The following is a 55,841-nucleotide window of genomic DNA, read 5'->3' as shown; positions in this document are numbered from 1 at the left end:
GGCAGCAGGTCGGCGCGCTGGCCGCAGCTGTGGGCGATCGAGCGCTGGGCCCAGTCGACCCACGGGTTCTCGACATCGAGCCGGGTCGCGGCGCCGGCCAGCGTGACCTCGACCTCGACCTGCTCGAAGCCGCGCGCATCCAGGTGCGCCCGCACGATCTGCGCGAGCGCCTGCCAGGGCGTGCCGACCACGAAGCGCAACTGGCAGTGCGCCACCGCCTGGCCAGGGATCGCGTTGACCGGCCGCTCGGCCGAGCCGGCGCCGAACGCCAGGACCTCGATCGTGTTCCAGGCCATCAGGCGCTCGGCCGGACTCAGCCCCGGCTCGCCCCAGCCGGCATCGAGGGCCGGGTCCTCGGCGCCGCCGCCGATGGCGATGTCGGCCAGCGCCGCGCGCACCGGGGCCGGGATCGGCGGCGGCCGCAGCGCCTCGACCAGGATGCGGCCGCGCGCGTCGGCGAGCGAGGCCACGGCATGGCTCAGCACGGTCGCCGGATTGGCGAGCACGCCGCCCCAGTTGCCCGAGTGGTAGCCGCGCGGCCGGGCGCGCAGACGCAGGCTGAAGTTGACCGCGCCGCGCGAGCCGAGGAACAGCGTCGGCCGGGTCGCGCTCACGCGCGGACCATCGCAGGCGATCAGCAGGTCGGCGCGCAGTTTCTCGCGCTGCTGCTCGCAGACCGCCTGCAGGCCGGGCGAGGCGGCTTCCTCGCCCATCTCGATCAGCCAGGTCACGTTGTAGCCCAGCCGCCCGCCGCGGGCCCGCAGCACGGCGGCGAGCCCGCCGAGATTGACCGTGTGCTGGCCCTTGTTGTCGGCCGTGCCGCGGCCATACCAGCGCTCGCCGCGAACGGTCAGCGACCAGGGTGACAGCCCCTCGGCCCAGTGCGCGTCCTGTCCGCTCACGACGTCGCCGTGGCCGTAGCTCAGCACCGTGGGCAGTTCGGCGCCCTCGATCCGGCGGGCGATCAGGAACGGACCGCCGCCGGCCACCGGATTGGCGATCAACTCGCAACCGAAGCCGAGCGCTTCGAGCGGCGGCACCAGTTCACTGCGCAGGTAGGCCTCGAGCGCCGGCGTGGCGGTTCCGGTGTCGCTCTCGGTGCGAAAGGCGATGCGCCGCTGCAGATCGGCGAAGAATCCGCCGTCGTCGAAGTAGGCGGCCGCGGAGGCGAGGGCGTCGGTGCGTGTCATGGTGCTTGCGTTTCGTGGGAATGCTGCAAGTACAAGGCCTGAAAGGCTTTGCTTCCATCATCGTTTTGGCACACTCCCATTGCCTTTGAGGCAATACGTACGCGACTCGCGGGCTTTCCCATGACACCCACACTCCTCAGCATCCCGATGCGCCACTTCCTCGAAGTGGCCCGCAGCGGCTCGGTCAACCAGGCCGCGGCGCGGCTGTTCGTCGCCGCGTCCGCGGTCAGCCGCCAGATCGCCAAGCTCGAGGACAGCCTGGGCACCGCGCTGTTCGAGCGCAGCGCCCGCGGCATGACGCTCACTGCCGCGGGCCTGCGGCTGTCGGCGCACCTGCGCAACGCCGTGCTCGACGCCGAGCAGGTGATCGAGCAGGTGCGCGATCTGGGCGGTCAGCAGGCCGGCCGCGTTCGCATCGCCTGCACCGAGGGTTTCGCGTCCCACTTCATGCCGGCCGTGGTGGGCGAATTCCGGGATGCCAACCCAGGCAGCCAGATCGAGCTTCACGTCGGCTCGCCCGATGAAGTGAGCCTGCTGCTGGCGCGCGGCGAGACCGACATCGTGCTCAAGTACGTCGTCGCGCCCGAGCCCGGCCTGAAGATCGAGCATGCCGCACCGGCGCCGGTGCACGCGGTGCTGCGGCCCGACCATCCGCTGGCGCGGCAGCGCATGCTGCAAGTAGCCGAGGTGGTGCGCTATCCGCTGATCGTGGGCAGCAAGGGCGTGACCACGCGCCAGCTCTTCGACCAGGCCTGCAGCGTCCTGGGCGTGCAATACCGGCCGGTGTTCGTCAGCAATTTCTCGTCGGCACAACTGCCGCTGCTGCGCACGCCCGACGTGCTGCTGTCGGGCCACCTGACCGTGATGCACCTGATCAACGAGGGCCTGGTCGTGGCGCGTCCCTTCGCCGATGCGCCGATGCAGCAGCGCCGGCTGCAACTGCTCTCGCTCGAAGGCCGCACCCTGACGGCGCCGGTGCAGGCCTTCGTGCAGCACCTGATGAAGGCGATCACCCAGGCCAGCCGGCGCAAGCTGGGACGGGCCAGCAAGACCTGAAGACCTGCGGCGGAGGGGTCAAGCGCCTCGGCTGCGCATGTCGTCGGCCACCTCCCGGATCAGCCCCCACACCCGTTGCGCCAGCGGCGACGGCGCCCTATTGCGCCGATGCACCAGCATGATCGAGCGCTGCACCCGCGGCAGCAGCGGCCGCATGACCAGCACCGCGAGCCCGGTCGGCGGGGCAGCCAGCGCCGGCATCACGCTGATGCCGATGCCCTGCTCGACCATGCGGAAGGCGGTGGTCGGATGCCCGACCTGCTGGCGGATTTCGCAGCGCACGCCATGCCGGGCCAGCGCCTCGTCGATCAGGCGCCGGCTGCCCGAGGCATGGTCGAGCAGCACCAGCGCCTCGCCGTCGAGCGCCGACCAGCGCAGCGTGCGCTGCGCCGCCAGCCGGTGGCCCGGCGGCAGCACCAGGCAGAACGGATCGTCGAGGATCGGCTCGCCATGCAGGTCGTCGGTGTCGGGCGGCTCGACCACCACGCCGAAATCGACCTCGCCGGCGCGCACGCTGTCCAGCACGTCCTGCTGGATGCGGTCGAGCAGCACGAACTCGATCTCGGGCTCGCGCCGCGCGCATTCGGCGATGCAGGCCGGCATCAGGTTGGCCGACAGGGTCGGGCTGCTGGCCACGCGAACCTTGCCGCGCCGCGCGCCGGCCATGCCGTGGACTTCGGCCAGTGCCTGGTCGAGTTCGTCGAGCACGCGCGCCAGGCGCAGCGCGAGCGACTGGCCGGCCTCGGTGAGCACCACCTCGCGCGTCGTGCGGTCGAGCAGCTTCAGGCCGAGCTGCGACTCGAGTTCATGGATCGAGCGGCTGACCGCGGGCTGCGACAGCCCGACCTGGTCGCCGGCGCGGCTGAAGTTGCGGCCGTCGGCGATGGCACGGAAGACTCGCAGCTGACGCAGGCTCACATTCATGCAGTCAAATCATATATCTATCCGATAAATCCATTTCTCTTTTGAATGCAGGCGCGGTCCAATCGGGGCCATGGCACGTTCACGCTACCTCCCCGACAACTTCACGCTGGCCCTGGTCGCCACCGTCACGCTGGCCAGCCTGTGGCCGGCGAGCGGCGCCACGGCGCATTTCTTCGAGCGCCTGACCACGGTCGCGATCGGCCTGCTGTTCTTCCTGCACGGCGCCAAGCTGTCGCGCGAGGCCGTGATGGGCGGCATCACGCACTGGCGGCTGCACCTGCTGGTGTTCGGCGCCACTTTCGTCATGTTCCCGCTGCTCGGGCTGGCGCTCAAGCCGGTGCTGACGCCGCTGGTCACGCCCGAGCTGTACACCGGCGTGCTCTTCTTGTGCGTGCTGCCGGCCACCGTCCAGTCGGCGATCGCCTTCACCTCGATGGCGCGCGGCAACATGCCGGCCGCAATCTGCAGCGCCTCGGCCTCGACGATGCTCGGCGTCTTCATCACGCCGCTGCTGGTCAACCTGATCGTGGTGCCGAACGGCGCTGCCAGCGCTTCGTTCGATGCCATCGGCCGCATCCTGCTGCAGCTGATGGTGCCCTTCGTCGCCGGCCATCTGCTGCGGCCCTGGATCGGCGGCTGGATCAAGCGCCGCGCCTCGGTGCTGACGCTGGTCGACCGCGGCTCGATCCTGCTGGTGGTCTACACCGCCTTCAGCGCGGCCGTGATCGAGGGGCTGTGGAAGCAGGTGCCGATGTCGGCGCTGGCCGGCCTGCTGGTGGTCTGCGCGGTGCTGCTGGCGCTGGCGCTGTTCGTCACGACCTGGGCCAGCCGCGCGCTGGGCTTCGACAAGGCCGACGAGATCACGATCGTGTTCTGCGGCTCCAAGAAGAGCCTGGCCAGCGGCATCCCGATGGCCAAGGTGCTGTTCGCCTCGCACGCGGTCGGCGCGATCGTGCTGCCGCTGATGCTGTTCCACCAGATGCAGCTGATGGTCTGCGCGGTGCTCGCCCAGCGCTATGCGCGACGCAAGGCCGACGCGGCCGTGGCCGAGATCGAGAAGGTCAAGCCCGCCGCTTGACGCTTCGCTTCGCTCAGCGCGGGGCGTCGCCCTTGCGGTACTCGGCGGTGAGCTCGTCCAGCCGTTGCTTGAGCCCGGCGTCGAGCTTGTAGTCGGCCGCGGCCAGCGTCGCATCGAGCTGATCGGGCCGGCTGGCACCGAGCAGCGGCGCGGTGACCAGCGGATTGGCCATCACCCAGGCCACCGCCAAGGTCGAGAGCGGCACGCCCGCTTCATCGGCCAGCCGGTGCAGCTCGGCGACGGTGCCGAAGCTGCGCTCGTTCCAGTAGCGGTCCTGGTACATGCCGCCGGCCGTACCGAGCGTGAAGCGCGTGTTCGCCTCCGGCTTGGCCTCGGACTTGTACTTGCCGGTCAGGAGGCCGCCCGCAAGCGGGTTGTACGGGATCACGCCCAGGCCTTCCTCGCCGGCCAGCGGCAGCAGCTCGCGCTCGATCTCGCGGAACAGGAGGCTGTAGCGCGGCTGCACGCACACCAGCTGGGTGAGCCGGCGCAGCTCGGCCCGGCCGATCGCGCGGGCCAGTCGGTAGGCCAGGAAATTCGAGACGCCGATGTAGCGCGCGCGGCCCGAGCGGACGATCACGTCGAGTGCCTCCAGGCTTTCGTCGAGCGGCGTCTCGCGGTCGTCGTGGTGCAGCTGGTAGAGATCGACATGGTCGGTCTGCAGGCGCTTCAGCGAGGCATCGATGGCGTCGAGCAGATGCTTGCGCGAATTGCCCTGGTCCCAGCTGTGGGGGCCGACCTTGTTCGCCGCCTTGGTCGCGATGATGAAATCATGACGCCGGCTCGCGCCCTTGGCGCGCAGCCAGCGGCCGATGATCTCCTCGGTGCGGCCCGCGGTGTCGACGGTGCCGCCGAGCGGATAGACATCCGCGGTGTCGAGGAAGTTGATGCCGCCCTCGGCGGCGCGGTCGAGGATCTGGTGCGACACCGCCTCGTCGGTCTGCAGGCCGAAGGTCATGGTGCCGAGCGCGAGGCGCGACACGGTGAGGCCGGTGCGGCCGAGGCGGGTGGTGGGGATGCTCATCGAAAGACTCCGGATTCGGGGCGGACGGCCATGATAGTGAACCGCCGCCAGACGCGCTTGCGGCCGAGGGCGTGTTCACCCTATTTCCAGGGTCGCGAAGGCATGCCAAGGCGGGCCAATCAAGGCGCACGACGCCGCATGTGCGTTGGCACATGCAAGGAGTGCAACGCGGAGTGGCACGCCTTGGCATGCCTTCCCTTCGGGTTGCCCGGCCAAGGGGCTGGATGCAAGGCGCCCGCGCGCAGCAAGGCTTTGGCCTTGCAAGCGCGGGCAACGCCGCAGACGGCCCCTTGGCCGGGCAACGCGATCCCTGGAAATAGGGTGAACACGCCCTACCGATAGGTCGCCAGATGAATGCTGGTCTCCGTGCTGCGAATCCCCTTGAGCAGCCGGATCCGCTCCAGCACCTGCGACAGCTCGGCCATCGAGGCGGCGCGCAGCTCGGCCAGCAGGTCCCAGCGGCCGTTGGTGTCGTGCAGCGCGGCGACGCCGGGCTCGCCGAGCAGGCTGGCGATCACCGTGCGGGTCTGGTTGCCTTCGACCAGGATGCCCATCCAGGCGCGGATCTCGTCCGAGCGCGCCTCCGGCCGCAGCTGCACTGCATAGCCGACGATGACGCCGCCATCCTCCAGCTTGCGCAGCCGATTGGCGACCGTGCCGCGCGAGACGCCGAGCTTCTGCGCCAGCACGGCCGCCGGCAGGCGGGCGTCCTGCCGCAGCAAGGCGATCAGGCGATGGTCGAGCGGGTCGATGTCCATCACGCCAGTCTAGCGAAGGCCTAGCCCGACGCTTGCGACACCAGCTCCGCCACCCGCGAAGGCGCCTCCGACATCAACGCCCGATGCGCGGCCTGCGCCAGCGACGGCGCCAGCGCCTGCAGCAGTTCGACCTGGCCGGCCACCAGGCTGGCGATCGGCACGCCGTCGCGATACAGCACCCGCGAACCCGCCACGCGCGCGGCCTTCGGGCCCGGCATGATGGTGCCGAGCAGGTTCGCGGGGTCGGCGGCTGCCAGGCGGACGAGGGCGCCATCGAGCGGCCGGCGCCGCGTTTCGCGCAGCAGGCCGATGGCTTCGGGCAAGGCGAATTGTTCGCCCGCCACGCCGGCGATGAAGCGGCCGCCACGGATCTCGCCGCGCGCCTCGAGCCGGCGGTAGGCGCGCACCAGGTCGCGCCACGGCGGCAGCCAGGCGGCCTCGCGCTCGAGCAGGCGCCAGCAGACCACGCCGTAGCGGCGCAGCAGGACCCGCGCGACCTGCTCGACGGCATCGCTGCCCACGCGCGCGGGCGGATCGGCCGCCGCCACCGGCACACGCGCGCGGACCAGCGACCAGCGCCCCGCATCCTCGATCCCGAACAGCGCCGTGCGGCGATGCCGCCGCCCATGCGTCGAAGTCGAGCGTTTGGACGGCGGGATCAGCAATGCGCGAAGACCCGCGTAGCTGTCGCAATGCACCCGGCCGCGCATCACCAGTTCGCTCAGCGCATCCTCGAGTTCGGTGCCAAGGAGGTGCGTGCCCTGGACCATTTCGTCGAAGAAGGAAGCGCCATGCTCGGCCAGGAACGCCGCCACCCGCCGGGCCCGCGAGCCCAGGCCGTCGTCGTTCCCGGGCACCGGCGCCAGGCCGTTCCAGAGCGCGGCGCTGCGGCGCGGCAGCAGCAGGATCGGCGCCGAGCGCAACGAGGGGCTGCCACCGCCCGGCCGGCCTTCGATGGCCACCGGCCGCAGCCGCGTCCACAGCGTGCGGCCCGCGGTGCAGAGTTCGTCGAGCCAGGCCGGGGCGTAGTCCTTGACCCGCGCCGGCAGCAGCTCGGCCTCCCAGAGTCCGGCCGGCGCTTCGTAGCCTTCGAGCTGCGCCAGGATGCCGGCCAGCGCCTCGGGGCCGCTGACCCGGCTGGCGGCAGCGACACGCTGCCACTCGAACAGGAAGCGCGCGAAGTCGCGCGGCTCGACCGGCTCGATCTCCTGCCGCAGCCGCTTCAGCGTGTAGCGGTGAATGCGGGCCAGCAGATGACGCTCGCACCATTCGAGCGCCGGCGTGCCGGGCGTGAAGCGGCCCTGCAGCACCGAGCCTTCGGCCTGCAAGGCCCCCAGGGCGGCATCGACATCGGCCCCCGGCAGCCCGAGCGACGCGGCCAGCGCAGGCGCCGACACCGGCCCGAGGCCACCGAGCCGCGAGCGCAGCAGTTCGCGCAGGGCGTCGTCGGCATCGGCCGGCGGCGCCGCATCGGACGGGGGCTCGATCTCGGGCGCCATCGCGGCCCCGGGGTAGAGCGAGCGGACCTGCGCCCATCGCTCGGCCGCGACCCACAGGCCGCGGCCCGGCGCCGTGGCGACCGCCAGCCGCGTCGCCCGCCGGTCACTCGCCAGCGCCTGCAGCCAGTCCTGCCAGCCTGCGTTGGCCAAGGCCTCGGCGTCGCTGACCACGCCGAGCCCATGAAGCGCCTCGTGCATCTCGTCGGCGCTGCGCGCCCGCGGCCAGGCTTCCTGGCGCACGGCCTCGATCGCCTCGCTGTCGAGCTGGCCCAAGTCGTCGGCGCTTTCCGGATCGACATAGCGGCGGTTCTGTACCGCCTGGGTGCGGCGCTCCTCGAGCGGCGCGTCGTCGAGAAAAGCATAGGGTCGGGCATTCAGCGCCTCGGCCGCGAGCGCCGACGGCGCCGGCACATCGCGCGCCAGCACCTCGACTTCGCCGGACTCCAGCTTCGCGAGCAGCCGCAGCCAGCCCGCGGCATCCATGGCCTCGTACAGGCAGTCCTGCAGCGTCTGCGCGACCAGCGGATGGTCGGGGATCTCGCGCGCGCCGGCCAGGTTCTCGGCGCAGGCGACCTGGTCCGGGAAGACCGCGGCCAGCAGATCTTCGGACTTCATCCGCTGCAGCTGCGGCGCCACCTTGCGCCCGCCCATGAAGCGCGGCAGCGCCAGCGCCGTGGTGGCGTTCCAGCGCCAGCGCACGCCGAACAGCGGCGCATCGAGCAGCGCCTGCACCAGCACGTCGAGCGCCGAGGCCGAGTGCAGGTAGCGCGCGACTTCGTCGAGCGCGAAGCTGTGGCTGGTCGACAGCGACAGCACGATCGCATCCTCGGTCGCGGCGGCCTGGAGCTCGAAATTGAACTGGCGGCAGAAGCGCTTGCGCAGCGCCAGCCCCCACGCCCGGTTGAGCCGGCTGCCGAAGGCCGAATGGATCACCAGCTGCATGCCGCCCGAGGCATCGAAGAAGCGCTCCATCACGATGCGCTGCTGGGTCGGCAGCGCGCCGAGCACGCGCAGCGTTCGGGCCAGGTGCTCGACGATCTGGCGCGCCGCTTCGGCTTCGAGGCCGACCGCGCCGGCGAGCCATTCGGTCGCACCCTCGACGCCCCGGGCGGCCAACGCCGCCTCGATCCCGGCGCGCAGGCGCGCAACGCCGAACGACAGCTCGTCGCTGCGCCCGGGGGCCTCGCCGAGCCAGAAGGGGATGTTCGGCGCCGCGCCGTGGGCATCCTCGACCCGCACCCGGCCAGGCTCGATCTTCAGGATGCGGTAGCTGGCGTTGCCGAGCTGGAAGACGTCGCCGGCCAGGCTCTCGACCGCGAAATCCTCGTTGACGCTGCCGATCTTGTGCGCCTGCGGCTCGAGCACCACCGTGTAGTCGCCGGTCTCGGGAATGGTGCCGCCCGAGGTCAGCGCGGTCATGCGCGCACCCCGGCGCTCGCGCAGCAGGTGGTGCACCGCATCGCGATGCACGTAGCTGCCGCGCGCGCCCTGGCGGGTGGAAAAACCTTCCGACAGCATCCGCACCACCGCCGCGAAATCCTCGCGTTTCAGGTCAGCGTAGGGCCAGGCGCGGCGCATGAGCGCGAACAGTTCGTCTTCCTCGCATTCGCGCGAGGCGGTCTCGGCCACGATCTGCTGCGCCAGCACGTCGAGCGGCGCCGGCAGCACATGCAGCGCGTCGAGTTCGCCGCGGCGCACGCAGTCGAGCAGCGCCGCGCACTCGACCAGCTCGTCGCGCGACTGCGGGAACAGCCGCGCCTTCGGCACGCCGCCCACCGCATGGCCGGAGCGGCCGGCGCGCTGCAGGAAGGTGGCGATCGAGCGCGGCGAGCCGAGCTGGCAGACCAGGTCGACCTCGCCAATGTCGAGCCCCAGCTCGAGCGAGGCCGTGGCCACCAGCACCTTCAGCTGGCCGCGTTTCAGGCGCTGTTCGGCATCGAGGCGGGTCTCTTTCGCGAGGCTGCCGTGGTGCGCCGCGACCACCTCCTTGCCGAGGATCTCGCCCAGGTGGCGCGCCGCCCGCTCGGCCATCCGGCGCGTGTTGACGAACAGCAGCGTGGTGCGGTGCGCATGAACCAGGGCGGCGATGCGCGCATAGACCTGCTCCCACTGGGCGTTCGACATCACGGCCTCGAGCGGCGTCGGCGGCAGTTCGAGCGCCAGGTCGCGCTGCTTGGCATAGCCGATGTCGACGATCGCGCAGTCGGCGACACCGTCGACCACCGCGCCGGCTCCGACCAGGAAGCGCGCGATCTCGTCGATCGGCTTCTGCGTCGCCGAGACGCCGATGCGCGTCAGCGGCGCTTGGCACAGCGCCTGCAGCCGCTCGAGCGACAGCGCCAGGTGGCTGCCGCGCTTGCTGCCGACGATGGCGTGGATCTCGTCGACGATCACGGTGCGCACGCCGGACAGCATGCTGCGGCCCGACACCGAGCCGAGCAGCACGTAGAGCGACTCGGGCGTGCTGACCAGCACATGGGGCGGCTTGCGCAGCGCCTGCTGCCGCTCGCGGGCCGGCGTGTCGCCGGTGCGCACGGCGGTGCGGATCTCGACGTCGGGCAGGCCGAGCTTGGCGAGTTCGGCGCGGATGCCCGCCAACGGCGCCTGCAGGTTGAGGCCGATGTCGTTCGACAGCGCCTTCAGCGGCGACACGTAGACCACCGTGGTCTGGTCGGGCAGGCCGCCGGGCTGCAGGCCCTGGCGCACCAGGCCGTCAAGCGCCGCAAGGAAGGCCGTGAGCGTCTTGCCGGAGCCGGTCGGCGCCGCGATCAGCGTGTGGCGGCCGGCCGCGATCGCCGGCCAAGCGGCGGCCTGGGCCTCGGTCGGGGCCGGGAAGGTGGCGTCGAACCAGCGGGCGACGGCGGGATGGAAGGTGTCATGCACGGCCTTGCATGAGATCAGGCCGCGCCGGCCGATGTCAAGGCGCCAGCCGCGGCGCCGACACAACCTGCAACCTGCGCCCTCAGGCCCTGACGTCGACCACCACGCGGCCGCGCACCTGTCCCGCGAGCAGGCGCGGCGCCATTTCGGCCACCGCGCCGAGGCCGAGGGTCTGGGTATTGGCGTCGAGCAGGTCGCGCGGCAGCTCGGCCTCGAGCCGTCGCCAGGCCTCGACCCGGCGGGCCTGCGGCGCCTGCACGCTGTCGACCCCGGCGAGCGTCACGCCACGCAGGATGAAGGGCGCCACGCTGGCCGGGAAATCCATGCCCTGCGCCAGCCCGCAGGCGGCCACCGTGCCGCCGTAGCGCAGGCTGGCACACACGTTGGCGAGCGTGTGGCTGCCGACGCTGTCGACCGCCGCGGCCCAGCGCTCTTTCTGCAGCGGCTTGCCGGGCTCGCCGAGCGTTGCCCGGTTGATGATCTCGCGAGCGCCCAGGTGTTGCAGGTGCGCGGCTTCCGCCGTGCGGCCGGTGGAGGCATGCACCTCGAAGCCGAGCCGGGCCAGCAGGGCGATCGCGATCGTGCCGACGCCGCCGTTGGCGCCGGTGACCAGCACCGGGCCCGCGGCCGGCGTCACGCCGCGGTCCTGCAGCGCCATGACGCACAGCATCGCGGTGTAGCCCGCGGTGCCGATCGCCATCGTCTGGCGGGCGTCGAAGCCCGACGGGATCGGCACCAGCCAGTCGGCCCGGACGCGGGCCTTTTGTGCCAGGCCGCCCCAGTGCGCCTCGCCGACACCCCAGCCGTTGAGCAGCACCGCATCGCCGGCCTGGTAGCGCGGATCGCTGCTCGCGGCGACCGTGCCCGCGAAATCGATCCCCGGCACCATCGGGAACTTGCGCACCACCGGCGACCTGCCGGTGATCGCCAGCGCATCCTTGTAGTTGACGGTGGAATAGGCGATGTCGACCAGCACCTCGCCCTCCGGCAGTGCGGCGTCGTCGATCGCGGTCACGGCGGCACGGGTGCTGCCATCGTCGGCCTTGGTCAGTAGCAGGGCATCGAACATCTGGACACTCCTTGTCTTTTCAGGATCGGCGGGCCGAAACGCGCGAGCATCGCACAGCGCCCGGCGTTTGACGACGGCCCACGATGGGCGTAGCGTTCTCGCCCCGGCCCGCACGCAGGCCGCGAAAGAAGGAGACATCGACGATGACCGATCTGTCCGCCCATCCGACGCAGACCGCCAGCGCCTGGCTGGCCGATTTCCAGTCCGCGCTGGAGCGGCGCGACATCGACGCCGCGGTGGCCCTGTTCGAGGCCGACAGCTACTGGCGCGACCTGGTCGCCTTCACCTGGAACATCCGCACGCAAGAGGGCCCCGAGGCGATCCGCAAGATGCTCGAAGCCCGGCTGGCCGACACCCGGCCGACCGCCTTCGCGGTCGAGGGCGACGCCACCGAGGCCGACGGCGTGGTCGATGCCTGGTTCACCTTCGAGACCGCGGTGGCGCGCGGGCGCGGCCACCTGCGGCTGCGCAACGGCAAGGCCTGGACGCTGCTCACCACCATGACCGAGCTCAAGGGCTTCGAGGAGCACAAGGGGGAGCGCCGCGTCAAGGGCGCCGAGCACGGGGCGAACCCGCAGCGCAAGACCTGGCTCGAACGGCGCCAGCAGGAGGCCGAGACGCTGGGCTTCGCCGAGCAGCCCTACGTGCTGATCGTCGGCGGCGGGCAGGGCGGCATCGCGCTCGGCGCGCGGCTGCGGCGGCTCGGCGTGCCGACCATCATCGTCGAGAAGAACGCGCGCCCCGGCGACTCCTGGCGCAAGCGCTACAAGAGCCTCTGCCTGCACGATCCGGTCTGGTACGACCACCTGCCCTACCTGCCGTTCCCCGACGACTGGCCGGTGTTCGCGCCGAAGGACAAGATCGGCGACTGGCTCGAGATGTACACCAAGGTGATGGAGCTCAACTACTGGGGCTCGACCACCGCGAAGAAGGCCCGCTTCGACGAGGCGAAGAAAGAATGGGAAGTGGTCGTCGAGCGCGACGGCCGCGAGATCGCGCTGCGGCCGAAGCAGCTGGTGTTCGCGCTCGGCGTCTCGGGCTTTCCGATCCTGCCGAAGATTCCCGGCGCCGAGACCTTCGAGGGCGAGCAGCACCATTCGAGCGCGCACCCCGGACCCGAGGCCTGGCGCGGCAAGAAGTGCGTGGTGCTGGGCTCCAACAATTCGGCCCACGACATCTGCGCCGCGCTGTGGGAGAACGGCGCCGACGTGACCATGATCCAGCGCAGCTCGACCCACATCGCGCCCTCCGATTCGCTGATGGAGCTGGCGCTCGGCGGGCTCTACTCCGAGGCCGCGCTCAAGGCCGGCGTCACGACCGACAAGGCCGACCTGATCTTCGCCTCCGTGCCCTACCGGATCATGGCGCCGATGCATGTGCCGGCGTATGAAGAGATGAAGCGGCGCGACGCCGACCTGTATGGGCGGCTCGAGAAGGCCGGCTTCCTGCTCGACTTCGGCGTCGACGGCTCCGGCCTCTTCATGAAGTATCTGCGCCGCGGCTCGGGCTACTACATCGATGTCGGAGCTTCGGAACTGGTCGCCAACGGCAGCATCAAGCTCCGCAGCGGCGTGACCATCGAGCGCATCAACCCGAAATCGGTGACCCTGAGCGACGGCAGCGAGCTGCCGGCCGACCTGATCGTCTATGCCACCGGCTACGGCTCGATGAACGGCTGGCTGGCCGAGCTGATCTCGCCCGGGATGGCCGACAAGGTCGGCAAGGTCTGGGGCCTTGGATCCGACACGCCGAAGGACCCCGGCCCCTGGGAAGGCGAGCTGCGCAACATGTGGAAGCCCACGCAGGTGCCGCAGCTGTGGATCCACGGCGGCAACCTGCACCAGTCGCGCCACTACTCGCAGTTCCTGGCGCTGCAGCTGAAGGCGCGCATGGAAGGCCTGCCGACGCCGGTGTATGAGACCGCGCCGGTGCATCACACCCGCTGAGCGCGACCGGGGCGATCTCAGACCAGGTCGCCGCGCGCGCTCATCAAACGGACGCTCTCGTCGCCGATCACCTCCTGCTCCGGGGCCAGGAAGCGCATCCAGTAGCCGGCGATGTCGATGTTGTCGCCGTTGGCCAGCGCCTGCATCTCGATGCGCTTGCCGTTCACGAAGGTGCCGTTGCGGCTGCCCAGGTCGCGCAGGATCACCAGCGGCCCCTCGGTGCTGAGCTTGGCGTGAAATCGGCTGACCCTCGGCGACGCCAACACCACGTGGTTGTGTTCGGCCCGGCCGATGGTCATGCCGGGCTCCGACACCGGCACCTGGGTGGTCTGGCCGGTGGGGGTCATCAAGATCAGCATCGCCATCCGTACACGCTCCATTCAAGAGCGTCCAAACTTAGCTTTTGGAGTACTAAAGTACAAGTTCTTTAGGGTTACATCCCGTATTCACAGGCCCTTCTCGACCATGTCGAGCAAGCGCTGGCCGAGCGACTCCACTTGCGGCGCCGGCAGGCCGCGCAGCGGGCCGTCGATGACCAGCAGGGCCAGCCCGTGCACCGCCGACCAGGCCAGGAACTCGGCCCCCGGCCGGCGCTCGGGCGGCATCGCGCCGGCCTGCACCAGCCGGTCGAGTGCGGCTGCGAGCAGTTCAAAGGGGTTGAGGCCGCTCGCGCCGCCCTTGGCATCCGGCGGCGCGTCCTCGACCTCGACCGGCGCCGCGAAGGCGGTCCGGAAGAGGCCGGTTTCGGCCCGGGCGAAGCGCAGGTAGCCGGTGCCCACGGCGCGCACGCCGGCCCGGGCGTACGCCGCTGCATCGGACGTCGGCGCCAGGGCCGCCAATTCGGCCTCCATGGCCCGTGCCACTGCGGCCAGGGCCGCGGCCCGCACCGCCTGGAGCAGCGCCTGCCGGCTCGCGAAGTGCCGGTAGGCAGCGTTGGGAACCACCCCGGCGCGGCGCGTCGCCTCGCGCAGCACCACCGCTTCGGGGCCGCCGGCACGGGCCAGTTCGACGCCCGATTCGAGCAAGGCACGGCGCAGGTCGCCGTGGCGGTAGGTGCTGCGCGCGGAAGAGCGGGCGGGGACGGTGGAGGTCATCGATTTTTCATGTGGACAGCGTCCATTATCTTTGCTATCGTTTTGTGGACGTTGTACACAAACATCCTCTGCCACCTCTCACCGAAAGGAAAGTCACGATGCAAGTCCAGTCCTATCTCTTCTTCGAGGGCCGCTGCGAGGAGGCGCTCGAGTTCTACCGCAAGGCGGTCGGCGCCCAGGTCACGATGCTGATGCGCTTCAAGGAAAGCCCCGACCCGATCCCGGCCGACAAGGTGCCGCCGGGTTCGGAAGACAAGGTGATGCACGCGAGTTTCAATATCGGCGAGACGATGCTCATGGCGTCCGATGGCTTCGCCAAGGGCCAGCCGACCTTCAAGGGCTTCGCGCTGTCGCTGAACGCCGCCGACGAGGCCGAGGCCCGCCGGCTGTTCGGTGCCCTGGGCGAGGGCGGCCAGGTGCAGATGCCGTTGGGCAAGACCTTCTGGTCACCGGCCTTCGGGATGGTGGAGGACCGCTTCGGCATCTTGTGGATGGTGCAGGTCCCCGCGCCGATGTGACAGGCGGCCGCGGCGCTTTGCCCGTAAATTCGATGGTTCATTCCAAAGGAGCCATCGTCCATGATCCATGTCGTCGCCGTCATCACCGCCAAGCCCGGCCAACGCGAGCTGATCCTCGAGGCCTACCGCGCCAACCGGCCCGCGGTGCTGGCCGAGAAGGGCTGCATCGAGTACACCGCGACCATCGACGCGGCGGGCATGCCGGCCTCGCGCGGCAGCTTCGGCGCCGACACCTTCGTCGTCGTCGAGAAGTGGGAAACCCTCGCCGACCTGCAGGCCCACGCGGCGGCGCCCCACATGGCCGCCTACGGCGCCAAGGTCAAGGACTGGACCGAGAGCCGCTTGATCCACGTGCTTGAGCCAGCCTGAGGTCAGGTTCCGACAGAAATTTCCATATTTCTGTCAATTGACAAAATTGTGCCAAAATCTGTCGGATGCGCACGCCGTCCGACCCCTGGCACTTCGCCCGCCCCGAGCTCGCCGGGGGCTACCTGCAAGCCTTCGACCTCGGCCTGGTGTCGGCCCGCGGGCTGTTCGCCCGGCGCCGCATGGGCAAAAGCGAATTCCTGAAGCATGACCTGCTGCCGGCCGCCGAAGCCGCCGGCTACCTGGCCGCCTACACCAACCTCTGGGACGACGCCGATCATCCGGGCCAGGCGATCGCCACTGCCATCCTGTCGGCCGCCAAGTCCAAGGGGCTCGCCCAATTCTGGGAAGACCTGTCGACGCCCATCCGGAAGATGAAGGCGGGCGGCAAGCTGCCCCTCGGCGTCGAGGGTTCGGTCGAACTGGACCTCGCCGACAAGGAAAAACTTGCGGTGCCGGCCATCCAGGCGGCGCTGCAAGCGGCCGACAAGACCCGCAAGCGGCTGGTCCTGGTGATCGACGAGGCGCAAGTACTCGCCAGCCCGGAGCACCGACAGGTGGCGCATTCGCTGCGCGCGGGCCTGGACATTCGCAAGGCGAGCGTCAAGGTCCTGTTCGCAGGCTCATCGGAGGCGGCGCTGCGCGAAATGTTCTCGCGGGCATCGGCGCCGTTCTACAACTGGGCGCCGGTGGAGCCGTTCCCGCTGCTCGGCGATGCCTTCGTCTCGGCAACGGTGGCCCAGGTCAAGCGGCTGGCGAAGCAGCCGCTGGCGCTCGCCGATGCAAGGCAAGCGTTCCTGTCCTTGAAGGAAACGCCCGAGTTCTTCCGCTGGTATATCGAGCGCTACCTGCTCTACCAGGGCCAGGGCCCCGAACTGGCCTTGCAGCACACGCTGGCACGCGTCCACGACGACAGTGGCCACGCGAAGGCCTGGAAGGCCATGAACCGGTCCGATCGTGCGGTCCTGCTGCTTGCCGCGCGCGGCGTGCAGGACCTCTATGGCGCCGCCGCACTGACGCAGCTCCGCGAGTTGATGGGCAGCGGTGACGTCACGGCCAGCGTGCCCCGAAGCGCCCTGCGCCGCCTGACCGGTCCCAAGATGCAGGCGATGGCACGGGTCGACCACGGCCTCTACCGCTTCGAGGACCCCGAGTTCGAAGCCTGGGTGCGCAGCCGCAGGACGATCGACTGACGACGCCCAAGAAAAACGCGCCCGAGGGCGCGTTTCTTCAGGGGCCGGCGCAGCCTTACTTGGCCATCACCCGGACCATCTCCAGGCACTTGTTCGAGTAGCCCCATTCGTTGTCATACCAGCTCACCAGCTTCACGAAGGTGCCGTCGAGCGCGATGCCGGCATCGGCGTCGAAGATCGAGGTGCGCGGATCGCCGCGGAAGTCGGTGGCGACGACCTTGTCCTCGGTGTAGCCGAGCACGCCCTTCATGGCGCCTTCGCTCTGGGCCTTCATCTCGGCGCAGATTTCCTGGTAGGTGGCGTCCTTGACCAGTTCGACCGTGAGGTCGACCACCGAGACGTCGGAGGTCGGCACCCGGAAGCTCATGCCCGTGAGCTTCTTGTTGAGTTCGGGAATGACCACGCCCACGGCCTTGGCCGCGCCGGTGCTCGACGGGATGATGTTCTCGAGGATGCCGCGGCCGCCGCGCCAGTCCTTGTTGCTCGGGCCGTCGACCGTCTTCTGGGTCGCGGTGGCGGCGTGCACGGTGGTCATCAGGCCGCGCTTGATGCCCCACTTGTCGTTCAGCACCTTGGCCAGCGGCGCCAGGCAGTTGGTGGTGCAGCTGGCGTTGCTGATGATGGCTTCGCCGGCGTACTTCTTGTCGTTGACGCCGTAGACGAACATCGGCGTGTCGTCCTTGCTGGGGGCCGACAGCAGCACCTTCTTCGCGCCCGCGTCGATGTGCTTCTGGGCCGTGTCCTTGGTCAGGAACAGGCCGGTCGATTCGAGCACGATGTCGGCGCCGACATCGCTCCAGTTGAGCTTGGACGGGTCGCGTTCCTGCGTCAGGCGGATCTTCTTGCCGTTGACCACGAGCGTGTTGCCCTCGACCGTGACTTCGCCCTGGAAGCGGCCATGCACCGAGTCGTACTGGAGCATGTAGGCCAGGTAGTCGGGCTCGAGCAGGTCGTTGATCGCGACCACTTCGATGTCGTGCTTGAAGTTCTGCACCGCCGCGCGAAGCACGTTGCGCCCGATCCGACCGAAACCGTTGATGCCGAGTTTGATAGTCATGTCTTTCTGCTCCTGGAGGTTGAAAACTGGGGCGACCGATGTCAGCGCGCGAGCGCCGCCTCGACCGTGGCAGCGACGTTCTCTGCCGTGAAACCGAAATGCTTGAACAGCACGCCGGCAGGTGCCGACTCGCCGTAGGTGTCGATGCCGACGACCGCCGCGACGCCGTACTTCCACCAGCCGTCGGTGCAGCCCATCTCGACGGCGATGCGCGGCGTTCCCTTGGGCAGCACGCTCTTCTTGTAGGCCACGTCCTGGCGGTCGAAGGTGGTGGTGGAGGGCATCGAGACGACGCGCACGCCGATCTTCTTCGCCGCCAGCAGCTCCTGGGCGCGCAGCGCCAGCTGCACCTCGGAACCGGTGGCGATGATGACCGCCTTGAGCTTCTTGTTCTTGAGGCCCACGTCTTCGGGCTCGGACAGCACGTAGGCGCCCTTGCTGATGTCGCTCAGGTCCTTCTTGGGCGAATAGGGCAGGTTCTGGCGCGACAGCAGCAGCGCCGTCGGGCGGTCGGCGTTCTGCAGCGCGACGGCCCAGGCCACGGCTGTTTCGGCGGTGTCGCCGGGGCGCCAGACATCGAGGTTGGGGATCAGCCGCAGCGAGGCCGCGTGCTCGATCGACTGGTGGGTCGGACCGTCTTCCCCGAGACCGATCGAATCGTGCGTGAAGACATGGATCACGCGCTGCTTCATCAGGGCCGCCATGCGGATCGCGTTGCGGCTGTAGTCGCTGAAGGTCAGGAAGGTGCCGCCGTAGGGAATGAAGCCGCCATGCAGTGCGACGCCGTTCATGATGGCCGCCATGCCGAACTCGCGCACGCCGTAGTTGATGTGGCGTCCGATCGAGCCGTCGGGGATCTGCTCGTTGCCTTCGCTGCGGACCACGGCGCCATGGCTGTCGAAGCGCAGGCTCGGCGTGCTCTTGGTGTTGGTGAGGTTCGAGCCGGTCAGGTCGGCGCTGCCGCCGAGCAGCTCGGGCAGCGCGGCCGTGAAGGATTCGAGCGCCAGCTGCGAGGCCTTGCGAGAAGCCACGGTCTCGGCCTTGGTGTGGGCCGCCACCACGGTGTCGAAGGCCGTCTGGTGGAAGGTCTTCGGCAGCTCGCCCTTCATGCGGCGGGTGAACTCGGCGGCCAGGTCGGGGAAGACGGTGGTGTAGGCCGCGAACTTCTCGTTCCACTCGGCTTCATTCCTGGCGCCGGCGGCCTTGGCATCCCATTCCTCGTAGACCGCGGCCGGCAGCTCGAAGGGTGCGTGCGTCCAGTGCAGCGCGCTGCGGGTCAGGCCGATCTCGTCGGCGCCCAGCGGCTCGCCGTGCGCCTTGGCGGTGTTGGCGCGGTTCGGGCTGCCCTTGCCGATCTGGGTCTTGCAGATGATCAGCGTCGGCCGGTCGGCGTTCTTCTTCGCCTTCTCGATGGCCTTCGACACGTCCTTGGCATCGTGGCCGTCGATCGGCCCGATCACGTGCCAGCCATAGGCCTTGAAGCGCTCTTCGGTGTTGTCGATGAACCAGGGCTTGACCTGGCCGTCGATCGAGATGCCGTTGTCGTCGTAGAGCGCGATCAGCTTGCCGAGCTTCCAGGCGCCGGCCAGTGCGGCGGCCTCGTGGCTGATGCCTTCCATGAGGCAGCCGTCGCCGAGGAAGGCGTAGGTGTGGTGGTCGACGATCTCGTGGCCCTTGCGGTTGAACTCGGCGGCAAGCAGCTTCTCGGCCAGCGCGAAGCCGACCGCGTTGGTGAGGCCCTGGCCCAGCGGCCCGGTGGTGGTCTCGACGCCCGGCGTGATGCCGGTCTCGGGATGGCCGGCGGTCTTGCTGTGCAGCTGGCGGAAACGCTTGAGTTCCTCGATGGGAAGCGCATAGCCGGTGAGATGCAGCACCGAATAGATCAGCATCGAGGCGTGGCCGTTCGACAGCACGAAGCGGTCGCGGTCGAACCACTGCGGGTTCACCGGGTTGTGCTTCAGATGATCGCCCCACAGCGCAACCGCCATGTCGGCCATGCCCATCGGTGCACCGGGATGCCCCGAGTTGGCGAGTTGAACGGCATCCATTGCCAACGCGCGGATCGCGTTGGCCATCAAGGCTTGGTTGGCCATCTGTGGCTTTCTGGGGGCAGGTTAGGGGGAACCCGCTATTTTAACGGGCGGGGTGGGGCGGGCCCGGAATGGGGCGGAACGGGCTGCTAGAGTGCCGGTCCATGCAAGGGCTTCACCTGACTGCCGACCTCCTCGATTGCCGCTGCGATCCACGCTGGCTGGTCGACGCCGACACCCTCGGCGCGGCCTGCGTCGTGCGCGCGGAAGCCGCCGGCCTGCAAGTCGTCGGGCGGCTGTTCCATGCCTTCCCGTCGACGCCGCAAGGCGTCGGCGGCGTGACGGCCGCCGTGCTGCTGGCCGAGTCGCACCTGTGCGTCCATACCTGGCCGGAGCAGCGCGGCGTGACGATCGATGTCTATGTCTGCAATTTCGGCGCCGATCACTCGACCAAGGCCCAAGGGCTGATGGCGGCGCTCGAAGCGCTGTTCCTGCCCGGGCGCGCCGAGCGGCACAGCCTGTTGCGCGGGCAGATCGGCGCGGTCGCTGCATGAGCACCTCCAAGGCGATGATCCTGGCCGCCGGGCGCGGCGAGCGCATGCGGCCGCTGACCGACCTGGCGCCCAAGCCGCTGCTCGAGGTGCAGGGCCGGCCGCTGATGCAGTGGCCGCTCGAAGCGCTTGCCGCCGGTGGCTTCAGCGACGTGATCGTCAACACCGCCTGGCTGGGCGAGCAGATCGAAGCACGCTTCGGGGCCCGGCACGGCGCCTCGACGCTGCGCTACTCGCACGAAGGGCGCGACTTCGGCGGCGCGCTCGAGACCGCAGGCGGCATCGTGCGGGCGCTGCCGATGCTCGGTGATGTCTTCTGGGTGGTGGCCGGCGACGTGTTCGTCCCGGACTTCGCCTTCACCCGCCAGGCGGTCGAGCGCTTTGCGGCCAGCGGCCGGCTCGCGCACCTGTGGCTGGTCGCGAATCCGGGGCACAACCCCAACGGGGATTTCGGCATCGGCGCCGATGGCAGCGCCTTGTCGGATGCGGCGCAGAAACACACCTTCTCGACCATCGCGCTGTACCGGAGCGGCCTGTTCGCGCCGCCGTTCTGCGCGATACCGGCGGGCAACCCCGGCGGTGCGAAGGCGGCATTGGCGCCGCTGTTGCGGGCCGGCATGGCGGCGGGCGCCATCAGCGCCGAACGCTATGACGGGCCCTGGACCGATGTCGGAACACCGGAGCGGCTCGCCGCGCTGAACAAACAAAAACGGCCCGCTTGAAGCGGGCCGTTGGTTGCGTTGGCCGATTGGCAGGCTTTGCCGATCAGGGCACGTTGGCCGTCTTGAGCTGGAACGGCTTGCCCGGGTAGGCCATGGCGCCGGCGTACTCGATCGCCACGTTGCCGGTCGGCGTCACCGGGCAGCTGGTCGTGGTCGCGCAGGCCTTGCCGTCGGCGAAGACGACCGGGCCGTAGCGGTAGTTGCGCAGTGCCTTGCCGGCGTAGTCGGCCACGCTCACCACGTAGCCCATGGTGGCGAAGTTGTCCGCGTCCTCGACCGCGATCGGGTCGGCCAGGCGCGAGTCCTGCAGCGTGCGCACGATGCTGCCGCTGTTGCCGTTGCTCGCGAAGCGCACCCACGAGACCTTGCGGTCGGTACGCGAATTCACCAGCACCTGCGTCTGCGTGTTGCCGCTCGGCTCGCCCTTGGAGCTGGCGATCGAGGTCGGATTGCGGCCGATGCCCGTGACCGAGCCCACCTCCGTCAGGGCGCCCGCCGCCGGTGCCGGAGGCGAAGCGCCGTTGGCGTAGCCGTCCAGGCTGTAGATGTGCAGCGTGCCGTCCTGCGTCGCGACCCAGGCCCGGCTCGCGCCATCGTACACGCTGGTCTTCACTGCGGTGGGCCGCTGCGCCAGCGACACCGTCTTCACCACCGTCGGAACCTGCGAAGGCTGCTGCGTGAAGGTGTAGGGCCACTGGTTGTCGGCCTGCCCCAGGCTCGCCATCCGTGAATTGAAGGTCGCCTGATCGCCGTCGAAATAGACGCTGTTGACGTAGGTGAACAGCGGTTTCAGGTCGATGAAAGCCACCTTCTGCTCCGACTTGGAGATCACCACCGCCACCCCGCCCTTGGCGTAGCGGCCGTAGTTGGCGCCGCCGGGCAGGAAGCTCTGGCGGTTGGTCTGACTGGTCAGCGGCGTCTGCCAGGCGATCCCGCGGCCGTTGATGTCCAGCGTGAGCCATTGGTTCAGGCCGGTCGTGACCGCGATCTCGGTCGGCGCCGTCATCCCCGGCAGGTCGACGTAGCCCAGGATCTTCATGAAGGCGATGTTGCCCACGTTGAACAGGCCCGGGTAGGCGGCGCCCCACTCGTACCAGTAGTTGACGGTGGTCGAGGGCGAGTACGGATCGCAGCCAGGGCACAGGCCGGCCAGCGCGACCACCGCGACCTGGCCCTTGAGGGCGGTCGTGTCCCACACCGTCACCAGCGCGAATTCGCTGTCGTTGGTCATGGCGATGCCGGTCGGCACCTTGTTCGCAGGCAGTTTGACGGTCGTCGGGGTGCTCGCGGTGTTCGAGCCGGCGGTGCCGATCACGCCGTTCTGGTAAGCCACCAGGCTCTGGTTGCAGAAGCCGGTCTGGCCGCTGCAGCGGCCCATCGCCACGGGATCGCCGGTGACGACGCCGGCCTTCTTGTAGCTCGCGGCAGTGAAGCTGTCCATGAGGCCGGCGGCCGTCCCGCCCACGGTCCAGCTGAGCTGGGGCGTCTGGGCGAAGGTGTTGTACTGGTAGCCGGTTATCTGCAGATCGGTGACGCCCATGCGCTGCGACGGATCGTCGGCGACATAGGTGAGGTTGGCCGCGCTGGTGGAATAGAGGCCGGCGTCGGCCGTCGGCGCACCACCGATCTGCCAGGTGCCGGCCAGGGTGCCGCGGCCCGGGATGTTGAGCGGATTGGCCGGATCGTGCGCGTACAGCGTCGGAATGCCGGTATTGTCGACCGCCGTGTCCGCCGAACCGTAGCGGTAGGCGATGCCGGCGTCCTTGCTCAGCTTGGCCGCCAGGTCGCGGTAAGCGGTAGCGGAGATTGCCTGAGAGTTGTCGACGATGTCGTTCGTCAGCGCCGGGCCTGTCGCCAAGGGGCTGCCGCTGCCGGTGGTCGTAGTGGCCGCCGCTGCCGTCGCCGGCGTCGTTGCGCCAGCGCTGCCGGCGCCCAATGCGGCGATGCTCCCGCCGCCACCACCGCCACCGCCTCCGCCACACCCCACCAGCGCGGTTGCAGCTACTGCGAGCAAAATCGCGCTGTTGTGTAGAACTTTCAAGAAAAACACCTCCAAAATGACAAGTTGGTGGTTTGTACGTGGGAGTGGTCCTACAGGGCAACCCTTCTTGCATTTCTTTTCTTGATGTTTTTCAGCCTCTTCCTACAGCTGTTACATCAGTAGCGCATGGTGACCTTATGACCGCGAATTATCAAGTCCAGCGTCGATTACTACTTTCTTCTAATATAGGAAAAGACGGAATTGCCATCATCCCGACGGCGCCCGAGCGGCAGCGCAACCGCGACAGCGACTTTCTGTACCGGCACGACAGCTACTTCTATTACCTGACCGGCTTCACCGAGCCCAATGCCTGGCTGGTGATCGCAGGCGACGGGCGCTCGACCCTGTTCTGCGCCCCGAAGAACCTGGAGCGCGAAATCTGGGACGGCTTGCGGCTCGGCCCGGAAGCGGCACCGGCGGCGCTGGGGGTGGACGAGGCCTATTCGATCGAGGAGCTCGACGCCCGGCTGCCGCGCCTGCTCGAGAACAAGAGCGTCGTCTGGTACCCGTTCGCGACCCACAAGGGACTCGAAACGCGGGTCGACGGATGGCTGTCGTCGGTGCGCGCGCGGGTGCGCTATGGCGCGCTCTGCCCTGAAGAGCAGCGCGACCTCTGCGGTCCGCTGGACGAGATGCGGCTCGTCAAGGACGAGACCGAGCAGGACACCATGCGCCGCGCCGCGCAGATCAGCGCCCGGGCCCATGTCCGCGCCATGCAGTTGTCGGCGCGCATGCTGCGCGAGGGCCGGGAAGTGCGCGAATACCATCTCGACGCCGAGCTGCTGCACGAGTTCCGTCTCGGCGGCTCGCAGTACCCGGCCTACGGCTCGATCGTCGCCGCCGGCGCCAACGCCTGCGTGCTGCACTACCGCGCCGATGCGGCGCCGGTGCGCGACGGCGAACTGGTGCTCATCGACGCCGGCTGCGAACTGGACGGCTACGCCAGCGACATCACCCGCACCTTCCCGGCCAACGGTCGCTTCACCGGCCCGCAGCGCGCCCTGTACGACCTGGTGCTCGCCAGCCAGGACGCCGCCGTGGCGGCGACCCGGGCCGGCCAGCGCTTCACCGACCCGCACGAGGCCACCGTGCGGGTGCTGTCGCAGGGCATGCTGGACCTCGGGCTGCTCGACGCCGACAAGGTGGGCGGGGTCGACGACGTGATCGAGAAGCGGGCCTACTTCGCCTACTACATGCACCGCACCGGCCACTGGCTGGGCATGGACGTGCACGACTGCGGCAGCTACATCGAGCCGACCCAGGTCGGCGAAGTGAGCGAACGCCGGGACCCGCTGTCCAACGAACTGATCCAGAACCGGCCCAGCCGCATCCTGCATCCGGGCATGGTGCTGACCATCGAGCCCGGCATCTACGTGCGGGCGGCGGAGGGCGTGCCGGAACAGTTCCACAACATCGGCATCCGCATCGAGGACGATGCCATCGTCACCGAGACCGGCTGCGAACTGATTTCGCGCGGCGTGCCGGTCAAGGCCGACGAGATCGAGGCGCTGATGCGCGGCTGATGCGCGGGCCCCCGGGGCCCGTCAAGCCGCCGCGAGGTGGCCGCGCGTGAAAGCCTCCTCGAAGATCGAGTAGCCCGACCAGTCGGCGTGGGCGAAGGCCAGCCGGCCGGCCTGCACGCGCGCCGGTGCGCCCATCCGCGCCAGCCAGCCGGGCGCCGGGATCGCCATCGCGTGGCCATGGCGCGTGATGTCGATCCGGGTCGCCTGTGCGGCGATGTCCGGATGCGGCAGCGACAGCTCGGCCAGCAGCTCGTCGCGCCAGGCGCTCCAGGGCCGCTCCAGCAGCTGGCGCCGGGCGTCGGGCCCATCCCAGCGGCTCGGGCCGAGCGGCCGGTACCAGGTCAGCACCGTGGCCCGCGGCGTCGGGTCGAGCGCCTGGTGCCGCGCATCGACATAGCCGAGCCCTGCGCTGCCGTGAACCACGTTGTCCCATGAGGGCGCGGCGCCCGGCCGATCGGCGAGCGCCGCGCGCAAATGCACGTTGGCCACCAGCCACGGCGCGTAGCGCAAGGTCGCCGCCGCCTGCCGCAAGCGCTCGGGAGCAGCTTCCACCACCCGGGCGGCGATGAACGCCGGCAGCGCCACGATGCAGCGCTCGGCCTGCCAGCGCACCCGCGACCCGCTGGCGACATCGACCGCATCGACTTCGACCCCATGGCGGGTCTCGGCGATGCGGGTCACGACCTGGCCGGTCCGGAGCCGGTCGCCGAGCGGCTGCGCGAGCCGCCGGGCCAGCCAGGCGTTGCCTTCTGGCCAGGTCAGCACCGCCTCGCGCTCGCCGTCGTCCTCGCCGGGCGCATGGAAGCCGTGCCGGCTGGCGAAATAGTGGATGCCGGCCCAGGCCGACACGTGGGCCAGGCCGGCGCCATAGTCGTCGCGGCAGCAGTAGTCGAGGTACCAGCGCAGATGCGCATCGGTGAAGCCTTCGCGCGCCAGCCAGGTCTCGAAGGGCAGCGCGTCCAGCGCCAGCAGCGCGGGCGCAAGTTCGGCGCGCAAGGTCGGGATCGAAAACCGCGCCTCGCGCCGCAGTGCGTCCACGCGGGCCGAAAAGCGACGGTAGGCGTCCAGCGTGCCGGCGCCCACGCCCTGCATCGGCAACAAGCCGTCCTGCCAGCTGCCTTGAAAGAAGAGGCGCTCCTGCGGGCTGTGGCAGAGATGCCGCTCGTCGTAGGTCCAGCGGCCGGCCACGCGCCGGCGCAGGCCGAGCTCCTCGAGCAGGTCCTGCACTTCGGGGGCCTGGTCGCCGGGCAATGGCAGATAGTGCGCACCGAGCGGGCAGGCGATGCCCTGCAGTTCGCCGGCGCGGCTGTTGCCGCCGGCCGTGTCCTCGAGTTCGAGCAGCGCGAACTCCTCGATCCCCGCCAGGCGCAGGGCCCGCGCCGCCGCCAGTCCCGCCACGCCGCCGCCCGCGATCACGACACGGGTTCGCCGGGTGGCATCGGGCATAGCCTTCGCACCCAGCGCGCCGTCGCGCAGCGCGTGGCCGCGCGCTACATCGATGCCCGTGAACCCGCCCTCGATGGCCGGCGCCGGCTCGCAGCCGGCGAGTGTCGCCGCCGCGGCAGCCGCGCCCAGGAACGCGCGCCGCCTCATCGCGTGCCCCACTCGTGCTCGTAGGTGGTCACGAGGATCTGGTTGGAGAGCCGGTTCACCTCGGTCGGGACCCGCGCCATGTCGCGCGGAAAGTCGAACAGCAGGGGCAGGGTCGCCACCGACAGGAAGCGCAGCCCCCCGGGCAATGCGTCGGGCATCCGGAACGGCCGCCGGCTGGCGACGATGTAGCCCCATTCGCCGAAGCTCGGCACGTGCGCGTGGTACGGCGTCGCGGTCAGGCCGACCGACTCGATGGTGGTCGCCACGGTCCAGAAGCTCTTGCGCGCCACCAGCGGCGAGGTGGTCTGGACGACCGCATAGCCGCTCGCAGCCAGCCGCTGGTCGAGCAGCGCATAGAACGAGCTGGTGTAGAGCTTGCCGATCGCGAAGTTGGTCGGATCGGGAAAGTCGACCACGATGACATCGAAGACCTCGCCGGGCTGCTGCAGCCACTGGAAGGCATCGGTGTTGACGATCTTCAGCTTCGGCGACGCCAGCGAATGGCCGTTGAGCACCGCCAGCGTCTCGTGATCGCGAAACAGCCGGGTCATGTTCGGATCGAGTTCCACCAAGGTCACGCTCTCGACCGAGGGGTACTTGAGGATCTCCCGCACCGCCATGCCGTCGCCGCCGCCCAGCACCGCCACCTTGCGCGGCGCGCCGTGCGCTGCCATCACCGGATGCACCAGCGCCTCGTGGTAACGGTACTCGTCGCGCTCGGCGAACTGCAGGTTGCCGTTCAGGAACAGCCGATGCCCGGCGGCCCCGCGCGTGACCACGATGCGCTGGTAGGGCGAACTCTCGCTGAAGACGATGCGGTCCTGGTAGAACTTGTCCTCGGCCAGCGTCGTGATGCGGTCCGCAAAGGCGAATGCCACCGCCAGTGCGGCCAGCGCCAGCGTGCAGGCCAGCGCATGGGCGCCGACGCGGCGCAGCTCGTGCCGGAACAGCCAGAGCGCCCAGACCGCCACCGCCGCATTCATGAATCCGAACAGCAGCCCGGTGCGGATCATGCCGAGCTGCGGCACCAGCAGCAGCGGGAAGGCGATCGACACCGCCAGCGCGCCCAGGTAGTCGAAGGTCAGGACCTGCGACACCAGGTCCTTGAGCGCCACGTTGCGCCGCAGGATCCGCATCACCAGCGGGATCTCGAGCCCGACCAGCGTGCCGACCACCAGCACCAATCCGTAGAGCAGCAGCCGGAAGGCGCCCGGCACGTAGGCGTTGGCGATGAACAGCAGCGCCGGCAGGGCACCGCCGACCAGCGCCACCATGAGCTCGATGCGCAGGAAGTGCGCCGGCAACTGGCGCTCGAAGTAGCGCGACAGCCAGGAGCCGACGCCCATCGCGAACAGGTAGCTGCCGATGATGGTGCTGAACTGAAGCACCGAATCGCCGAGCAGGTACGAACTCAATGCCGCGGCACTGAGTTCGTACACCAGCCCGCAGGCCGCGACCACGAACACGCTGGCGAGCAGCGCGATCTCGACCGGCCGCGGTCCTGCCCGCTCGACGGGCAGCGCCGACAAGGCCGCCTCCCTCAATGGATCGCCGCGGCGACGATGATGCAGATGCCGAGGCTCATCGCGGCCACCACCAGGCCGAGCGCCATGTTCTGCTTCTCGACGATCTCCTGCCACAGGTCATAGGGCGTGAGCTTGTCGATCAGCAGGAAGGCCAGCCAGAAGACCGCCAGGCCGATCACCGCATAGAGCAGCGATCCGAAGATCACGTCCGGCTTCAACCATTCAATTCCCATGATGAGAACCTCCGAAAAAAACGTTTACTTGTGGCCGCCGCCACTCGAATAGCCGCCGTACGAGCCGCCCGCGCTGCGCGAGCCGCCGGAGCCGCCCCCACCGCTGCAGGTGCTCAGGATGATCAGCAGCACGATGATCACCACCACGATCAGCACGATGGTGCCGCAGCCCAGGCTCGACGCCGCGCTCACCGGCAGCACGTCGCTGCGCTTGAACATGTCCTTCTTGCGTTCGAGCTTGAACGCCGCCGCGACGGCCGCGCTGTCGATCCGGTTGCCGGACGACCAGGTCAGCTCGTTGGCCGAACGCTCCATCGACAGCAGCGCGCTGCCGTTGGCGAAGTCGCGGTTGAACGTCTTCTGGCCGCGTTCGACCCGCCAGTAGAACTCGCCCGCCACGTAGCCGGTCTCGGCGTTGTAGGCGTACTGCTGTTGATAGACCTTGCCCAGGTAGGTCGCGCGGGCCCCGCTCTCGGCCATGGTGGGCGCGCCGGTGGTCGGCTTCACGAGGCTCCAGCCGTCTTCGGCATCGACCAGGAAGCTGAAGCCGCGCTTCTTGTTGTAGAGCAGGTATTCGCTCCAGCCGAAGTGCTCGTCGTCGCCGGGCGCGACGCCCATCCGGTGCTGGAAGCCGACCACCTGCCAGTCGGCGCCCTGCAGCTGGCCGATGCTGCCGAGCGCGATCAGCGGCTGCACCGGCTCGTGCTGGGCCGCATGCCGGAGCTCGCCGCCGATGCCCTGCGAGAGGTCGATGATCTCGTTGCACGACCGGCAGGTGACGCTCTTGCTGTCTACCAGGTTGACCGTCACCGGCGAACCGCAGTTGGGGCAGTTGAAGCTGCGTCCCTTCTCGTCCTTGGCCGATTCGCTGCGCAGCCCGGTGAGCTGCAGGTCTTCGAGCCGCACCGAGCGGCCGAGGGAGGCGCCCGGCGGATCGGTGTCGTAGTCCAGGCTGAGTACCTGCCCCTGGTCGTTGCGAAGCTCCACCACCGCGAATGGACGGCCGAGTTCGGGCAACCGCGGCAGCTCGCCCTGGGCCGAAACCAGCGCCACCTGCTCGTTCGAAGCCACGGTGTAGGCCTGGCCATTGAAGGCGGTGGTCGCGCCGACGCGCAATTCGGCTGGCGGCGGCGCGGCGCGTTGCAGGTCGACCGGCAGCGCGAACACGAAGGCGCCGTTGTCCTCGCTCAGGACGCCGCTGCGGTCGCCGTCGAGCGCGGCGATCCATTCGGTCCAGCGGCCGCCGGCGTAGCTGTACTGCAGCCGGCCGACCAGGGTGAACGGCTGGTCGTCGATGCGGCCGGCCGCCAACAGCTGCAGCGGGCTGAAGTCGTCGAACAGCTCCGCCATCTTGCCGGTGCGCGCCAGGGTCTCGCCCTCGCGCACCACGGTGCTCTGGCAATAGGGGCAGACGGCGTGCGTCGACTGCGCCGATCGGAATTCGACCGGCGCACCGCAACCAGGGCAGGGCGCGCGGTAGTAGCGCTGGCTGCCGCTCGCGCTCACACGAGCTTTTTCAGCAGCTCCGCCTTCTTGGCGTCGAATTCTTCCTGCGTGAGGATGCCCTTGGCCTTGAGTTCACCGAGCTTCTCGAGCGTGGTCATCACGTCGGCCGGATTCACCACGGCCACCGTCGGCTGCTGCTGCGCTGCGGCCGGCTGCGCCTGCAGCCCCTGCGACAAGTTCTGCGCCAGCACCTGGCCCAGCGCGACACCCGCGCCGAGGCCCATCGCGTCGCCCGCGATGCCGCCACCGCCGCCCGCGCCTTCGGCGAATTTCGGGATCGCCTGGGCGGTCTGGTACTGCATGAACTTGCCCATGTCGTTGCCGACCATGCCCATGCCGATCTTCTGGTCGAGGATCTTCTGCAGTTCTTCGGGCAGCGAGACGTTCTGCACCGTGAGGGTCTCGAGCTGGATCCCGAGCTTCGCGAACTCCGGCGCCAGCTGCTTGGCCAGCGCCTCCGCGAACTGGACCTGGTTGGCCGCCAGGTCGAGGAACGGCACCCCGCTGGCAGCGATCGCGTTGCTGATGTTCTGCAGCAGCAGGCCCCGCAGCTGGCCGTCGATGTCGGCCACCGTGTAGATCTCGCGCGTGCCCGAGATCTCGGTGTGGAACAGCTTGGCGTCGCCGATGCGGAAGCTGTAGTTGCCGAAGGCGCGCAGCCGCACGGCGCCGAAGTCCTTGTCGCGCACCGTGATCGGCTGCGGCGTGCCCCACTTCTGGTCGACCTGCTGGCGGGTGCTGAAGAAATAGACGTCGCTCTTGAAGGGCGACTCGAAGAGCTTGTCCCAGTTCTTGAGGTACGTCAGCACCGGCAGCGTCTGCGTGGTCAGCTTGTAGAGGCCAGGCCCGAAGACGTCGGCCACCTGGCCCTCGTTGACGAACACCGCCACCTGCGACTCGCGCACGGTCAGCGACGCCCCGTTCTGGATCTCCATGTCGGCCATCGGGAAGCGCCAGGCCAGCGTGCCGTCGCCGGACTCGGTCCACTGAATGATGTCGATGAACTGCTTCTTGATGAAATCCATCAGCGCCATGCCGGCTCCTCGTCGAAGGGTGTTTCTGTGACGGCATATTGCCACAGCGTTCAAAGGACAACCCTGGGGACAGTTCCGGCACAACAAGGCACTTGTCCACAGGCCGACGGCCCGGCCGGAAGTTGTTCGCCTCGGCGCGACAGCAGCGAAGCGCGCCTGCGCACAGCCAGCGGGCTGCCGCAAGTCCTTGTCGCACATGAAAAAAATGCGACTGTCCACAGCGCAGGCGCGCCCTTACTACTACTACTAATTTAAATAAGAAGAATAAGAAGAAAAGATAGCAACAGCCGTTTTCCGTCTTTGGCCGAGCCGGGTGATCCAGAGCCGTGCGCGCCGCAGGGCGTTGGGTTCGAGGTCTACAATCGGCGCCCTTTACAAGAAGCGTCCTAGGAGGCACGGCCCAATGTCCGATTCGACTTCGCAGATCACCACGCCCGAAGACAAGCGCGCCGAACTGCGCCGCGCCGCGCTCGAGTACCACGAGCATCCGGTCCCGGGCAAGATCTCGATCGCGGCCACCAAGCAGATGGTCAACCAGCGCGATCTCGCGCTGGCCTACTCGCCCGGCGTGGCGGCCCCCTGCGAAGAGATCGTCAAGGACCCGGTCAACGCCTTCAAGTACACGGCGCGCGGCAACCTGGTCGGCGTCATCACCAACGGCACCGCCGTGCTCGGCCTCGGCGACATCGGGCCGCTGGCCTCCAAGCCGGTGATGGAAGGCAAGGGCGTGCTGTTCAAGAAGTTCGCCGGCGTCGACGTCTTCGACATCGAGATCGACGAGAAGGACCCGGTCAAGCTGGTCGAGGTGATCGCCGCGCTGGAGCCGACCTTCGGCGCCATCAACCTCGAAGACATCAAGGCGCCCGACTGCTTCTACGTCGAGCGCGAGCTGCGCAAGCGCATGAAGATCCCGGTCTTCCACGACGACCAGCACGGCACCGCGATCACGGTGGCGGCCGCGATGCTCAACGGCCTGAAAGTGGTCGGCAAGGACATCGGCCAGGTCAAGCTTGTCACCTCGGGCGCGGGCGCCGCGGCGCTGGCCTGCCTGAACCTGCTGCTGAAGGTCGGGCTGAAGCGCGAGAACGTCTTCGTGACCGACCTCGCCGGCGTGGTCTACGAAGGCCGTACCGAGCTGATGGACGACGACAAGCGCCAGTACATGCAGAAGACCGACGCCCGCAGCCTGAACGACATCATCGAAGGCGCCGACGTCTTCCTCGGACTGTCGGCCGGCGGCGTGCTGAAGCCCGCCATGGTCGCCAAGATGGCGGCCAAGCCCGTGATCTTCGCGCTCGCCAACCCGAGCCCCGAGATCGCGCCGGAAGACGCGCACGCGGTGCGCGACGACGTGGTCATGGCCACCGGGCGCACCGACTACCCGAACCAGGTCAACAACGTCCTGTGCTTCCCCTACATCTTCCGCGGCGCGCTGGACTGCGGCGCCACCACCATCACCGACGAGATGGAAGTCGCGGCCGTGCATGCCATCGCCGAGCTGGCGCAGGCCGAGCAGAGCGAGCGCGTGGCCGCGGCGTATGCGGGCGAGAAGCTCAGCTTCGGGCCCGAGTACCTGATCCCGAAGCCCTTCGACCCGCGGCTCATGATGAAGATCGCGCCGGCGGTCGCCAAGGCCGCAGCCGACAGCGGCGTGGCGCTGCGCCCGATCACCGACCTCGACGCCTACCGCGACAAGCTGCAGACCTTCGTCTACACCTCCGGCAGCATGATGAAGCCGATCTTCGATGCCGCCAAGCGGGCGCCGAAGAAGCGCGTCGCCTTCAGCGAAGGCGAGGAAGAGCGCGTGCTGCGCGCGGCCCAGATCGTGGTCGACGAAGGCATCGCCCGGCCGACCTTGATCGGCCGGCCGGCGATCATCGCCCAGCGGATCGAGAAGTTCGGGTTGCGGCTCAAGGAAGAACTCGACTACGACGTCGTCAACGTCGAGCAGGACCATCGCTACCGCGACTTCTGGCAGACCTACCACCGGATGACCGAGCGCAAGGGCACGACGGTGCAGACCGCCAAGATCGAGATGCGCCGCCGCCTGACGCTGATCGGCTCGATGCTGCTGCACAAGGGCGAGGTCGATGGCCTCATCTGCGGCACCTGGGGCACGACGGCGATCCACCTGCACCACATCGACCAGGTGATCGGCAAGCGCCCCGGCGGCTGCGCCAGCACGCCGCAGGACCTGCCGATCTACGCCTGCATGAACGGCCTGCTGTTGCCGGACCGCCAGGTGTTCCTGGTCGACACCCACGTCAACTACGACCCGACGCCCGAGGAACTGACCGAAATCACGACGATGGCGGCCGAGGAAATGATGCGCTTCGGCCTGAAACCGAAGGCGGCGCTGCTGTCGCATTCGAATTTCGGCACCAGCAACCAGCCCAGCGCGGTCAAGATGCGGCGTACGCTCGACCTGCTGCGGGTCCAGGCACCCTGGCTGGAAGTCGACGGCGAAATGCACGGCGACGTTGCGCTGGACGGCAAGCAGCGCGCGCAGGTCATGCCGCACAGCGCCTTGGCCGGCAACGCCAACCTGCTGGTGTTCCCGAACATCGACGCCGCCAACATCTCCTACAACCTGCTGAAGACCGCGGCCGGCGGCAACATCGCGATCGGCCCGGTTCTGCTGGGTGCGGCCAAACCCGTGCACATCCTGACGCCCAGCGCCACGGTGCGCCGGATCGTGAATATGACAGCGCTGACCGTGGCGGATGCCAACGCGGACCGATAAGCCGCTTGTCGATAGCGATCGCTAACTTCAAAACGGTCGCTTCCCCCTGTCGCCTGCTCAAAGATTGAGCAGGCGCTTGCTATTTGCGCGTCCCTGGTGCACACTTGCGGGCTTGAATTTGCGGGTTAACCCCAAGGCGCACTGCGGAGTGTGTCCTGGTCGGTCGACCCCCGGTTCGGTTCTCGCTCTATTCCTTCTGGTGCTCCATGGCGGCTTACGCCTCGATCTCGTCCCCGGTTTCCAAGTTTGCGCTCACTAGCGTCCTGCTGGTGGCCCTGACGGCGGGAGCCCAGGCTCGCGAATGGTTCGGCACCGGTGCCGGCATGCCGGCACAGGAAACGGTCGCGCTGGCCGAACTGCCGGTGCAAGGCCAGCGTACCTACGGGGCCATTTTGAACGGTGGTCCTTTCCGGCACGAAAAAGACGGCACGGTGTTCGGCAACCGCGAACGCCTCTTGCCGCAGGAACGGCGAGGCCACTACCGAGAATACACGGTCGATACGCCCGGTTCGCGTGATCGTGGCGCCAAGCGCATCGTCTGTGGAGGCGAGCGCACGGCGCCATCGGCCTGCTGGTATACGGCAGACCATTACGCGAGCTTTCGGCGGATCGTGCCATGAGCGAGCAACTGAATTGGAGCGGCGCTGCAAGGCGTCCTGAAGAAATGACGACGACGACAACCACGGAAAGACCAGCGGAGATGACCTTATCCCTTCGTGCAGTGCGACCCAACATCGTGCAGTCGATTCGCGCCTTCCGCGTGAACGACCTGCAGGAAGCGGCGCATGCGGCCGGTCAGCATTTCCTGTATGCGAACCTGGGCAACGCCCAGACCAAGCAGGATGTGCTTGACCTGATTGCCCAGCAATTCACCTTCCCGCAGCACTTCGGCAAGAACTTCGACGCGTTGTACGACTGCATGACCGATCCCTTGCACAAATCGGGCCCGCAACCGGGTTTCGTCATCGTGCTCGAGCAGATCCCGGCCAACGCCAAGTTCGACAAGGAAGCGCGCGAGCAGCTGCTGGACATCTTCCGTGACGCCTCGGACTACTGGGGAGACCGGAAGATACCGTTCAGGTGCTTCTATTCTTTTCTGTAGCCCGTTCTGCACACACCAGCCAAGCAGAACGGGCGAACGAGGCTTCCCAGGACAATGCGGCCGCTCCGGCGCCCGGCATCGACCTTCAGAATACCGACCCGGCCGCAGAAAAGATGCCGACCGACAAACTGGTCGACGTGTCGCCCCTGGCGCTGCGCATGAGCAGCCCCTTCAACGCGGGTTACTGGCTGGCAGCAGCGTAGCTGTTGCTCGCCCCCAGGTTGCCCGGCACTGCGTGTCCGGGCGCCCACCCGTTCACCAACGAAAGCCTGCCTTCGGCGGGCTTTTTTTATGGGGGGACGGATTGGGCCAGGGTGACGTACTCCTGGACCGGAACTTCCTCGGCGCGGCGCTGGACGTCGAAGGCGCCGGTGAAGGCATGGGCTTCGAGCCATTTGCCCAGCGTGTGGCGCAAGAGCTTTCGGCGCTGGCTGAAGGCGACCTGGACGATCTCGCCGAGGCGCGCGGCATCGACCGCCGGCGGCTGCGCCAGCGGCACCATGCGGACCACGGCACTGTCGACGCGCGGCGGCGGGTCGAAGCTCTCGGGGGGCACGAACAGCACGTTGTCCATCGCGTAGCGCCACTGGAGCATGACGCTGAGCCGGCTGTAGTCGGAAGTCGCCGGCCGCGCCACCATGCGGTCGATGACTTCCTTCTGCAGCATGAAGTGCTGGTCGGCGATGAGGTGCGCGAAGCCGAGCAGGTGGAACAGGATCGGCGTCGAGATGTTGTAGGGCAGGTTGCCGACGACGCGCAGGGGCGCCGGTGAGAACTTCGCGGCGAGGGCGGCGAAATCGACCTTCAGGACGTCGGACTCGATCACGTCGAGCTGGCCGTGGCCGCGCAGCCGCTGGGCCAGGTCGCGGTCGAGTTCGATCACCGTCAGCCGGCCCAGCCGTTCGACCAGCGGCTGCGTCAGGGCCGCCAGGCCCGGCCCGATCTCGACCATCGCATCGCCGGCCTTCGGCGCGATCTCGCGCACGATGGCGTCGATGATCCCGCCATCGGTCAGGAAGTGCTGGCCGAAGCGCTTGCGCGCGACGTGCTTCACGAGCCGGCGCCCTGGAACGGCTTCATGACTGCGGCGGCTCGCGGTATTCGACGTAGGCGCGGGCGCGCACTTCCTGGGCCCAGGTCTCGGTGGCTTGCTCGACCTTTTTCTCGCGCAGCACGGCGCGCACGGCTTCGCGCTGCTCGGCCTGGCTCAGCTTGGCTTCGCGCCGGCCCTGGACCTGGATCAGGTGGACGCCGAATCGCGTGACGACCGGATCGCTGATCTCGCCCGGAGCCAGCCGGTTCACGACTTCCTCGAACTCGGGCACGAACAGTCCGGGCCGCGACCAGCCCAGGTCGCCGCCTTGCTTGGCGCTGCCGTCTTGCGAGTTGTCGCGTGCCAGGCCGGCGAAATCGGCCGTGCCGCTCTGGATCCGGCGCTTGAACTCGGCCAGCTGGGCCACCGCTTCGGCGGTGCTGCGCTTGGGGTCATTGAGCAACAGGATGTGCCGCACCTCGGTCTGCGTGACGACGGCGTCGCTTGCGCCCGGCTGCGACTTGGCCATCAGCTTGAGCACGTGGAAACCGACGCTGGAACGGACCGGGCCCGCAATGCCGCCGACCGGCGTCGACTGCGTGGCCTCGACGAAGATGCCCGGATAGCGGTCGGCGCTGCGCATGCCCATGAGGCCGCCGCCGGAGCGGTCCGGCGCGTCGGAGTTCTGGCGCACCAGCGTCGGGAAGTCCTCGCCGGCGCGGGCGCGCTGGGCCAGGGCCTGGGCCCGCTGCTGTGCCTTGGCGACTTCGTCGTCGCTGGCGCCTTCGGGCACCAGCACGACCAGTTGGGCAATGCTGAGGTTGGCGGCGATCGCCGCATTGGCGCCGGCACGCTGCTCCTTGATGAACTGGTCGACATCGGCATCCGTGATCTTGACCTTGGCCTCGATCTCGCGGTCGCGCAGGCGGGTGAGGGTCAGTTGATCGCGCAGGTCGCGTCGGAACTGCTCTTGCGACATGCCCTCGGCCGCGACCCGGCGGCGCAGCTCGGTGACGCTGATCTGGTTCTGCCGCGCCACGGTCTGCTCGGCCTGGTCGACCGCCAGGTCGTCCACCTTGACGCCGTTTTCCTTGGCGAGCTGGAGCTGGGCCCGTTCGTTGATGATCCGCTCGAGCACGATTCGGGCGAGTTCGGGCCGGGGCATGCGCTGGGCTTCGGGGCTTTCGCGCAGCAGGCGCTGCATGCGGGATTGCACCTCGGTGTTGGTCACCGGCTCGGAATTGACCAGGGCGACGATGTACTCGGCCGATCGCCGGGTCGGCACGGCGGCCGGTCGCGGCTCGGACGGCAGCGGGGCCGGCCCCAGCCGCTGGGAGCCGCGCATGATGTCGGTGATGCCCTGGGCGCCGGCCGTGGCGGTCAGGGTCGCCAGGCAGGCCAGGGTGATGAGGGATCGGATGGGTGTCATGGCGAAGCTCGATCTCAGTCGTAATTGGTGAAGCGGCTCGGGCCGATGCTCGGGGTGCGCAAAGGGGTGTAGCGCTGGATGTTCTGCGTCAAAGAGCGTCTCGGACTCGAGCCGAGGGCCGCGAACCCGACCAGCTCGAGCTGGAACATGATCCGCGTGGTGGCCGTGGCCTGTCCGGTGGTCACGCGTTCCAGCACCACGCGGCCGATCCAGCAACAGCCGTCGTATTCGAAACCGAGCACGCCATCGGTCAGTTTGCTGGATTCCAGACTGTAGTTCAAACGGCCTACGGCGTACCAGCGCCCGCCGCCTTGACCCCTGCCGGAACCCAGGTCCTGTCCCTTGTCGCCCCAGAGGTCGTTCAATGGCCATTGCCAGCTGACGTCGACCGCCCGGTTGCCGTCGTTCGAAGTGGGCGTGGTGTCGGCCTGGTAGCGGTAGGCGGCGCTGATGGTGCGATAGGGGCTCGGGTTGTAGCGCGCGCTGAGCGCGGTGCGCGCCGAAGTCTGGGTGTCGGGGTTGTACTGCACCGTGCCGTCCACGCTCCACTTCGGCGTCCAGTTGATCTGGGCGCCGAGCAGCAGGTCGCTGAAACGGTCGGTGACCGGCACGCCGCCGGGCATGGTGACCAGCTGGTCGGCGAAGCGCAGCCGCTGGGCGATGCCGAAGCGGGCGGCTTCGGCGCCGGTGTCGGGGTCGATCAGCCGGGTGGTCACGCCCAGGGTCAGCAGGTTGCTGTCGGAGATGCGGTCGTTGCCCGAGAACGCGTTCTCGGTGTAGACGGTCGCGAAATTGAAATCGTTCTGCGCCGTGTCGTAGACCGGCAGGTAGTTCTGGTTGCGGAACGGCGTGTAGACGTAGAAGGCACGCGGCTCGAGCGTCTGGCGGAAGGCCCGCCCGAAGTAGTTGGCATCGCGCTCGAAGATCAGGCCGCTGTCCAGGCTGAAGGTCGGCACCACGCGGTCGGCATGGGTCGCGCCGTTGGTCAAGAGCGGGCCGTCGAACTGGTAGGCGGTCGCGTTGAGCATCACCTTAGGGACCACGAAAGTGCCCGGGGTCAGGAAGGGCCGGCTCAGTGACGCCACCGAGAACACCCGCTCGCCGTTGGGCTGGCCGCCCTGCTCGAGCGGCTTGGCCTCGAAGCGGGTGTAGTCGTTGTTGAGCGAGAAGTCGAAGCCGTTCCAGTCGAACTTGTTGTAGTTCGCCGTGATCTGCGGCATCCGGTCGTAGGGCGGCACGATCGGTGCCGGTGCGTACTGCAGCGTCTGGTAGCTCAGCACCCGGGCGACGCCACTCCATTCGCCCTTGGTCCAGTTGAGCGAGCCGTCGTTGGCCAGCAGGCGCTGGGTCAGCGAGGGCGTGCGGGTGAAGTCGCGCCAGTAGTCGTTGTCGCTCACGCGGTTGATGGCGAGCGTGCCGACCAGCGAGTCGAGGGCGAAGTACTGGGCGTCGAAGGTCTGCGTGTGGTGCGTCCAGACACCCCAGCGGTCGCGGCCGTCGCGCAGCCGGTCGTCCGGCATGTAGTCAGCCCGGATCTCGCCGTTGTACTTCTCTTCGAGGTAGCGGAACTCGGTGCCGAGGTTGATGCCGCGCTTGCTCATCACCGTCGGGTACAGCGTGGCATCGCGGTTGGGCGCGATGTTCCAGTAGTACGGCGTCGTGATTTCCAGACCATTGACGCTGTCCTGGCCGATGACCGGCGGCAGCATGCCGGACTTGCGGTCGTTGCTGAGCGGAAAGCTCAGCGACGGGAACGGCGGCGTGGTGACGCCCATGAAGGTCAGCCGCGCGTTGGTGGCGACGCCGACGTTGTCCTCGGTGTCGGTGGTGAGGGTGGCGGCGCTCAGCAGCCAGGCCGGCATCCAGCCCGGATAGTCCTCCGGCCGGCAGGTGGTGTAGGTGGCCCGGCGGGCGACCGAGACGTTGCTGTCGACGAAGTCGATGCGCTCGGCGTCGCCGTGGCCGCCGGTCTCGAGGAAGCGGTAGCGGACCTTGTTGAAGAAGCCCTCGAAGGTCTCGATCTTGAGCTCGACCTCGGGGCCTTCGTACTCGTTGCCGGCCTGGTTGATGCGCACGTTGCCGGTGGCGCGGGCGCGGTCGTCGGGCTGGTAGTACTCGAGCCGGTCGGCCCTGAGCGACAGGTCGCCGCGGCGCAGGGTGGCATTGCCCTCGACCACGGTCTCGAGGTCGGGCCGGCCGGAGATCTTGTCGCCATCGACGAAGGTCGGAAGCTGGCTGCGCAGCAGGGGCGGGATGGTCTCCGTGAGCTGGGGCGTGCGCTTGAGAACGAGCGGCCGGTCGAGGTCTGCATCCTGTGCCCATGCGCCTTGCGCATGCAGCAGCGCCAGCGACAGCAGCGCCAGGGGCAAGGGCGGGCGGCACCGGCGCCGGGTGGCTCGGTTCAAGTCAGGCATCGGTACGGGGGCAAATTTCGTCTGGGAGGGGGAGGGCGGCGACTCGGGCCGACGGGTTGCGGAGCTCCGCGCCAGGCGGATTTGTAGAATCGATTATCCATGACAGCCTCCCAGCCACCGTCCGGCGCCGCCGCCCCCCGTCCCGAAGCACCGGCCTGGAGCGACCCGGCCCGCGCCAGCGCATTCCAGCAATGGATGGCGCGCATTTCCGATCGCCACCACCTGCTGCCCGCCAGCGTGCGCCTGGCCTCGGCCGACGCCAGCTTCCGGCGCTATTTCCGCGTCGACGCGAGCGCCGGCGCGCCGACCCGGATCGTGATGGACGCGCCACCCGCGCAGGAGAACAGCGCGCCTTTCGTGCAGGTCGCCCAGCTGATGGCCGAGGCCGGCGTGCGCGCGCCGCAGGTGCTCGAATGGGAGTCGGCCGACGGCTTCCTGCTGCTCGACGACCTCGGTCGGCAGACGATGCTGGATGTCATCGATCCGAACGACCCGCAGGCAGCCCGGCCGCTCTACGACCAGGCCATCGATGCGCTGATCCGCTGGCAGCTGGCGTCCAGGCCCGCCGTGCTGCCGCCCTACGACCGGGCGCTGCTGGAACGCGAACTGGCGCTGTTCCCCGACTGGTACATCGCGCGCCATCGCGGCATCGCGGTCGAAGGCACCTTGAAGGAGCGCCTGGAGCGCAGCTTCAAAGCGATCGTCGAGAACAACCTCGCGGCCGCATCCGTCTACGTGCACCGTGACTTCATGCCGCGAAACCTGATGGTCGGCGACGCCGATGCCCTCGGGGTGCTGGATTTCCAGGACGCGGTGTACGGGCCGGTCACCTACGACATCGCGAGCCTGATGCGCGACGCCTTCCTCAGCTGGGACGAGGAATTCGTGCTCGACGTCACGGTGCGCTACTGGGAGCGGGCCCGCAAGGCCGGCCTGCCGGTCGACCCCGACTTCGGCGCCTTCTACCGGGCGGTCGAATGGATGGGCCTGCAGCGCCATCTGAAGGTGGCCGGCATCTTCGCCCGGCTGACCTTGCGCGACGGCAAGCCGAAGTACCTGGCCGACACGCCGCGCTTCATCGCCTACATCCGGGCCACCGCCGGCCGCTACCGCGAACTGACGCCGCTCCTGCGCGTGGTCGACGAGATCGAAGGCACGCAGGCCCAGACCGGCTTTGCCTACGGACGCATGTGACGGCGCGTTTCCACTGCGAGTCGGCGCTCGCCGCCGACAGCGTGCTGGTGCTGCCGGCGGGTGCCGCGCGCCACGTGCAGGTGCTGCGGATGCAGCCGGGCGAAGCGCTTACGCTGTTCAACGGCCTCGGCGGCGAGTACGCCGCGACCGTCGAACGCATGGGTCGCAGCGAGGTCTCGGTGCAGGTCGGCGCGCACGCGGCGATCGAGCGTGAAGCGCCGCATCCCATCCAGCTGGCGGTCGGCATGCCGGCCAACGAACGCATGGACTGGCTGGTCGAGAAGGCCACCGAACTGGGCGTGGCCGGCATCCAGCCCCTGATGACCGCGCACGGCGTGTTGCGGCTCAACAGCGAGCGCGCCGACAAGAAGCGGGCCCACTGGGAAGCGATCGCGATCGCGGCCTGCGAGCAGTGCGGGCGCAACCGGGTGCCGGTGATCCACCCGGTGCGGACCTTCGGCGCCTGGCTGGACGCGCCGCTGGGAGACACCACGCGTTTCATCCTGAGCCTGGCGCCCGGCACGCGCGGCGTCGCCGATGCCGCGCAGGACCTGCAGCGCGGGGCCTGGGTGCTGAGCGGCCCCGAGGGCGGCCTGAGCGCGGCCGAGGAACAGGCCGCGATCGCGCAGGGTTTTGCGCCCCTGACGCTCGGTCCGCGCGTGCTGCGCGCCGAAACCGCCGCACTGGCCGCGCTCGTCGGGCTGGCTGGCCGCTGACCGATGGCGCCGCGCTTTCAGGGGCCGAAGAAGCGGCCCGCCACCGCCATCATGGTCCTGGCCATTGCCACCCTGGCATTCGGCGGCGCCCGGGCCCAGAACTCCGCGGTGGCGCCGACGCCGACCTACGTTCGCCCGGTGGTCGACCAGGTCTATTCGCAGCTGCTCGCCGCGCCCACGGTGCGCAAGCTGCTCGATGCCGTGAAGGCCGACCACGAACGCTCGATCGAGGACCTGCGGATGCTCACCGAGATCGAGGCACCGCCCTTCAAGGAACAGCGGCGCGCGGAGGCGTTCCTGGCCCGCATGAAGGCGCTGGGCCTCGCCGACGCCCGGATCGACGCCGAAGGCAACGTGATCGGTGTCCGCAAGGGCAGCGGCAACGGCCCGAGGCTGCTGGTCTCGGCCCATCTCGACACCGTCTTTCCGGCCGGCACCGATGTCCGCGTGAAAGAGCGCGACGGCCGGCTCCACGCCCCCGGCATCTCGGACGACACGCGCGCCCTGTCGGTGCTGCTGTCCTGGCTCAAGGTGCTCAACGACCAACAGGTGAAGACCCTCGGCGACCTGATCTTCGTGGGCAATGTGGGCGAGGAGGAACTGGGCAACCTGCGCGGCATGAAGGCCATCTTTCGCGACCACCTCGACATCGACGGCATGGTCGGTCTGGAGCCGGCGGCCGACGGCACGGTGCTGGTGCTCGGCACCGCGAGCCATCGCTACGAAGTGACTTTCAAGGGCCCCGGCGGCCACAGCTACGGCGCTTTCGGCCAGGTGCCGAGCGCGGTCCATGGCATGGGTCGCGCGATCGCCCGGATCGCCGACATCGAGACCCCGGCCTCGCCGCGGACCACCTTCACGGTCGGCACCGTCAGCGGCGGCACCTCGGTCAACACCATCGCACCGGACGCGCGCATGACGGTCGACATCCGCTCCGACGAAATGGGTCCGCTGCTGGACACCGAGAAGAAGGTGCTGGCCGCCATCGACGAGGCGGTGGCGGCGGAAAACAAGCGCTGGAACGTGAGCACCCTGAGCGCGTCGACGAAGCTGATCGGCGACCGGCCCGGCGGACGCACGCCGGTCGATTCGGTGATCGTCGAGGCGGTCGTGCGCTCGAACGCCGCCTTCGGCCACCGCACCCTGCTGGTGGGCGCCAGCACCGACGCGAACGTGGCGATGTCGCTCGGCATCCCGGCGATCACGATCGGCACCGGCGGCAGGACAGGTGGCTTTCACGCGTTGTCCGAATGGATCGACGTGACAGACGCCTGGCAGGGCGCGCAGAATGCCTTGGTGACCGTGCTCGGGCTGGTCGGCGTGCAGGGCGTGAGCGAACCCCTGCTGGCCAGGCGCCCGCCGCGAGCCCGGTAGCGCTCGTTCCAACCTTCCACATTCAGGAGCCCATCATGGGATTGCTCGATTCGGTACTCGGTCAAGTGCTCGGCGGCGCGCAGCAGCAGCCCCAGGGCGGCGGCGGCCTCGGTGGCCTCGGTGATCTCGGTGCGCTGCTCGGCGGCGCCGGCGGCTCGGCGGGCAACCTCGGCGGCCTGGCCGGCGCGCTCGGCGGCCTGCTCGCCAACAACGGCGAGCACGGCGGCCTGGGCGGGCTGGTTTCCAAGTTCGAACAGGCCGGCATGGGGGATGTCATCGGCTCCTGGGTCGGCAAGGGCGAGAACGCGCCGATCACCGGCGGGCAGCTGCAGGACGTGCTGGGCAATGATGCGATCTCGGGCATCGCCCAGAAGCTCGGCATCAACAGCACGACCTTGCTGCCCATGCTAGCCACCCTGCTGCCGACGCTGATCGATCACCTCACGCCCAAGGGCCAGGTCCCGGCCGAAGGGCTGGGCACGCACGACGACCTGCTGGCGTCGCTGAGCGGCCTGCTGCAGAAAAGCTAGCGAACTTTCCGCCTCGACTTCGAGCTCGAACGGCGCCGCAAGGCGCCTTCTTTTTGGCGCGAGGCAGCGGTCGGCCGTGATAGAACGGGCATCCTCCTTCCGCCCCCGGCCCATGAACCGCAATCTCTGGCTGCTCGCCATCTGCCAAGGCCTGTTCCTCACGAACAACGTCACCTTCATCGCCATCAACGGACTGGTCGGGCTCTCGCTGGCGCCGCGCGGCTGGATGGCGACCTTGCCGGTGATGGGCTATGTGGTCGGCGGTGCGCTGGCCACGGGCCTGGTGGCACGCACCCAGCAGCGCTGGGGGCGCCGGCGCTCGTTCCAGATCGGGATCGCGGTGGCCTTCGGGTCGGCGCTGCTGTGCGCCCAGGCCGCGGTCTGGCAGAACTTCTGGCTGCTGTGCGCGGCCACCGTGGTCGCGGGCTACTACAACGCCAACGCCAGCCTCTACCGCTTCGCCGCGGCCGAGCTCGCGCAGCCCGAATGGCGCGAGAAGGCGGTCTCGCTCGTGATGGCGGGCGGCCTGCTCGGGGCGGTGGCGGGCCCGAACCTCGCCGCCGTCACGCGCCACTGGTTCGCGGTGCCTTTCGCCGGCGCCTACCTGGCCCTGGCGGTGGTGGCGCTGCTGTCGCTGGCGCTGATGCAGTTCATCGAATTTCCGCCGCTGGCGGCCCGTTCCGCGGCGCAGGGCGGGCGTCCGCTGGCCGTGCTCGCACGCCAGCCGGTGTTCATCGTGGCCGCCGTGGCGGGCGCGCTCGGCTTCGGCGTCATGAACCTCCTGATGGCCGCGACCCCGATCGCCATGCAGGTCTGCAGCCTGCCCTTCGAGGACGTGGCCCTGGTGCTCGAATGGCACGTGATCGGCATGTTCGCGCCGGGCTTCTTCACCGGCCACCTGATCCGCAGGCTCGGCGTGCTGCCGGTCATGGGTGTGGGGCTGGCGCTCAACCTGGGCTGCATCGGGGTGGCGCTGTCGGGCGTGGACCTGCACCAGTTCCTGATCGCGTTGTTCATGCTCGGCGTCGGCTGGAACTTCCTTTTCACGGGCAGCACCACGCTCTCGCTCACCGCCTACACCCCCGAGGAGCGGGACCGCGCGCAGGGTGCGCTCAACTTCTGCATCTTCGCGACACTGGCGCTGAGTTCGTTCGCGTCGGGCGTGCTGGTCACGACGCAAGGCTGGCGGCTGCTGAACCTGGGATCGCTGGTCCCGGTGGTGCTGACCGGCGCCGCGCTGCTGTGGCTCGCGCGACACCGCCGCAGTGCCGCGGCCGCGGTGGCCTAGCCGGTCGGGAAGCGGGCATCGAGCCAGGCCCGCAAGGCATCGAACACCGGTTCGGCATCGCGCTCGTTGAAGATCTCGTGGTAGAGCGCCGGAAAGCAGAGGCTGCTGACGACCGCCTGCGGCGCCGCATCGGCAAAGGCCCGGCTGCCGGCCGGGTTCACGAGGCGATCGTCCCCTGCATAGAGCAGCAAGGTGGGCACCCGCCAGGCCGGCGCCGCCGCCTGCACCGCGGCACCCTCGTCGGCCAGGAAGCGTGCCAGTCGCGCGCCGATGCGGTCGTGGCACAGCGGGTCGGCCCGGTAGGCGTCGACCACCGCGGGCGCGTGCGAGAGGGCGTCGAGCGCGAGCCCGTTGCCAACGCGCAGGCCGGGCGCCAGGCGCGACAGGGCGGCGACCAGCAGCTTCTGGAAGGCGCTGAGTCCGGCGTCGAGCGCCGGCGACGACAGCACCAGCGCGTCGACCGTTCGCAGTCCGCGCGCCACGGCGCTGGCAGCCACCAAGCCGCCCAGGCTGTGGCCGAGCAGCACCAGCGGCAGCGCAGGGAAGGCGTTGCGGGTGTCGTCGATCACCAGCGCCAGGTCGTCGACCAAGCGGGTCGGGGTCGGCAGCCCGCCGCGCGCGCCGCTCGATGCGCCATGACCATGGTGGTCCGCGGCGCGCGCCGCGAAGCCCCAGGCGTTGAGCCGCGCGGCGAGCGGGCCGTAGCGGCCCGCATGCTCGCCCAGTCCGTGCACCAGCACGACCACGGCGCGGGCGGCACCGGCCGCGACCGGCCAGTCGTGCAGCGCGAGCGTCTCGCCGTCGGGCGTGCGCAGGGTCGTCAAGCGGCGGCGCTGCGGGCGGCCGGCAGCGCGGCGATCACCTCGGCCACCGCGGCCGTCAGCTTCTTCGCATAGGGCACGTGCAGGAATTCGTTCGGGCCGTGGGCGTTGCTCTTCGGGCCCAGCACGCCGCAGACCATCATCTGCGCCTTCGGGAAGCCCCGGCTCAGCATGTTCATGAGCGGGATCGTGCCGCCCTGGCCGATGTAGCCGCAGTCGGCGCCGAAATGGGCTTGCGAAGCGGCATTCAGGGCGCGTTCGAACCAGGAGGCGGTGTCGGGCGCGTTCCAGCCGGTGGCGCCGCCGCCGCTGTCGAACGTCACCTTGGCCTGGTACGGCGCGTTGTCCTCGAGCAGCTGCTTGAGCTGCTGCACCGCCTGGTCGGCATCGACCAGCGGCGGCAGGCGCAGCGACAGCTTGAAGGCGGTGTAGGGACGCAGCACGTTGCCGGCGTCCTTGAGGGCCGGGAAGCCTTCGGCGCCGGTGACCGACAAGGTCGGCTTCCAGGTGCGGTTGAGCAGGGCTTCCACCGGGTCGGTGGTGGTCGGCAGGGCGAAAGTGGTCGAGCCGCCGCAGTCGTAGTGCGCCCACGGAAAGCGCTTGTAGACCTCCTCGCCGAGGATCGCGGCCGTGGCGCGCGCCTGCGCCAGGCGTTCGGCCGGCACTTCGCAATGGAAGCTCTCGGGCAGCAGCCGTCCGGTCTTGCTGTCCTCGAGGCGGTCGAGCACCTGCCGCATGATGCGGAAGCTCGACGGCACCAGGCCCGAGGCGTCGCCCGAATGGATGCCTTCGGTCAGGATCTCGACCTTCAGCGTGCCGCTCGCCATGCCGCGCAGCGAGGTCGTGAGCCACAGCTGGTCGTAGTTGCCGGCGCCCGAATCGAGGCAGATGACGAGCGACACCTCGCCCAGGCGCGGGCGCAGGGCATCGACATACGGCAGCAGGTCGTAGGAGCCCGATTCCTCGCAGGTCTCGATCAGGCCGACGATGCGCGGATGGGCCACCCCCTGGGCCTTGAGCGCCTGCAGCGCCGCCACGCTGGCGTACACCGCGTAGCCGTCGTCGGCGCCGCCGCGGCCGTAGAGCAGGCCGTTTTCGTACTTGGGCGTCCACGGGCCCAGGTCGTTGCGCCAGCCGGTGAACTCGGGCTGTTTGTCGAGGTGGCCGTACATCAGCACGGTCTCCTTCATGTCGGTGCCGCTGGCGGGCACTTCGAAGAACAGCACCGGCGTGCGGCCTTCGAGGCGAACGATCTCGAGCTTCAGGCCCTCGACCTTCTGGGCTTCGACCCAGGCAGCCGCGTTGCGCAGCACGGTTTCGAGGTAGCCGTTGCGCGACCAGTCCTTGTCGAAGCCCGGCGACTTGGCGGGGATGGCGATGTAGTCGGTGAGCTGCTTGACGATGTCGTGGTCCCATTGGGACGAGACGTCAGCCAGTGCGCGGCCGGCATCGAGCAGTCCGGCCGGCATTTCACGGTGGAGGGGGGCGTTCATGAAGTTCTCCGCGGGATCGAGAGAACGATGTTAGTGCGTCTTGCGACCTTCTGCCCGAATGGCACCGCCGCGCCGGATGCGATAAAAATGCGGGCTTCGCCACAGCGACCAAGGCCAACCATGAGCGCGCGCACCGACAAGGACTCCCCATCGACCCCGCTGCGCATCCGGGTCGGCATCGGCGGCTGGACCTACGAGCCCTGGCGCGACAACTTCTACCCGGCCAAGCTCCCTCACGCCCAGGAACTGGGCTACGCCAGCCGGAAGCTCACGGCGATCGAGGTCAACGGCACCTACTACAGCACCATGAAGCCGGCCAGCTTCAAGAAGTGGCACGACGAGACGCCCGAGGGCTTCGTGTTCTCGCTGAAGGCCTCGCGCTTCGCCACCAACCGGAAATTGCTCGCGACCGCCGGCGATTCGATTGCGCGCTTCATCGACAGCGGGATCGAGGAGCTCGGCGACAAGCTCGGACCGATCGTGTGGCAGTTCATGCCGACCAAGGCCTTCGACGCGGAGGACTTCGCGGGCTTCCTGGCGCTGCTGCCGGAAAAGGCCGGCAGCCGTGCGCTGCGCCACGTGATGGACGTCCGGCACGAGAGCTTCAAGGCGCCCGAGTACCTCGCGCTCGCGCGCAAGCACAAGGCAGCGACCGTGTTCACCGATTCGGACAAGTTTCCGTCCTTCGCCGACCTGACGGGCGACTTCGTCTATGCGCGGCTCATGAACAGCGATGCGGCCCAGAAGACCGGCTACGCACCGAAGGCGCTCGATGCCTGGGCCGAGCATGCGCGCACCTGGGCCGCAGGCAAGGCACCGGCGGCGCTGCCGCATGTCGAGGACAGCGCGCCCAAGGCCGGCAAGGCACGCGATGTCTTCGTCTTCTTTATCAATGGCGCAAAAGAAAAGGCACCCGCGGCTGCGAGTGCCTTGATCGAAAGGCTGGGCTGACGCCCAGCCGGGCCGGTGATCAGGCCGCGGCTTGCAGGGCTGCGGCGGGCTTCGATGCGCCGGCCGACGGTGCCGAGGTGCCGAAGCTGATCTCGCCCGACAGCTGGCCGCCTTCTTCGACGACGATCTTGCCGTAGCGGATCTTGCCGGTGACCTTGCCGGTCGAGTGGATCACGAGCTTTTCACGCACCGTCAGGTTGCCGTCGAACAGGCCGCGAATCTCGGCGATGTCGATCTCGGCCGAGCCCTTGAAGGCGCCTTGTTCGGCGATCTGCATGACGCGCGAATCCATGGTCGCTTCGACCAGGCCTTCGACCACCAGCGTGTCGCAATCGGTGATCTCGACGCCCTTGAGCTTGATGTTGGGGCCGACGGTGAGCTTGCTGCCGCCTTCCTTGGCGACGCTGGCGGCGGCGTTGGCGGCCTGGGTCGTGAGCGTGGACGGATTGACGGGCGTGCCCGAGAGATTGGTGCTCGAACCCATCAGCGGCGCGGGACGGGAGGTAAGACTTTCGGCTTCGCGATCGCGTTTACCGAAGAAGGGGGACTGTGTGGCCAATGGGTAGCTCCTCAAAACGTCTATCGTAAGAACGACATTTCGCCTCACCGTACTTCATTGCGCAAGAGGCGTAACTGAATAAATCGTTCTTGGCGCGGAATCGCGAACTTTTGCATCAACTTGCGCGCTCAAGGCTGCAGCCAGGCGGCGCGTCCTTGCGTGGCATCGTCGAGCCGGGAGATGAAGGCCCCGGCGTTCGGATCGGGCAGGCTGAAGTCGAAGTGCACGAGGCCTTCGTGGCGCACCTGGTTCAGCGTCGCGTCGGCGGCCGCGAGTTCGCGCCGCAGCAGGCCTTCGAATGCATAGGGCACCGCGCAGTGCAGCGTGCGCTGGCGCACCTGCGGCAGCAACTGTGCGTCGACCAGCGTCTGCGCGATGCTGTCGGTGTAGGCCCGCACGAGTCCGCCGGCACCGAGCTTGACGCCACCGAAGTAGCGCACCACCGTCGCCAGCACGCCGTCGAGATCGTGGTGCCGAAGCACTTCGAGCATCGGCCGTCCGGCGGTACCGCCGGGCTCGCCGTCGTCGTTGGCCGCGGACTGCCCGCCCGCCATCAAGGCCCAGCACACATGCGCCGCCGCCGGATGCGCGATGCGCAGCGCCTGGACCACCGCCTGGGCCCCGGCCCGGTCGGCCACCGGTTGGACGCAGCCGATGAAGCGGCTCTTCTTGACGATCAGCTCGCTGTGGCGCGCGGCGGCGAGAGTGAACGGCATGGCCTCGCCCGCCTATCCCCGCTCGAACTTGAAGACCGCGGTGCTGGCGCGCGCATTGGGCAGCCAGCGCACCTCGCGGTCTTCCTGCAGGCCGAAGGCATCGAGCACGCGCAGCCGGTTCTTGCGCGCCAGCACCTCGAAGTCCTTGAAGGTGCCGACCCGGATGTTGGGCGTGTCGTACCACTGGTAGGGCAGCCGGCGCGTCACCGGCATGCGGCCGCGCGCAATGCTGATGCGGTTCGGCCAGTGGGCGAAATTGGGGAAGGCGACGATGCCGATGCGGCCCACGCGCGCGGTCTCGCGCAGCATCACCTCGGCATTGCGCAGGTGCTGCAGGGTGTCGATCTGCAGCACGACGTCGAAAGAGGCGTCGTCGAACATCGCGAGGCCCTCGTCGAGGTTGAGCTGGATCACGTCGACGCCGCGGCGCACGCATTGCAGGACATTGCCGTCGGCGATCTCGACGCCGTAGCCGGTGCAGCCGCGCTCGCGTTGCAACAGGTCGAGCAGCGCGCCGTCGCCGCAGCCGAGGTCGAGCACGCGTGCGCCTTCGGGAACCAGGCGGGCGATCAGGTTCTGGGTCGGGCTGTCGCTCACTGGGCAGCTCCTTCGAAGGTGGCGGCGATACGCTCGAAGTAGGAGCGCACCACGCTCATGTAGCGCGCGTCGTCGAGCAGGAAGGCGTCGTGTCCGTGCGGCGCATCGATCTCGGCGTAGCTCACGTTGCGGCGGTTGTCGAGCAGTGCCTTCACGATCTCGCGACTGCGCGCCGGCGAGAAGCGCCAGTCGGTGCTGAAGCTCACCAGCAGGAACTTGGCGCTGGCCTGCGCCAATGCGGCGCGCAGGTCGCCGCCGAAGTCGCGCGCCGGGTCGAAGTAGTCGAGCGCGCGCGTGATCAGCAGGTAGGTGTTGGCGTCGAAATACTCGCTGAACTTGTCGCCGTTGTAGCGCAGGTAGCTCTCGATCTGGAACTCGACCTCCTGGGTCGAATAGAGGAACTCGGTGTTGGCGGCGCTGCCCTCGACCGCACTGCGCAGGGCGCGACCGAACTTCTCGTTCATGACGTCGTCGCTCTGGTAGGTGATGTGGCCGATCATGCGGGCGATGCGCAGGCCGCGCCGCGGGATCACGCCCTGCTCGTAGAAGTGTCCGCCGTTGAAGTCGGGGTCGGTGACGATCGCACGGCGCGCCACTTCGTTGAAGGCGATGTTCTGCGCCGTGAGGCTCGGCGCGCTCGCGACCACCACCGCGTGCTGCACGCGCTGCGGGTACTGCAGCGTCCACGACAAGGCCTGCATGCCGCCCAGGCTGCCGCCCATCACGGCCGCCAGGCGTTCGATGCCGAGCGCGTCGAGCAGCGCGGCCTGCGCCGCGACCCAGTCCTCGACCGTGACGACCGGGAAGTCGGCGCCGTAGGCGCGACCGGTGGCGGGGTTGTCGTGCATCGGCCCGGTGGAGCCGAAGCAGGAGCCCAGGTTGTTGATGCCGATGACGAAGAAGCGGTCGGTGTCGACCGGCTTGCCGGGACCGATCATGTTGTCCCACCAGCCTTCGGATTTCGGCTGGTCGGCATAGACGCCGGCGACGTGGTGGGACGCATTGAGCGCGTGGCACACGAGCACCGCGTTGCTGCGGTCGGCGTTGAGCCGGCCGTAGGTTTCGTAGGCCAGCGTGTAGTGGCTGATCGATGCGCCGCTGCGAAGTGCCAGCGGGCCCTCGAACTGCATCGATTGCGGAGTGACGACGAAGGACATGAATGAAAAAGACCCGGCCTCGCCAAAAACGAGCCGGGTCCCGGCGTCCGTCTTTAGCTGCATTTGTAGAGCGCCCGCAAGCTGGAGCAAATCGGCGCGTGCAAGAAGTATATGCCGCTCAACCCCAGCCGATCAACGCGACCACGCCGAGCACCAGGAAGATCGCGGCCGAGATGCCGTGCACGAGCTTGATCGGCACCCGCTTCACGATGCGGTCCCCGAGCCAGACCACCGGCGCGTTGGCCAGCATCATGCCGAGCGTGGTGCCCATCACGACCCAGACATAGGCGTCCACGTAGCGCGCCGCGAGCATCACGGTTGCGATCTGGGTCTTGTCGCCCATCTCGGCCAGGAAGAAGGCGAGCATCGTGGTGCCGAAGACGCCGAACTTCGAGGACTTGGGCACGTCGCCGTCGTCGATCTTGTCGGGAATCAGCATCCACAGCGCCATCGCGATGAAGGACCCGCCCAGGATCCATCGGAGCACGTCGGCCCCGAGGAAGTGAGTGACCCAGTTGCCGACCGCGCCGGCGAGCGCGTGGTTCAGGATGGTGGCGGCGAAGATGCCCGCCACGATCGGCCAGGGCTTGCGGAACCGGGCCGCGAGGATCAAGGCGAGGAGCTGGGTCTTGTCGCCCATCTCGGCGAGCGCGACCACGCCGGTGGCGACGAAAAATGCTTCCATGAAAAAAGGGACTCCTACGGCCGAAGGACGCAATTGACCGCGCAACACCTTCGGCCGAATCCCGAAGTCGCGCGGTCAAAGGTCTCGCCAGGCTGGCTGCTGCTTGCGCCATGTGCTGCCGGAGGCAGTACAAGTCTGTTGACGCAAACCCTTCTCACGATGGAAGGCGGCTACTCCCCAATGACTCGTCGATTATAGCGAGTCCGGCAGCAACAATGTATGCAAGTGCTGACTTCAAAATTATTTGCCGGGGGCCGGGGTGCGTGCAAATTCCTACTTGCATTTGTCGCATTTCACCCATAATGCACGAGCCTTCCTTCAAAATTCGAGGGCGAATCGGTGATCGGTCAGTTTCGCGCAACTCGGCGGATGTTCCGCCGGATTGCTGCTCTCGGGACTCCATCGCTTTTCTTGATGTGTTTATAGGAGTCCCTTGATGGGCAACAAACTGTACGTCGGTAACCTGCCTTACTCGGTGCGCGACGGTGATCTCGAGCAGGCCTTCGGCCAATTCGGCGCGGTGACGAGCGCCAAGGTCATGATGGAACGCGACACCGGTCGCTCCAAGGGTTTCGGCTTCGTCGAGATGGGCAGTGATGCAGAAGCACAAGCAGCCATCAACGGCATGAACGGCCAGCCGCTCGGCGGCCGCAGCGTGGTCGTCAACGAGGCGCGTCCGATGGAAGCCCGTCCGCCGCGCAGCGGTGGCGGCGGCTACGGCGGCGGCGGTGGCGGCTATGGCGGCGGTGGTGGCGGCGGCGGCTACGGTGGTGGTGGCGGCGGCTATGGCGGCGGCGGCGGTGGTCGCAGCGGCGGTGGCGGCGGCTATGGCGGCGGTGGCCGCAGCGGTGGCGGCGGCGGTGACGGCGGCTTCCGCAGCCCGTACGGCGCTGGCCCGCGTGGCGGCGGCGGTGGTCGCGGCGGCTACGGCGGCGGCAACGGTGGCAACAGCGGCTACTGATCGCGCCCCGAACGCGAAACCCCATCAAGAAGGCTCCTGCGGGAGCCTTTTTTCATGGCCGCGCGAGGCTCACTCGCCCTGGCGGCGCTTGCGGCCGCGGCCCTTGAAGAGCCGGTCGAACAGCGGATTCGGCAGCAGCCGCATCAGCTTGGCGACCACGCCCATCTGCCACGGGATCACGCGGTAGCTGGTGCCGGCCTGGATGGCCCGGAAGGCGCGGTCGGCGAATTCGGCCGGCTGCAGCAGGAACGGCATGGCGTAGCGGTTGCCCTGTGTCAGCGGGGTGTCGACATAACCGGGGCAGAGGGTGACGACCTTGACCCCGCTGGCGTTCATTTCGCCGCGCAGGCTTTCGCAGTAGGCCACCACCCCGGCCTTGCTCGCGCAGTAGGCGCCGTGGCCCGGCAGGCCGCGGATCGCGGCGACGCTGCCGATGCCGACCAGGCGGCCGCTGCCGCGTGCCGCCATGGCGGCCACGAAAGGATGGAAGGTCGCCGCCAGGCCGAGGTTGTTGATGGCGAAAGTGCGGGCCATCACATCGAGGTCGCCGCGGACGGCGGTGTCCATGCCGACGCTGACGCCGGCGTTGGCGATCACCACGTCCGGCAGGCCTTGCTGCGCGATGCAGGCGGCGCCGGCCGAGACGACGCTGTCGAGCTCGGCGACGTCGGCGCCGTAGACCCGCCAGCGGCGGGGGTCCAGCTGGCGCGCCGCCGCCCAGGCCTCGATCTCGGCCGTTCGCCTGGCCACCAGTGCAAGGTCGTGGCCGGCGTCGTAGAAGCGCATGGCCAGCGCCTGCCCGATGCCGCTCGAGGCGCCGGTGACGAACAACAGGGGGTTCTTGGTGGTGGCCATGGACTCAGCGCTTCGGTGCCGGCGCCACGGCCGACGGCGGCGGCATGATCAGGCCGTGCACCCGGCCCTGGAGATTGGCGATGCCGGTCAGGCTGTCGTAGTCCATCGCATCGGAGGTGAACTTGTCGGACCCGCGGATCAGCGTGACCGGTTTGTTGGACTTCACGCGTTCGGTGTCGATGAAGACATGCAGGAACTCGCCGCGGAACTCGAGGCGCGGCAGCATCGTGCCGTCGGCCGACTTGGCGGCGTCGCGAATCACGATCGCATTGCCGAACAGCTGGATTTCGGTGCCGTCTCCGTTGGACACGCCGCGATCGGCCGAGCCGTGCGTGACCAGCCCGACGGGCGAGATCGAGCGCCAGCGCACCTGGTCGACCTCGAGCGTATCGGTGTCCGGGTAGTGCCGGCCCTCCTTGCCGAAGACTTCGGTGCGCAGGTCGCCGTTGGGCTGGAAGTTCTTCACCGAGAAGCCGCGCATGAAGTAATCGGGCTCGTGCGTCGGCGCTTCGGCCGGCTGCGGCGTGAGCATCTCGGGCGCGTTGCGCACCAGCCAGTAGGTGCCCAGCGCGAGCACCGCCGTCAGGATGATCGGCAGGTAGATGGTCAGCCGGTCGAAGGCATCGCGCAGCACGCGCCACGCGGACTTCATTCGGCCCGGCCTCGCGCGCGGTCCAGCAGGCGGCGGTAGTGGCCGCCGGCGGTCAGCAGCAGGTCGCAGAATTCGCGTGCCGCACCCTCGCCGCCGCGCGCGGCGGTGACGTGGCGGGCGATGGCGCGCACCTCGGCATGGGCATTGGCCGGCGCGGCCGCGAAGGCGACGCGCGACAGCACCGGCAGGTCGGGCCAGTCGTCGCCGATCGCGGCGGCCTGCGACCAGTCGAAGCCCAGCTCGGCCAGCATCGCCTCGGCGGCCGGCAGCTTGTCTTCGGTGCCGTAGCGCACGTGCGCGATGCCGAGCGCCTCGAGCCGCACGCGCAGCGGTTTGGAGTCGCGCCCGGTGATGACGGCGGGCGTGATGCCGGCGCTGCGCAGCAGCTTGAGGCCGTAGCCGTCGAGGATGCTGAAGCGCTTGAGGGTTTCGCCGTGCTCGGTGAAGTAGACCCCGCCATCGGTCAGCACGCCGTCGATGTCGAAGAAGGCGATCCGGATGTCCTGGGCGGCGAGCAGGGTCTCGGGGCTGAATTCGACGCCCATCAGATGACCTTCGCGCGCATCAGGTCGTTGATGCTGAGCGCGCCGATCAGCAGCCCGGCCGCGTCGACCACCAGCACGCTGGTGATGCGATGCTGTTCCATGAGGTCGGCCGCCTCGGCGGCCAGCGCGTCGGCGCGCAAGGTGCGCGGCCCGGCATGCATGACGTCGGCGGCGGTGAGGGCGCGCAGGTCGGCGCCGGTCTCGACCTGGCGCCGCAGGTCGCCGTCGGTGAAGATGCCGATCGCGCGGCCGTCGGGGCCGACCACCGCGGTGGCGCCGAGCCCCTTGGCGCTCATCTCGCGCATGATCTCGCTCAGGCTCGCCCCGGGGGCCACGCGCGGCACCTCGTCGCCCGAGCGCATCACGTCGCTGACGTGGGTCAGCAGCTTGCGGCCGAGCGCGCCGCCCGGATGCGAGCGGGCGAAGTCCTCGGTGCCGAAGCCGCGGGCGTCGAGCAGCGCCACCGCGAGCGCATCGCCCATCGCCATCTGGGCGGTGGTGCTGGCGGTCGGCGCGAGGTTCAGCGGGCAGGCTTCCTTCTCGACGCCGCTGTCGAGCACGATGTCGGCATGGCGCGCCAGCGTCGAGTCGCTGCGGCCGGTGATCGCGATCAGCGGCACGCCCTGGCGCTTGACCACGGGCAGGATGGTGGTGAGTTCCTCGACTTCGCCGCTGTTGGAGATCGCCAGCACCAGGTCGACCGCCTTGATCATGCCGAGGTCGCCATGGCTGGCTTCGGCCGGATGCACGAACATCGCCGGCGTGCCGGTCGAGGCCAGGGTGGCGGCGATCTTGCGGCCGACATGGCCGCTCTTGCCCATGCCCATCACGACCACGCGGCCGCGGACGTCGAGGATCTTTTGCACCGCGGCAGGAAAGCTCGGTCCGAGCCGTTCCTTGAGCCCGAGCACCGCCGCCGCCTCGATGTCGAAAGTGACGCGCGCGCGCGCCAGCAGGGCGTCGGGATCGACGGAGGGGGGCGCAGGGGGGCGGGAGCTCATCGGCGGATTTTATCGGCCGGCCGAGCCGAGTCCCCAATGGGGATGAAATGGCGCCGGAAGCGGGCAGGCGTGTTGCTAGCATGCGGGCATGTCCTCGCTCGACCTGACGCTGATGTATTTGCTCGCTGCGGTGATCGGCGTGGTTGTCTGCCGCTTGCTGCGGCTGCCGCCGATGCTCGGCTACCTGTCGGCCGGGGTGCTGATCGGACCCCACGCGCTGGCACTGGCGCAGAACTCCGAGGGCATCCGCCACCTGGGCGAATTCGGCGTCGTCTTCCTGATGTTCGTCATCGGGCTCGAGTTCAGCCTGCCCAAGCTGCGGGCGATGCGCCGCCACGTGTTCGGCCTCGGCCTGCTGCAGGTGTTGCTGACCATCTCGGTGGCCACCGTCGGTGCGCTGCTGCTGTCGCACTGGCTGCCGCCGGCCTGGCGGCTGAACTGGCAGGCCGCGCTGGTCTTCTCGGGCGCACTCACGATGAGCAGCACGGCGATCGTCGTCAAGCTGATGGCGGAGCGGCTGGAGATCGACAGCGAGCATGGCAAGCGCGTGATGGGCGTGCTGCTGTTCCAGGACTTGGCGGTGGTGCCGCTGCTGGTGCTGATCCCGGCGCTCG

The 55,841-nt window shown here is 68.8% G+C and carries 50 protein-coding genes and 1 riboswitch (2 of these 51 running past the window's edge); of the genes, 20 read left to right on the top strand and 30 right to left on the bottom strand.

Annotation, left to right across the window (positions count from 1 at the left end):
- A protein-coding gene (locus tag QTI68_RS03470; RefSeq protein ID WP_286519685.1) for a M20 family metallopeptidase crosses the window boundary here: on the bottom strand, nt 1–1,190 show its 5' portion. The gene continues 238 nt to the left of window position 1, outside the view; only the first 1,190 of its 1,428 coding nucleotides appear in the window; the start codon lies at nt 1,188–1,190; the stop codon falls past the left edge of the window.
- Nucleotides 1,191–1,310: 120 nt separating this feature from the next.
- Here QTI68_RS03470 and QTI68_RS03465 point away from each other — a divergent pair, with 120 nt between their 5' ends.
- Nucleotides 1,311–2,246, top strand: a complete 936-nt coding sequence (locus QTI68_RS03465) for a LysR family transcriptional regulator (RefSeq protein WP_286519684.1) — start codon at nt 1,311–1,313, stop codon at nt 2,244–2,246.
- Between the two features lie 18 nt (nt 2,247–2,264).
- On the opposite strand, the gene QTI68_RS03460 is transcribed toward QTI68_RS03465, so the two are convergent.
- Entirely contained in the window at nt 2,265–3,170 is a 906-nt protein-coding gene (locus QTI68_RS03460; protein ID WP_286519683.1) for a LysR family transcriptional regulator, read from the bottom strand.
- A gap of 70 nt (nt 3,171–3,240) precedes the next feature.
- Here QTI68_RS03460 and QTI68_RS03455 point away from each other — a divergent pair, with 70 nt between their 5' ends.
- A complete protein-coding gene (locus QTI68_RS03455; protein ID WP_286519682.1) occupies nt 3,241–4,248 on the top strand; it encodes a bile acid:sodium symporter family protein in 1,008 nt (335 codons plus the stop codon).
- Between the two features lie 13 nt (nt 4,249–4,261).
- Here the strand turns inward: QTI68_RS03455 and QTI68_RS03450 are convergent, their stop codons facing one another.
- The 4 genes from QTI68_RS03450 to acuI form a co-directional block, all read right to left on the bottom strand.
- Complete coding sequence (locus QTI68_RS03450; protein ID WP_286519681.1) at nt 4,262–5,272, bottom strand: aldo/keto reductase; 1,011 nt, start codon at nt 5,270–5,272, stop codon at nt 4,262–4,264.
- 332 nt (nt 5,273–5,604) lie between these two features.
- A complete protein-coding gene (locus tag QTI68_RS03445; RefSeq protein ID WP_436411529.1) occupies nt 5,605–6,030 on the bottom strand; it encodes an Lrp/AsnC family transcriptional regulator in 426 nt (141 codons plus the stop codon).
- Nucleotides 6,031–6,050: 20 nt separating this feature from the next.
- The gene (locus tag QTI68_RS03440) at nt 6,051–10,412 is read right to left on the bottom strand and encodes a DEAD/DEAH box helicase (protein WP_286519680.1); all 4,362 of its coding nucleotides are present in this window, start codon (nt 10,410–10,412) and stop codon (nt 6,051–6,053) included.
- A gap of 79 nt (nt 10,413–10,491) precedes the next feature.
- Nucleotides 10,492–11,478: an acrylyl-CoA reductase (NADPH) gene (gene acuI, locus QTI68_RS03435; protein ID WP_286519679.1), complete on the bottom strand. Its 987-nt coding sequence runs from the start codon at nt 11,476–11,478 to the stop codon at nt 10,492–10,494.
- 143 nt (nt 11,479–11,621) lie between these two features.
- On the opposite strand from acuI, the gene QTI68_RS03430 reads away from it, so the two are divergent.
- Nucleotides 11,622–13,424, top strand: a complete 1,803-nt coding sequence (locus QTI68_RS03430; RefSeq protein ID WP_286519678.1) for an NAD(P)/FAD-dependent oxidoreductase — start codon at nt 11,622–11,624, stop codon at nt 13,422–13,424.
- A 17-nt stretch (nt 13,425–13,441) separates the two neighbouring features.
- On the opposite strand, the gene QTI68_RS03425 is transcribed toward QTI68_RS03430, so the two are convergent.
- Both QTI68_RS03425 and QTI68_RS03420 read right to left on the bottom strand, forming a co-directional pair.
- Nucleotides 13,442–13,789, bottom strand: coding sequence for an FHA domain-containing protein (locus QTI68_RS03425; RefSeq protein WP_286519677.1), 348 nt, complete (start codon nt 13,787–13,789; stop codon nt 13,442–13,444).
- Nucleotides 13,790–13,870: 81 nt separating this feature from the next.
- The gene (locus QTI68_RS03420; protein ID WP_286519676.1) at nt 13,871–14,518 is read right to left on the bottom strand and encodes a TetR/AcrR family transcriptional regulator; all 648 of its coding nucleotides are present in this window, start codon (nt 14,516–14,518) and stop codon (nt 13,871–13,873) included.
- A gap of 98 nt (nt 14,519–14,616) precedes the next feature.
- Between QTI68_RS03420 and QTI68_RS03415 the strand changes: the two genes are divergently transcribed.
- The 3 genes from QTI68_RS03415 (at nt 14,617) to QTI68_RS03405 (ending at nt 16,595) form a co-directional block, all read left to right on the top strand.
- The gene (locus QTI68_RS03415) at nt 14,617–15,036 is read left to right on the top strand and encodes a VOC family protein (RefSeq protein ID WP_286519674.1); all 420 of its coding nucleotides are present in this window, start codon (nt 14,617–14,619) and stop codon (nt 15,034–15,036) included.
- A gap of 60 nt (nt 15,037–15,096) precedes the next feature.
- On the top strand, nt 15,097–15,405 hold the full coding sequence (locus tag QTI68_RS03410; RefSeq protein ID WP_286519673.1) for a putative quinol monooxygenase: 309 nt from the start codon (nt 15,097–15,099) through the stop codon (nt 15,403–15,405).
- 65 nt (nt 15,406–15,470) lie between these two features.
- Complete coding sequence (locus QTI68_RS03405) at nt 15,471–16,595, top strand: ATP-binding protein (protein ID WP_286519672.1); 1,125 nt, start codon at nt 15,471–15,473, stop codon at nt 16,593–16,595.
- 55 nt (nt 16,596–16,650) lie between these two features.
- Here QTI68_RS03405 and gap read toward each other — a convergent pair whose 3' ends face one another.
- Together gap and tkt are read right to left on the bottom strand one after the other, a co-directional pair.
- Nucleotides 16,651–17,652, bottom strand: coding sequence for a type I glyceraldehyde-3-phosphate dehydrogenase (gene gap / locus QTI68_RS03400; RefSeq protein WP_286510944.1), 1,002 nt, complete (start codon nt 17,650–17,652; stop codon nt 16,651–16,653).
- A gap of 41 nt (nt 17,653–17,693) precedes the next feature.
- Nucleotides 17,694–19,745: a transketolase gene (gene tkt / locus QTI68_RS03395; protein WP_286519670.1), complete on the bottom strand. Its 2,052-nt coding sequence runs from the start codon at nt 19,743–19,745 to the stop codon at nt 17,694–17,696.
- A gap of 101 nt (nt 19,746–19,846) precedes the next feature.
- Here tkt and QTI68_RS03390 point away from each other — a divergent pair, with 101 nt between their 5' ends.
- Both QTI68_RS03390 and QTI68_RS03385 read left to right on the top strand, forming a co-directional pair.
- A complete protein-coding gene (locus QTI68_RS03390; RefSeq protein WP_286519669.1) occupies nt 19,847–20,236 on the top strand; it encodes an S-adenosylmethionine decarboxylase family protein in 390 nt (129 codons plus the stop codon).
- Nucleotides 20,237–20,250: 14 nt separating this feature from the next.
- Nucleotides 20,251–20,955 carry a nucleotidyltransferase family protein gene (locus QTI68_RS03385; RefSeq protein WP_503011628.1) on the top strand — a complete coding sequence of 235 codons (705 nt, stop codon included), beginning with the start codon at nt 20,251–20,253 and terminating at the stop codon, nt 20,953–20,955.
- 43 nt (nt 20,956–20,998) lie between these two features.
- On the opposite strand, the gene QTI68_RS03380 is transcribed toward QTI68_RS03385, so the two are convergent.
- The gene (locus tag QTI68_RS03380; RefSeq protein WP_286519666.1) at nt 20,999–22,996 is read right to left on the bottom strand and encodes a hypothetical protein; all 1,998 of its coding nucleotides are present in this window, start codon (nt 22,994–22,996) and stop codon (nt 20,999–21,001) included.
- A gap of 137 nt (nt 22,997–23,133) precedes the next feature.
- Between QTI68_RS03380 and QTI68_RS03375 the strand changes: the two genes are divergently transcribed.
- Nucleotides 23,134–24,519, top strand: a complete 1,386-nt coding sequence (locus QTI68_RS03375; protein ID WP_286519665.1) for an aminopeptidase P N-terminal domain-containing protein — start codon at nt 23,134–23,136, stop codon at nt 24,517–24,519.
- A 21-nt stretch (nt 24,520–24,540) separates the two neighbouring features.
- Here the strand turns inward: QTI68_RS03375 and QTI68_RS03370 are convergent, their stop codons facing one another.
- Genes QTI68_RS03370 through QTI68_RS03350 form a run of 5 tightly spaced genes read right to left on the bottom strand, consistent with a single transcriptional unit; the run spans nt 24,541 to nt 30,411 of the window.
- Complete coding sequence (locus QTI68_RS03370) at nt 24,541–26,112, bottom strand: FAD-dependent oxidoreductase (protein ID WP_286519663.1); 1,572 nt, start codon at nt 26,110–26,112, stop codon at nt 24,541–24,543.
- Nucleotides 26,109–27,641 (bottom strand): polyamine aminopropyltransferase, encoded by a 1,533-nt coding sequence (locus tag QTI68_RS03365; RefSeq protein WP_286519662.1) that lies wholly within the window; start codon nt 27,639–27,641, stop codon nt 26,109–26,111. Before QTI68_RS03365 ends, QTI68_RS03370 begins: the two co-directional genes overlap by 4 nt.
- 11 nt (nt 27,642–27,652) lie before the next feature.
- Complete coding sequence (locus tag QTI68_RS03360; protein WP_286519661.1) at nt 27,653–27,871, bottom strand: DUF350 domain-containing protein; 219 nt, start codon at nt 27,869–27,871, stop codon at nt 27,653–27,655.
- 24 nt (nt 27,872–27,895) lie between these two features.
- Nucleotides 27,896–29,377: a DUF4178 domain-containing protein gene (locus QTI68_RS03355; protein ID WP_286519660.1), complete on the bottom strand. Its 1,482-nt coding sequence runs from the start codon at nt 29,375–29,377 to the stop codon at nt 27,896–27,898.
- Nucleotides 29,374–30,411, bottom strand: a complete 1,038-nt coding sequence (locus QTI68_RS03350; protein WP_286519659.1) for an SPFH domain-containing protein — start codon at nt 30,409–30,411, stop codon at nt 29,374–29,376. Before QTI68_RS03350 ends, QTI68_RS03355 begins: the two co-directional genes overlap by 4 nt.
- A gap of 403 nt (nt 30,412–30,814) precedes the next feature.
- Here QTI68_RS03350 and QTI68_RS03345 point away from each other — a divergent pair, with 403 nt between their 5' ends.
- The 3 genes from QTI68_RS03345 to QTI68_RS03335 all read left to right on the top strand — a co-directional run bounded on the left by QTI68_RS03345 (nt 30,815) and on the right by QTI68_RS03335 (nt 34,256).
- A complete protein-coding gene (locus QTI68_RS03345; protein WP_286519658.1) occupies nt 30,815–33,154 on the top strand; it encodes an NADP-dependent malic enzyme in 2,340 nt (779 codons plus the stop codon).
- 206 nt (nt 33,155–33,360) lie between these two features.
- A complete protein-coding gene (locus QTI68_RS03340; protein ID WP_286519657.1) occupies nt 33,361–33,774 on the top strand; it encodes a guanyl-specific ribonuclease in 414 nt (137 codons plus the stop codon).
- A gap of 44 nt (nt 33,775–33,818) precedes the next feature.
- Nucleotides 33,819–34,256 (top strand): barstar family protein, encoded by a 438-nt coding sequence (locus QTI68_RS03335; protein WP_286520210.1) that lies wholly within the window; start codon nt 33,819–33,821, stop codon nt 34,254–34,256.
- A 289-nt stretch (nt 34,257–34,545) separates the two neighbouring features.
- On the opposite strand, the gene rsmA is transcribed toward QTI68_RS03335, so the two are convergent.
- The 3 genes from rsmA to QTI68_RS03320 are packed head-to-tail and all read right to left on the bottom strand — an operon-like array spanning nt 34,546 to nt 39,132.
- Complete coding sequence (rsmA, locus tag QTI68_RS03330) at nt 34,546–35,310, bottom strand: 16S rRNA (adenine(1518)-N(6)/adenine(1519)-N(6))-dimethyltransferase RsmA (RefSeq protein ID WP_286519656.1); 765 nt, start codon at nt 35,308–35,310, stop codon at nt 34,546–34,548.
- A 22-nt stretch (nt 35,311–35,332) separates the two neighbouring features.
- Complete coding sequence (locus tag QTI68_RS03325; RefSeq protein ID WP_286519655.1) at nt 35,333–36,718, bottom strand: peptidylprolyl isomerase; 1,386 nt, start codon at nt 36,716–36,718, stop codon at nt 35,333–35,335.
- A 14-nt stretch (nt 36,719–36,732) separates the two neighbouring features.
- Nucleotides 36,733–39,132, bottom strand: a complete 2,400-nt coding sequence (locus tag QTI68_RS03320; protein WP_503011617.1) for an LPS-assembly protein LptD — start codon at nt 39,130–39,132, stop codon at nt 36,733–36,735.
- A 99-nt stretch (nt 39,133–39,231) separates the two neighbouring features.
- Between QTI68_RS03320 and QTI68_RS03315 the strand changes: the two genes are divergently transcribed.
- The 5 genes from QTI68_RS03315 (at nt 39,232) to QTI68_RS03295 (ending at nt 44,234) form a co-directional block, all read left to right on the top strand.
- Nucleotides 39,232–40,326: an aminoglycoside phosphotransferase family protein gene (locus QTI68_RS03315; protein WP_286519653.1), complete on the top strand. Its 1,095-nt coding sequence runs from the start codon at nt 39,232–39,234 to the stop codon at nt 40,324–40,326.
- The gene (locus tag QTI68_RS03310; protein ID WP_286519651.1) at nt 40,323–41,042 is read left to right on the top strand and encodes a 16S rRNA (uracil(1498)-N(3))-methyltransferase; all 720 of its coding nucleotides are present in this window, start codon (nt 40,323–40,325) and stop codon (nt 41,040–41,042) included. Before QTI68_RS03315 ends, QTI68_RS03310 begins: the two co-directional genes overlap by 4 nt.
- A 3-nt stretch (nt 41,043–41,045) precedes the next feature.
- Nucleotides 41,046–42,416 (top strand): M20/M25/M40 family metallo-hydrolase, encoded by a 1,371-nt coding sequence (locus QTI68_RS03305; RefSeq protein WP_286519650.1) that lies wholly within the window; start codon nt 41,046–41,048, stop codon nt 42,414–42,416.
- Nucleotides 42,417–42,451: 35 nt separating this feature from the next.
- Nucleotides 42,452–42,946, top strand: coding sequence for a YidB family protein (locus QTI68_RS03300; RefSeq protein WP_286519648.1), 495 nt, complete (start codon nt 42,452–42,454; stop codon nt 42,944–42,946).
- A gap of 112 nt (nt 42,947–43,058) precedes the next feature.
- Entirely contained in the window at nt 43,059–44,234 is a 1,176-nt protein-coding gene (locus tag QTI68_RS03295; RefSeq protein WP_286519647.1) for an MFS transporter, read from the top strand.
- Here QTI68_RS03295 and QTI68_RS03290 read toward each other — a convergent pair.
- On the bottom strand, nt 44,231–45,058 hold the full coding sequence (locus QTI68_RS03290) for an alpha/beta hydrolase (protein WP_286519646.1): 828 nt from the start codon (nt 45,056–45,058) through the stop codon (nt 44,231–44,233). The genes QTI68_RS03295 and QTI68_RS03290 overlap by 4 nt on opposite strands.
- On the bottom strand, nt 45,055–46,548 hold the full coding sequence (locus tag QTI68_RS03285) for a M20 family metallopeptidase (RefSeq protein ID WP_286519645.1): 1,494 nt from the start codon (nt 46,546–46,548) through the stop codon (nt 45,055–45,057). The genes QTI68_RS03290 and QTI68_RS03285 overlap by 4 nt, the downstream gene beginning before the upstream one ends.
- A 120-nt stretch (nt 46,549–46,668) precedes the next feature.
- On the opposite strand from QTI68_RS03285, the gene QTI68_RS03280 reads away from it, so the two are divergent.
- On the top strand, nt 46,669–47,499 hold the full coding sequence (locus QTI68_RS03280; RefSeq protein ID WP_286519644.1) for a DUF72 domain-containing protein: 831 nt from the start codon (nt 46,669–46,671) through the stop codon (nt 47,497–47,499).
- 19 nt (nt 47,500–47,518) lie between these two features.
- On the opposite strand, the gene QTI68_RS03275 is transcribed toward QTI68_RS03280, so the two are convergent.
- From QTI68_RS03275 to QTI68_RS03255, 5 genes are all read right to left on the bottom strand, one after another.
- Nucleotides 47,519–48,058 (bottom strand): bactofilin family protein, encoded by a 540-nt coding sequence (locus tag QTI68_RS03275; RefSeq protein WP_286519643.1) that lies wholly within the window; start codon nt 48,056–48,058, stop codon nt 47,519–47,521.
- Nucleotides 48,059–48,186: 128 nt separating this feature from the next.
- The gene (locus QTI68_RS03270; protein ID WP_286519642.1) at nt 48,187–48,774 is read right to left on the bottom strand and encodes an IMPACT family protein; all 588 of its coding nucleotides are present in this window, start codon (nt 48,772–48,774) and stop codon (nt 48,187–48,189) included.
- Between the two features lie 12 nt (nt 48,775–48,786).
- Entirely contained in the window at nt 48,787–49,371 is a 585-nt protein-coding gene (gene metW / locus QTI68_RS03265) for a methionine biosynthesis protein MetW (protein ID WP_286519641.1), read from the bottom strand.
- Complete coding sequence (metX, locus tag QTI68_RS03260) at nt 49,368–50,528, bottom strand: homoserine O-succinyltransferase MetX (RefSeq protein WP_286519640.1); 1,161 nt, start codon at nt 50,526–50,528, stop codon at nt 49,368–49,370. The genes metW and metX overlap by 4 nt, the downstream gene beginning before the upstream one ends.
- A gap of 118 nt (nt 50,529–50,646) precedes the next feature.
- Nucleotides 50,647–51,213 carry a TMEM165/GDT1 family protein gene (locus tag QTI68_RS03255; protein WP_286519639.1) on the bottom strand — a complete coding sequence of 189 codons (567 nt, stop codon included), beginning with the start codon at nt 51,211–51,213 and terminating at the stop codon, nt 50,647–50,649.
- A gap of 14 nt (nt 51,214–51,227) precedes the next feature.
- Nucleotides 51,228–51,404: riboswitch (yybP-ykoY riboswitch) on the bottom strand.
- Between the two features lie 245 nt (nt 51,405–51,649).
- Here QTI68_RS03255 and rbp point away from each other — a divergent pair.
- Nucleotides 51,650–52,174, top strand: coding sequence for an RNA-binding regulator (rbp, locus tag QTI68_RS03250; RefSeq protein WP_028249862.1), 525 nt, complete (start codon nt 51,650–51,652; stop codon nt 52,172–52,174).
- Nucleotides 52,175–52,243: 69 nt separating this feature from the next.
- Here rbp and QTI68_RS03245 read toward each other — a convergent pair whose 3' ends face one another.
- Genes QTI68_RS03245 through QTI68_RS03230 form a run of 4 tightly spaced genes read right to left on the bottom strand, consistent with a single transcriptional unit; the run spans nt 52,244 to nt 55,227 of the window.
- Nucleotides 52,244–53,029, bottom strand: coding sequence for an SDR family oxidoreductase (locus QTI68_RS03245; protein ID WP_286519638.1), 786 nt, complete (start codon nt 53,027–53,029; stop codon nt 52,244–52,246).
- A gap of 4 nt (nt 53,030–53,033) precedes the next feature.
- Nucleotides 53,034–53,681: an LPS export ABC transporter periplasmic protein LptC gene (lptC, locus tag QTI68_RS03240; protein WP_286519637.1), complete on the bottom strand. Its 648-nt coding sequence runs from the start codon at nt 53,679–53,681 to the stop codon at nt 53,034–53,036.
- Nucleotides 53,678–54,226 (bottom strand): KdsC family phosphatase, encoded by a 549-nt coding sequence (locus QTI68_RS03235; RefSeq protein WP_286510435.1) that lies wholly within the window; start codon nt 54,224–54,226, stop codon nt 53,678–53,680. The genes lptC and QTI68_RS03235 overlap by 4 nt, the downstream gene beginning before the upstream one ends.
- A complete protein-coding gene (locus tag QTI68_RS03230) occupies nt 54,226–55,227 on the bottom strand; it encodes a KpsF/GutQ family sugar-phosphate isomerase (protein ID WP_286519635.1) in 1,002 nt (333 codons plus the stop codon). Before QTI68_RS03230 ends, QTI68_RS03235 begins: the two co-directional genes overlap by 1 nt.
- Before the next feature lie 88 nt (nt 55,228–55,315).
- Here QTI68_RS03230 and QTI68_RS03225 point away from each other — a divergent pair, with 88 nt between their 5' ends.
- Nucleotides 55,316–55,841, top strand: the 5' end (the start) of a protein-coding gene (locus tag QTI68_RS03225) for a cation:proton antiporter (RefSeq protein WP_286519634.1). Its footprint extends 1,460 nt past the window's final position; 526 of the gene's 1,986 nt are visible here — the first part of the coding sequence; it begins with the start codon at nt 55,316–55,318; its stop codon lies beyond the right edge, outside the window.

The sequence above is a fragment of the Variovorax sp. J31P207 genome (assembly GCF_030316965.1).
In the GTDB taxonomy this organism is placed as follows: domain Bacteria; phylum Pseudomonadota; class Gammaproteobacteria; order Burkholderiales; family Burkholderiaceae_C; genus Variovorax; species Variovorax ginsengisoli_B.
The sequence above is the reverse complement of the archived record's forward strand: the minus strand, read 5'-3'. Positions and strand labels throughout refer to the sequence as shown.

Coding starts and splice junctions, on each gene's coding strand:
- QTI68_RS03465 (WP_286519684.1), top strand. CDS start 1,311: ATGACACCCACACTCCTCAGCATCCCGATGCGCCACTTCCTCGAAGTG.
- QTI68_RS03460 (WP_286519683.1), bottom strand. CDS start 3,170: ATGAATGTGAGCCTGCGTCAGCTGCGAGTCTTCCGTGCCATCGCCGAC.
- QTI68_RS03455 (WP_286519682.1), top strand. CDS start 3,241: ATGGCACGTTCACGCTACCTCCCCGACAACTTCACGCTGGCCCTGGTC.
- QTI68_RS03450 (WP_286519681.1), bottom strand. CDS start 5,272: ATGAGCATCCCCACCACCCGCCTCGGCCGCACCGGCCTCACCGTGTCG.
- QTI68_RS03445 (WP_436411529.1), bottom strand. CDS start 6,030: ATGGACATCGACCCGCTCGACCATCGCCTGATCGCCTTGCTGCGGCAG.
- acuI (WP_286519679.1), bottom strand. CDS start 11,478: ATGTTCGATGCCCTGCTACTGACCAAGGCCGACGATGGCAGCACCCGT.
- QTI68_RS03430 (WP_286519678.1), top strand. CDS start 11,622: ATGACCGATCTGTCCGCCCATCCGACGCAGACCGCCAGCGCCTGGCTG.
- QTI68_RS03425 (WP_286519677.1), bottom strand. CDS start 13,789: ATGGCGATGCTGATCTTGATGACCCCCACCGGCCAGACCACCCAGGTG.
- QTI68_RS03420 (WP_286519676.1), bottom strand. CDS start 14,518: ATGACCTCCACCGTCCCCGCCCGCTCTTCCGCGCGCAGCACCTACCGC.
- QTI68_RS03415 (WP_286519674.1), top strand. CDS start 14,617: ATGCAAGTCCAGTCCTATCTCTTCTTCGAGGGCCGCTGCGAGGAGGCG.
- QTI68_RS03410 (WP_286519673.1), top strand. CDS start 15,097: ATGATCCATGTCGTCGCCGTCATCACCGCCAAGCCCGGCCAACGCGAG.
- QTI68_RS03405 (WP_286519672.1), top strand. CDS start 15,471: ATGCGCACGCCGTCCGACCCCTGGCACTTCGCCCGCCCCGAGCTCGCC.
- gap (WP_286510944.1), bottom strand. CDS start 17,652: ATGACTATCAAACTCGGCATCAACGGTTTCGGTCGGATCGGGCGCAAC.
- tkt (WP_286519670.1), bottom strand. CDS start 19,745: ATGGCCAACCAAGCCTTGATGGCCAACGCGATCCGCGCGTTGGCAATG.
- QTI68_RS03390 (WP_286519669.1), top strand. CDS start 19,847: ATGCAAGGGCTTCACCTGACTGCCGACCTCCTCGATTGCCGCTGCGAT.
- QTI68_RS03385 (WP_503011628.1), top strand. CDS start 20,251: ATGATCCTGGCCGCCGGGCGCGGCGAGCGCATGCGGCCGCTGACCGAC.
- QTI68_RS03375 (WP_286519665.1), top strand. CDS start 23,134: ATGACCGCGAATTATCAAGTCCAGCGTCGATTACTACTTTCTTCTAAT.
- QTI68_RS03370 (WP_286519663.1), bottom strand. CDS start 26,112: ATGAGGCGGCGCGCGTTCCTGGGCGCGGCTGCCGCGGCGGCGACACTC.
- QTI68_RS03360 (WP_286519661.1), bottom strand. CDS start 27,871: ATGGGAATTGAATGGTTGAAGCCGGACGTGATCTTCGGATCGCTGCTC.
- QTI68_RS03350 (WP_286519659.1), bottom strand. CDS start 30,411: ATGGCGCTGATGGATTTCATCAAGAAGCAGTTCATCGACATCATTCAG.
- QTI68_RS03345 (WP_286519658.1), top strand. CDS start 30,815: ATGTCCGATTCGACTTCGCAGATCACCACGCCCGAAGACAAGCGCGCC.
- QTI68_RS03340 (WP_286519657.1), top strand. CDS start 33,361: ATGGCGGCTTACGCCTCGATCTCGTCCCCGGTTTCCAAGTTTGCGCTC.
- QTI68_RS03335 (WP_286520210.1), top strand. CDS start 33,819: ATGACGACGACGACAACCACGGAAAGACCAGCGGAGATGACCTTATCC.
- QTI68_RS03325 (WP_286519655.1), bottom strand. CDS start 36,718: ATGACACCCATCCGATCCCTCATCACCCTGGCCTGCCTGGCGACCCTG.
- QTI68_RS03320 (WP_503011617.1), bottom strand. CDS start 39,132: ATGCCTGACTTGAACCGAGCCACCCGGCGCCGGTGCCGCCCGCCCTTG.
- QTI68_RS03315 (WP_286519653.1), top strand. CDS start 39,232: ATGACAGCCTCCCAGCCACCGTCCGGCGCCGCCGCCCCCCGTCCCGAA.
- QTI68_RS03305 (WP_286519650.1), top strand. CDS start 41,046: ATGGCGCCGCGCTTTCAGGGGCCGAAGAAGCGGCCCGCCACCGCCATC.
- QTI68_RS03300 (WP_286519648.1), top strand. CDS start 42,452: ATGGGATTGCTCGATTCGGTACTCGGTCAAGTGCTCGGCGGCGCGCAG.
- QTI68_RS03295 (WP_286519647.1), top strand. CDS start 43,059: ATGAACCGCAATCTCTGGCTGCTCGCCATCTGCCAAGGCCTGTTCCTC.
- QTI68_RS03285 (WP_286519645.1), bottom strand. CDS start 46,548: ATGAACGCCCCCCTCCACCGTGAAATGCCGGCCGGACTGCTCGATGCC.
- QTI68_RS03280 (WP_286519644.1), top strand. CDS start 46,669: ATGAGCGCGCGCACCGACAAGGACTCCCCATCGACCCCGCTGCGCATC.
- QTI68_RS03270 (WP_286519642.1), bottom strand. CDS start 48,774: ATGCCGTTCACTCTCGCCGCCGCGCGCCACAGCGAGCTGATCGTCAAG.
- metX (WP_286519640.1), bottom strand. CDS start 50,528: ATGTCCTTCGTCGTCACTCCGCAATCGATGCAGTTCGAGGGCCCGCTG.
- QTI68_RS03255 (WP_286519639.1), bottom strand. CDS start 51,213: ATGGAAGCATTTTTCGTCGCCACCGGCGTGGTCGCGCTCGCCGAGATG.
- rbp (WP_028249862.1), top strand. CDS start 51,650: ATGGGCAACAAACTGTACGTCGGTAACCTGCCTTACTCGGTGCGCGAC.
- QTI68_RS03245 (WP_286519638.1), bottom strand. CDS start 53,029: ATGGCCACCACCAAGAACCCCCTGTTGTTCGTCACCGGCGCCTCGAGC.
- lptC (WP_286519637.1), bottom strand. CDS start 53,681: ATGAAGTCCGCGTGGCGCGTGCTGCGCGATGCCTTCGACCGGCTGACC.
- QTI68_RS03235 (WP_286510435.1), bottom strand. CDS start 54,226: ATGGGCGTCGAATTCAGCCCCGAGACCCTGCTCGCCGCCCAGGACATC.
- QTI68_RS03230 (WP_286519635.1), bottom strand. CDS start 55,227: ATGAGCTCCCGCCCCCCTGCGCCCCCCTCCGTCGATCCCGACGCCCTG.